Origin of the sequence: Leifsonia shinshuensis (genome assembly GCF_031456835.1) — a bacterium.
GTDB lineage: Bacteria > Actinomycetota > Actinomycetes > Actinomycetales > Microbacteriaceae > Leifsonia > Leifsonia shinshuensis_C.
This window is the reverse complement of the sequence record NZ_JAVDVK010000001.1, coordinates 2,643,868-2,696,637: the sequence shown is the minus strand read 5'-3', so window position 1 is coordinate 2,696,637 and position 52,770 is coordinate 2,643,868. Positions and strand designations below refer to the sequence as shown.

The window sequence follows — 52,770 nt, the reverse complement described above, 5'->3', positions numbered from 1 at the left end:
GATGCGGTCGACCGGAGTCTTCGCCAGGCGCGGCAGCGCGCGGGCGAGCCGTTCGGCGGCGTGCAGGTGGTGCTGTTCGGCGATCCCTACCAGCTGGCGCCCGTGCCCGGAGACCGGGAGGAGAGGGCGTACTTCGCCGACACGTACCGCTCGATGTGGTTCTTCGACGCGAAGGTGTGGCAGGAGACCGACCTCCGCATCGTCGAGCTGCTGCAGGTGCACCGGCAGCACGAATCGGACTTCCGCTTCATGCTCAACGCGGTGCGCCATGGCCGGGTGACGAAGGAGATCGCCGACCGGCTCAACGAGGTGGGCGCGCGCCCCGCTCCGGACGACGGGACGATCACGCTGGCGACCCGCAACGACACCGTCAACCGCATCAACGCGCAGGCGCTGGAGCGGCTCCCCGGCCGGGCGCTCACGGCCAAGGCGGAGGTCAGCGGCGACTTCGGCGGGCGCAACTTCCCGGCGGACGAGACGCTGGAGCTCAAGGTCGGCGCGCGGGTCATGTTCCTGCGCAACGACGTGGGACAGGGCGACGGGCCGCGGTGGGTGAACGGCACGATCGGCACGGTCACCAAGATCGACTCCAACGTCTACGTGGATGTCGACGGCGAGGTGCACGAGGTCGAGCCGGCCATCTGGGAGAAGTTCCGCTATACGTGGTCACCCGAGACGAAGAAGCTCACGAAGGACGTGGTGGCCGAGTTCACGCAGTTCCCGCTGCGCCTGGCGTGGGCGGTCACCATCCACAAGTCGCAGGGCAAGACCTACGACTCGGCGATCGTCGACCTCGGGACCCGCGCGTTCACGTCCGGGCAGACCTACGTCGCGCTCAGCCGGATCACGACGCTCGACGGGCTCTACCTGACGAGACCGCTGCGGCCGAGCGATATCACGGTCGACCCCGACGTGGAGCGGTTCATGAGCGACGCGCGCCCGGTCAGCATGCCGGTCGGCGGGGCCACGCGGTGACTGCGGGGCGCATGCGAAAGAGGGGAACCGGATGGCGGTGACGTTCGTGCTGGATTTCAGCGACGGGCAGCGGCTCGAGACGAGCGGCAACGGTGTGATCGGGCGGAATCCTGCCGTACACACCCCGGGAACCGAGATGGAGGACCCGGCGCACGTGGAGCTCGTGACCATTCAGGACGACGTGAAGTCCGTGTCCCGGGCCCACCTGGCCTTCGGGCAGTACGACGGCGTCTTCTGGGTGATGGACCTCGGCTCGGCGAACGGCACGACCATCACCTACCCGGGCGAGGGGACGTTCGCCTGCGACCCGAAGACGCGGCACGAGGTGGATCCCGGCTCGGTCGTGCGCTTCGGGAGCGCGTCGTTCGCGCTGACCCGGCGCTGACCGCCCCTCGCGGGGGCTCGGTCAGTGGTGGTGGTGGACCGTCACCGCGGCGACCCCGGCCTCCGTCAGGGTCAGCGCCGGGATGGTCACCGCGCTGACGACGCAGGCGCTCAGCACCAGGCCGGCGAAGAAGCGGAGGAAGCTGCTCTGATCGGGATTCGGCCGGCCGCGGCGGATGACGACGGCCGCGGTCGCAGCAACGGCCACGTCGAGCAGGGAGGCGGCTCCCATCGGCACGAAGGGCAGCGCGAGGACAGTCCCGCCCGAGGCGGTGGCGCCGACGACGGCAAGAGCGGCCCACATGCCGACGGGCAGGAGGGCCAGGGCCGGGACCAGCCGGAACGCCGGCGGACGGTCCTTCGCCAGCGTGGCGGCGGCCCAGACCAGCTCTGCGAGCGCCAGGACCAGGAAGGCCGCGAGGAGTGCAGGGGGTGCGCCGGGAGCCAGGGCCGCATGCAGCAGCCCCGCTCCCAGCGCGGCCACGGCCAGGAACGCGCGGGTCGCCGGGCCCACCGCGACGGCCGAATGGGCCGAGGCGGCGGGGGCGACCCGCAGCGTTTCCGTCATCCTGCTCATGGGATCCGTGGCCCCGCCGGTCAGGCGGCGGCTGTGGTGGCGCGGGTGCCGCGGTCGGCGCCGAGGCCGGTGCCGAGGAGGACGATCGCGCTCACGAGGTGCAGGAAGTGGTCAGGCGTGTTCAGGGCCAGGATGTTGGCGTCCGTGCCCACGAGGAAGAAGCCGACGATGCCGAGCAGCAGGTAGACGGCGCCGACGGTGATGTTGACGGCCTTTGCCGCGGCGACGCGGGTGAGCCCGGCGATGAGCAGGGCGGCGCCGATCAGGAGGTGGGCGATGTTGTGCAGCGGGTTCACCTCGAAGATGCCGAGCAGCAGTCCGCCCTTCGTGGCGACGAAGCCCACGCCGCCGGTGACAGCGAAGCCGAGGAGCCCGACCAGCAGGTAGACCGCACCGAAGATGGTGGCCACCAGGCGATTCGGTGATGTGCGCATTGTCTCGTTCCTTCCATAGGACGGCGCACGGGCGCGCGCCTCACTTTCCCATTCGAAGCTTCGTCCGAATCGGATTGGAGCCACAGCCCCTTGCGGAAGGGTCTGGTTTCTGCCGCACGTTACAATCGCTGGACACGCAGGGCGACCGTCGGGGGTACAACTGATGCGACGAGACACGACGTTCAAGCGGTTGGCGCTCGCCGCGACCGCGGGAATCGTCGCGCTGATCCTCGCCGGCTGCACCGGCGCATCCGGCAGCACGGACCTGCCGGAGCAGCAGTCCGGCGGTTTCTCGAAGGACGTCTCGAAGCGCCTCTCGACCGCGGTCACGGACGCCATGACCCTCGCCGACGCTTCAGCGGGCTTCGCCGGTGTGTGGGCACCCTGGGCGGGCAGCTGGACAGCCGCGCAGGGCACGACGACCCGCGGCGGCTCGAAGCCGGTCACCGAGGGCATGACGTTCCGCATCGGCCAGAACACGACGCCGATGACCTGCACCGTGCTGCTCCGGCTCGTCGACGAGGGCCGCGTCGAACTCGACGACCCGGTGACCAAGTGGGTGCCCGGCCTGGTCGGGGTCGACGGCGTGACCCTGCGGGAGCTGTGCCAGAACACCTCGGGCATCGGCGACTATGCCGCGGCCCTCCGCTCGCAGTTCGTCCTCAACCCGACCCGCCAGTGGCCGCCGCTGGAGCTGGCGAGCGATGGCATCGCGATGCAGCGCTACGGAAACCCGGGCGAGAAGTACGGCGCGTCGTCCACGAACGCGGTCCTCGTCGGAATGGCGCTGCAGAACGCCACCAGCCGCAGCTGGCCCCAGCTCTACAAGCAGTACGTGTTCGACCGCCTCGGCATGAACGCCAGCACGCTGCCGGAGAGCGCGCAGCTGACCGTGCCGGGGCCGCATCCCACCGGCTACGCCGCGGGACTCGACGGCGCGGGAGCCACGGTCTGCGAGCCGATGCGCGACGTCAGCCGCCTCTCCCCCTCGCAGGGATGGACGAGCGCCGGAGTGGTCTCCACCGTCTCCGACCTGAAGGCGTTCGGCCAGGCGCTCGCCACCGGCCACCTCCTCAGCGAGAAGTCCCGCAAGGCGCAGACGGACGCCGTCGTGAACGGCCAGTCGTGGCAGCGCTACGGCCTGGGCGTGCAGCTGCTCGGTCCCCTGCGCGGCAGCAGCGGGGCGATCCCGGGCTACCTGTCGGCGGTGTTCGCCGACCCGTCCTCCGGGCTGACGGTCGTCGTGGCGCTCAACAACTCCACTCCCGGGGCGGGCTTCGCCCAGCTGCTGGCGCAGCGCCTGGCATCCATCGTCTCGAAGGTTCCGCCCGCGCAGAAGGGAGCGAAGACCGTCGCGTCCCTCCCCTGGTCGGAGCAGCAGACCATCGACGCGATGGCCAAGGCAGCGCCCTGCCCGGCGAAGAAGGCCGGCTGAACCCTTTCCAATACCCCGCGTCACGTTCTCTAGACGCCTGCGTCTACCTAAGTGAGCCACTCAGCGAGTTTCACGCAATGTTCCTCCGCTGCGAAGCTCCTGGGTGCCGCGGTCGCGAGAAGCCGCGGCACCCCATCTCACTTTCAAGGGGAAGGCCGCTGATTGAAACAGAGACGCTGCATGAGAGTCGTGAATGCGCTTGCTGCTGGCGCACTCATTGTTTCCGCAGCCAGCGGTTGCGCCGCGGCCCCCGCTGCCGCTCCGCCGTCGCTTGCTGCTGATTGTGCGAGAGCGAGGGCAGCCGGATCGCACCTGTCTTCAGCAGCAAGCAGCCATGCAGCAGACACCTCGGTCGCTGCGGACCGCGCATTCTCGGAGGCGCGGAACACGTTCGATGCGTCGATGAACGACCTTCATGATCAGCGATTGCGGGCAGCAGCCGACGCTCTGGTCGAGCGGCTCACCACTGGACCGGTGCGAGGCACGGCGACTCGCCGTGTCGACGCATCGGCTCTCAGCGACTGGAACCGGTCGCTCACCTCGATCTGCGGCCCACACGTCGCACCGCGACGCGACGCGCAAGTCTTCTAGGGCGTAAATGCCTGCCTACGCCCCCGCCAGCGCCGCGAGCTCCGCGCGCACCGGGAACGCGTCGTCCTCCAGCACGAGCTGCAGCGCGGCGCCCGTGGCGCGGTTGACGATGACGGGCGCCAGGAGGTTGACCGTGCTGCCCTCGCGGGAGGGCGTCACGACGACCAGCAGAAGGGCGTCCGCCGCCTCGGCGATGCCGAGCTCCGCGGCGCGGTCGTCGGGCAGCTCGGGCGAGTAGCCGGGGAGGTGGCGGGAGGCGTCGATCGTGAAGAGACGGATCTCCGGGCGTTCCACGGACGCAAGCGTGTACAGGCCGTCGGCGGCCGGGACCGCGTCCAGGGTGAAGGCGTCGAGCGGCTCCAGGCCGGGAGGCGGGGTGAGGAAGTGGACGGCGCTCACCGGAGGAAGTCCATCAGCGTCGGCTGCAGCACGCGGGCCGTCACGGCGATCGCGGTCTGGTAGTTCACGTCCTGGGTCTTCAGGTCGAGGATGACCTTGCTCAAGTCCACATCCTCCAGGGACGAGCGCTGGCCCTCGAGGGCGTTCGCGCCGACGGCCAGGGCGTCCTTCGCCTTGTCGATGCGGGTCTGGCGGCCGCCGACCTCCGCGTGCTCTCCCACGATCGCCTTCATCCTGTCGTCGATCTCCGCCAGGCGGGGGGTGACGTTCACACCCGCGCGGAGGTCGTTCGCAACGTTGTCGATCAGCGCGAACACCGACGACGCACCGGTACCGAAGGCGGCGGCGCCGTCCGCATCCACCCGCACCGTGGTGTCGGGGCCGATCCTGCGCTCCACTGTACTTCCCGCCGTGCCGGTGAACGAGTAGTCCGGCTGGAAGGCGACGCCCGCATCCGAGTTGCCGGCGAACACCGTCCGGCCCAGGTACGTGGTGTTGGCGAGCGAGAGGAGGCTCTTCTTGAGCCCGTCGAGCTCGGTCGCGATCGAGTCCTTCGCCGTCTGCGACATCGCGCCGTCGTTCGCGCCCTGAACGGTCAGGTCGCGCACGCGGTGCATCAGCGTCTCGACCGACGTGAGCGCCGAGTCGGCCGTCGTCAGCCAGGCGTCGCCGTTCGAGACGTTCCGCTGGTACTGGGAGGTCGCGGCCTGGTCCGACCGGACGCCGAGCGCGCTCGCGGTGGCGGTCGGGTCGTCCGACGGCTTGTTCAGCAGGCGACGGCTGGTCGCCTGGTCGTACAGCTGGGCCTGACGCTGCAGGCTGAGCTGCAGGTTCCGCTGGGCGTTGAGGGTCTGGGTCGCGTTGGTCACACGGCTGATCACGGCTACCTCCCGACGAGTCCGGTGTGGTTGATGAGCACATCGAGGGCCTCGTCCACGGCGGTCATCACGCGCGCGGCGCCCTGGTAGGCGTGCTGGAAGGACAGCATGTTCATGTTCTCCTCGTCCAGGTCGACGGAGGCGCCGGCCAGCTGGGCGTTCGTCGCCGAGCTCGTCGCCATGTCGGCCAGGTCGGACTGCTGCTGCTCGGTGCGGCTCGCCACTCCGACGCGCACCACGAACGCCGACCACTGCTTGTCGACGGCGTTCGTGCCCGTGCCCAGCTGGCTGATCGCGTCCGCGACGCTCCCGTCCGACCCGCCGGCGCCGGGCGTCCCGGTCGCGATCTGGCTCACGTTCGTGGGAACCACGGAGAGGCCGAGAGCGGCGGGCTTGGTCGGGTCGATGGCGAAGAAGTCGAGGCCGGTGGCGCCGGTCGGCGTGGTGCCGGTCTGGTGCACGGCGTTCACCCGCTGCGCGAGCGTCACGGCGAAGGCGTTGTAGCTGGCGGCCGCCTCGGCCAGGACGCCCCCGGTGCCGTTCGCGTCGGCCGGCGCGAGAGTGGACACCGCGCCGGCGATGGAGCCGCCCTCCATGGCGATCGCCGCGCCGGGGCGGTACGCCCACTCCAGCCGCGGCGGGTCGCCGGCCGCGTCGGCCAGCCGGTTGGCTCCCGCCGCCTGCACGGCGTTGGCCGTGGTGCCCGAGACCAGCGCGTTGCCGCCGACCAGCACATCCACCGTGCCGTCGTCGTTCGGCCGCACCACTCCCCCGGCCAGCTTGGCGATCGAGGTGGTGAGCAGATCCCGGCGGTCCATCAGCTCGTTCGCGGACTGCCCCGACGCGAGCGCCGTGCGGATGCGGCCGTTGAGGTCGGCGACCTGCGTCGCGGCGGCGTTCAGGTCGGACACCATGCCGTCGACCGAGGTGCGCAGCGCGCTCCACTGGCCGTCGACCGCGCTGTAGCCGCTCTTCAACTGGGTGACGACGCTGCCCGCCTGCCCGAGCAGCACGCCGGCCGGAGCCTGCTCGCCGGGCTGGTTGGAGACGTCGCCCCAGGCCGACCAGAACTTCTGCAGCTGCGTCGAGAGGCCGTTCGTGCCGGGCTCGTTGAGCGATGACTCCAGCGTGGAGAGCGCGTCGGCGCGGGTGTTCGTGTAGCCGGAGAGCGCGGTCGTGCTGCGGACGCGCGCGTCGATCGCGGCGTCGTCGAGGCGCTGGATGCCGTCCACGTTCACGCCCTGGCCGGGGCGGACGCCGCCGCTGAAGAGGCCGGTGCTGTTGAGCGGGGCGACGCCCGAGGTGCTGACGCGCTGACGGGTGTAACCGGCGGTGTTCGCGTTGACCAGGTTCTGCCCGACGACGTCGAGGCCCGCTTTGGCCGCGACCAGGCCGGTGTAGGCGGTGTTCAGCCCGCTGAAGGTGCTCATCCGGTCACGCCTCCGTGTCGAAGAAGCGCGCGGTGTCGCCCAGGCTGCCCGCGCCGCCGGCGCCGTACACGCCGGGGTCGTCGTTTCCGCCGGAGAGCGAGCTGAGCGTCTCCTGCGTGGAGCGTGCCGCCTCCCGCAGCAAGCGCTCGTTGGTGTCGCGCACCTCGGCGATCTGGGCGGTGAGCTCGGTCATGGCGGCCAGATGGGAGCCGAAGATGTCGGACCAGATGCCGTCGGGGGCGCCGCTGGCCAGCTCGCGCAGGGTCGCATCCGGGCTCAGTCCCCACTCGGTGGCGAGGGATGCGACCTCGACGGTGCGGGCCAGGCCGGCCGCGCGCATCCGCTCGATGACCTGCTCGACCTCACGGGTGGCGTGGGAGATCCAGCGCGACTTGCCGGCGATGAGCAGCAGCTGCTCCTCCTCCAGCTTGAAGAGCAGGAGCTCCAGAAGCTCGCGCTCCTTCCACAGCTGCGCTGAGAGCTCGCTCGCGGCCATGTCGCTACCAACTTCCTCGTGAGTCGATGTGCGCACCTGGTCTCCTCGGGTCTGACGGACGGGTGGACGGTGTCCCCGTCACGACAGACCATCGGCACGCTTGCGCCCGATGTTAGGCGCGAGCAGCACCTGTGGTGGGATGCGACCTACCGCTTCACAGAGGGGTGTCAGTATTCCCCGTACTGGGGGTACGGGCTGCCCCGTAATGGGGGCAGATGGCATGCATTCTGAACAGTCTCGAATTGTTACCGTGAACAACGGAAGACGCCTAGCACCTCGCTCGGCACCCGACTAAGTCCGAGCGTCCACCGCACCGCCCGAGTACCCGCGAGAACCTCCCCGAACGAGGTCGACGCGCGGTACCCGTCCGATGAAGAGGGGTCGCCCAGCGTGAACCGGAACGAACGCAACACGCTCGTCGTCGAGAACCTGCCGCTAGTCGGCTACTTGGTCTCCGACCTGTGCTCGCGCGCCACGCACCTGTCGCGCGACGACCTGGCCTCGGCCGGCGCCGTCGCCCTCGTGCAGGCGGCCGACGCGTACGACGCCTCCACCGGCGTGCCGTTCGGCGCGTACGCCCGCACCCGGATCGTGGGGGCGCTCGCCGACGAGCTCCGCGCCTCCGACTGGGCCACCCGCGGTGCGCGCAAGCGGATCAAGGAGACGCTCGCGGTGCAGGAGAGCCTGACGTCCTCCCTCGGACGCAAGCCGACCGTGGAGGAGATCGCGAACGCCCTCGGCGTCGACCGCGAGACCGCGGCGGCCGGGCTCGCGGACGCCTCCCGTACCGTCACCGCCCTCGACGAGACCATCGAGCCGTTCCTGGTGTCGGAGACGCCGGCCCCCGAGGATGCGCTGCTCGCCGACGAGCAGACGGCGTACGTCCGCGCGGCGGTCGCTGCCCTGCCCGACCGGATGCGCTCCATCGTCGAGGCCATCTACTTCGACGACCGCACGGTCACCGAGATCGCCGAGGAGCTCGGCATCACCCACTCCGCCGTCTCGCAGCAGCGGTCGGAGGCGATCCGGCTGATGCGCGAGGGGATGGCGACCCACTACTCCGATGACGGCGACCCCGTCGTCATCGAGGCGAAGACCTCGCAGGCCCGGCGCAGCGCGTATCTGGCGCGTCTCGCGCAGCACGCGGTCGCGGGCGTCTCGCGCCTCTCCCCCACGTCGCCGAGCTCGGCGCGCGCGTCCTAACAGCGGATCGCTAACGGGACGGAACAGACAGCCGATAGGGGCTGATGCGGACCACGGAAGGGCCGCGGACCACCACCCAGTCATGGAGGAAACATCATGGGTATGCAGATCAACACCAACATCGCGGCGAACAACGCCTACCGCAACCTGAACAACACCCAGAGCGACCTCTCGAAGTCGCTCGAGAAGCTGTCCAGCGGCCTCCGCATCAACCGTGCGGCGGACGACGCGGCGGGCCTCGCCATCTCGGAGGGCCTGAAGTCGCAGGTCGGCGGTCTCACCGTCGCCGCCCGCAACGCTCAGGACGGCATCAGCGTCGTGCAGACCGCTGAAGGTTCGCTCACCGAGGTCCACTCCATCCTGCAGCGCATGCGCGACCTCGCGGTGCAGGGCGGCAACGACTCGAACAACACCACCTCGCGTGCCGCCATCAAGACCGAGGCGGACGAGCTCGGCAAGGAGCTCGACCGCATCACCCAGGGCACGAACTTCAACGGGATCGACCTGCTCAAGGGCGGCTCGCTGAACTTCCAGGTGGGCGCGGGCTCGACGGCGAACGACACCATCGCGGTCAGCCTGGCCGACGTCGCCACCTCGGTGGGCACGCTCGCGGGCGCCACCGGTGCGACCGGCTTCGACGTCACGAGCAACACGACGGCGAACACCACGATCACCGCGATCGACACCGCGATCACCGCGATCTCGACGGCCCGCTCGGAGCTCGGTGCTTCGCAGAACCGCTTCGAGTCCGCTGTCCGCAGCCTGAACGTCTCGAAGGAGAACCTCTCGGCCGCGTCCAGCCGCATCACCGACACCGACATGGCGGAGGAGATGGTGAAGTACACCCGCTCCAACATCCTGTCGCAGGCCGGCACCGCGATGCTCGCGCAGGCGAACCAGTCCAACCAGGGCGTCCTGCAGTTGCTCCGCTGATAAGGCCCGGCGGCCGGGGCGTAGTCCCAAAAGCGTGCCCCGGCCGCCGCACCACCCCGCTCCATCGCACCACCCGAAGCACCCCGCACCGCCGTCGTAGGAGGGAGACCACCGCATGGGCATGGCCGTCGACGGGCTCATCAGCGGTCTGAACACCACGCAGCTGATCGACAGCCTGATGCAGGCGGAGGCGATCCCGCAGACCCTTCTGAAGAACAAGGTCACCGACTCCACCACCTACATCTCTGCGATGCAGGCGCTCAACACGAAGGTCGCGGCCCTCGCGGATGCGGCGGCCAAGCTGGCGAAGCCGGCCGGCACCGACCTGCACACCGCGTCCACCACCTCCACCTCGGTCACGGCCACCGCGGGCACGGGAGCCGTGGACGGCACCATCGACTTCACCGTGGACAAGCTGGCGCAGGCCCAGGTCACGGTGACCGGGCCGCTCACGCAGTGGCCCGACCAGCCCCCGACCCTCACCTTCGTCGCCGCAGACGGAACGGTGAAGCAGGTCACGGCGGGCAGCTCCTCCCTCGCCGACGTGGCGGCCGCGATCAACCAGGCCGGCGTGGGCGTCAGCGCCACCCAGGTCGCCGCAGGACTCGACCCCGGCACCGGCCAGCAGCTCTACCGGCTGCAGCTCAGCTCCACGAAGACCGGCTCGGCGGGCGCCTTCACCGCGTACCGCGGCACGCCGGCCGACGTCACCGCAGGCACCGCGACGAATCTGCTCTCCGACCCGGGCGCGGCCCAAGTGCGGGCGGCCCAGGATGCGCAGCTCACCCTGTGGGCAGGCACCGGCGCCGCGCAGACGGTGACCAGCTCGACCAACACGTTCACGGGCGTTCTGCCCGGCGTGACCGTGTCGCTGAGCTCCGTGTCCAGCACCCCGGTCACGCTCACCGTCGCGCGCGACGACAAGGGACTCACCGCCGCCGCAAGTTCGCTCGTCTCGAGCGTGAACGACATCTTCACCCTGATCGCGCAGAAGCAGGCGGTCACCACGTCGACCGACTCGGCCGGCGGCACCGTGGTCACCGGCGGCGCCTTCACCGGCGACTCGACGACCCGCGACGTCAACCAGAAGCTGGTGGATGCGATCAGCTCCCCCATCGGCGGCGTCTCCCCCTCGACCTACGGCATCAGCATCCAGCGCGACGGCACCGTCACGTTCGACCAGAACGTCTTCGCCACTGCGATGGCGGCGGATCCGGATGCCGTGAAGAGCGCTCTGACGACCATCGCGCAGCGGGTCGCGGACGCCTCGACCGCTGCGAGCGACACGTACACCGGATCGCTGTCGCTGCGCATCAAGGGCGAGCAGTCGACCGTCAAAGACCTCAACGACCAGATCACCGACTGGGACACCCGGCTCTCCGACCGGCGGTCGACGCTCGAGAAGACCTACGCGAACCTCGAGGTGCAGCTGCAGCAGCTGCAGTCCCAATCGTCGTGGCTGACCGGCCAGCTGTCGTCCCTCCCCACTGCGAGCGCATCATGAACGTCCTCACCTCCGCCGCCGCCAAGCTCAACGCGTACAACCGCGACAGCGTGCTCTCCGCCAGCCCGGCGCGGCTGCTCACCATGCTCTACGACCGGCTCCTGCTCGACCTCACCCGTGGCGAGGCGGCGCTCCAGGCGGCGCAGTGGCCGACGGCGTGGGAGAACCTGCGCCACGCCGACCAGATCGTCGCCGAGCTCGCCGGCACGCTGCGCGTCGACCTGTGGGACGGCGCGGACGGCCTGCTCCAGCTCTACGGCTACCTGGCGGACCTCATCGTCGGCGGGATGATCGAGCGCGACCCGGCGAAGGTGCGCGAGGCGATCGAGCTGGCCGAGCCGCTGCGCCAGACCTGGCACGAGGCCGCCCGCATCCTGCCGGCCGCCACCGCCGCGGAGACGGATCGGGACCTCGGTGTCGCCTGACGCCGAGATGGATGAGCTGCGCGAGGACGTCCTCGGCTGGTCCGACGCCCTCGACCGCATGGAGCAGGAGCTGCACGGTGCGCTCGCCGCGGTGGACCCGGTCCCCTGGCGTCCCCCGATCGGTCTGGGCCCCATTCCGCCCGAGCTGCAGGAGCGCGCCGCGCGGCTGCTCGAGGCGCAGCTGCACACCATGCGCTACCTCGAGGACGTGCGCCAGACGACCGCGCGCCACCTGGCCGCGGTGCGTGCGGTGCCCCGCGCGGAGGCCGGACCGCACCCGGTCTACTTCGACCTGATCGGCTGAGTCCCCCGACGGGGTTCTCCACCTGTGGATAACTCTGTGCAGAATCCGTGGATACGCGGGTGAATCGTGTGGAGGACACGCGCGGGATGTGTGCACTCTCAGATTCTCAGCGAAGCGTAATGCCGCCTGACCAGGCATTTTCAGCGTGATGCGCGCCGTTCGAACGGGTCTTCGAAAACACACGGCTGTAATTCACATCGGGGTACGAGCTGTGGATGGATGTGTGGGAATCGCCCACCGAACACCCCCCGAAAGCGGGAGCTAACGGTTGCGAGGGAGCGGTCGATAGCTCTTCCTGAGCACGGATCGCTCATCGACTTGGCCACGGATGGGCCGCCCCACGACCCTGGAGTGCAGCTGTGCTCGAATCCGTGACCAGCGCCGCCCTGACGAGCGCCCTCGACGGCCTCGCCGCGCGCCAGCGCGCCATCGCGAACAACATCGCCAACGTCAACACGCCGGGCTACACGGCCGAGCGGGTGTCGTTCGAGGATGCGCTCGCCGCCTCCGTCGCCGACCACGACGGACACGTTTCCGCGACCACCGCGCGCTCGCTCGAGCCGACCCGCCTCGACGGCAACAACGTGAACCTCGACACCGAGACGCTGTCGAACGTCGACACCGTGCTCCGCTTCCAGTTCGCGTCGCAGGCCGCCGGCAACCAGTTCTCCGCCATCCGTGCCGCACTGAAGACCAGCTGAGGAGTATGACGTGACCTTCGACGCCATCGGGATCGCCGGAACCGGCCTGACCCTGCACCGGAAGTGGCTGGACGCCATCTCGGACAACCTCGCCAACATCAACACGGCGAAGCCCACCGACGGCGCCGCCTTCCAGGCGCGCTACATCGTCGCGCAGGAGGGCGAAGGCGTCTCCGGCGCCTACGTCGCGGGCGCCGCCTACGGCAGCGCCGAGGGCCGCATGGTCTACGAGCCCGACAACCCGGTCGCCGACGCGAACGGATACGTGCGCTACCCGGACATCGACCTGTCGGAGCAGATGGGGTCGCTCATCATGGCGCAGCGCGGCTACCAGGCCAACGCGGCCGTCGTCGACCGGGCCAAGGAGACCTACCAGGCGGCCCTGCAGATCGGGAGGAACTGATGCCCATCCCCGCCATCGGAGCGATCTCCGCCGTGACCGCCGACCCGGGCGTCTCGGCGACGTCGGCCACGAGCGGCACCGGGGGAGCGTCCTTCGGGAACGCCCTCACCGGAGCCGTCGACGACCTGCAGCAGCTGCAGGGGACCAGCGACAAGCTGGCCATCCAGGCGGTCACCGGCAACCTGGACGACATCCATGACGCGACCATCGCATCCACCCGCGCCCAGGTGACCCTGGAGCTGGTGGCCGGCGTGCGCAACAAGGCCGTGGACGCGTTCAACGAGATCATGCGGATGCAGGCCTGATGCCCCAGCAGGTGACGAGCTTCTTCCGGCGGATCGGCGACTCCATCCGCGGGTTCTCGCTGGCCCAGCGGGTCATCGCGATCATCGGCGTCGCGGTCGTGGCCCTCGGGATCACCGGGATCGCCATGTGGGCGTCCCAGCCGTCGTACACGCCGCTGTTCTCCGGCGTCGCGGCGTCCGACGCCTCCGCGATCGTCGACCAGCTGCGCACCGACAACGTGCCGTACCAGCTGACCGACGGCGGATCCACCATCCTGGTGCCGCAGGAGAAGGTCTACGACGAGCGGCTGAAGGCGGCGTCCGCCGGGCTCCCAGCCTCCAACACGGGCGGCTACTCGCTGCTCGACAAGATGGGCGTCACGTCGTCCGAGTTCCAGCAGAACGTCACGTACAAGCGGGCGATGGAGGGCGAGCTCGGCAACACGATCGCCGCGATGAAGGGCGTCAAGACCGCGTCCGTGCGGCTGGCGATCCCCGAGGAGACCGTCTTCGCGGCCGACAAGAAGGACCCGACGGCCTCCGTCTTCGTCGAGACGCTGAGCGGCGTGAACCTCAGCGCCGACCAGGTGCAGGCCATCGTGCACCTCACGAGCGCGGCGGTTCCCGGCATGAAGCCGACCGACGTCGCCGTGGTCGACGCCGACGGCACCGTGCTGAGCACGGTCGGCGGCGGCGCGACCGGGGGAGCGGACAAGCAGGCCAGCGACTACGAGACCCGGGTGAAGGCCGCGGTGCAGGACATGCTCGACAAGGTCGTGGGCGCAGGCAACGCGACCGTCGCGGTGGCGGCGGACGTCAGCACCGAGAGCGCGCAGCGCACGGAGGAGTCGTACACCGCGCCGACCGATGCGCCCTCGCTCAGCGAGACCACCCAGAAGGAGACCTACACGGGCTCCGGGGCGGCGGGGGGCGCCGGCGTGCTCGGCCCCGACAACATCGCCGTGCCCAACGGGACCAACGGCAACGGCAGCTTCAACTCCGAGTCGAGCACGAAGGACAACGCGGTCGACAAGGTGACCGAGCAGCGCACCATCCCGGCCGGGGCGATCAACCGCCAGACGGTCTCGGTCGCGCTCAACTCGGACGCGGTCGGCGGCGTCAGCGCCAACGAGATCCGCAACCTGGTCAACGCGGCAGCGGGCATCGACGTCAAGCGCGGCGACTCGGTCAGCGTCGAGATGGTCCCGTTCAGCAAGGCGGGGGCGACCGAGGCGGCCAAGGCGATCAAGGAGGCGAAGGACGCCGCGGCGGCCGACCAGCTGACCAGCATCATCCGCACCTCCCTCATCGCCGGGGCGATCGTCGCGGCCGCGATCATCGCGTTCGCGCTGTTCCGCCGCGGCCGGCGCCGGGCCGCCGAGAACGCCGAGCTCGCGCTGGACGCGGACTCGCTCGCGCTCGACGCCTCCCCGTTCCCGATCGCTCTGGAGCAGGCGGCGCCCACCGTGCCGATGCAGCTGGACCCGCTGCCGGACCCGACCCCGGACCCGGCCGAGGTGGAGGCCGACCGCCGCAGGGCGGAGATCGAGGCGCTCGCCGAGCGCGACCCGCACAAGACGGCCGAGTTCCTCCGCAGCCTCATGGATGACAGGGCCGGCGTATGAACGCGACCCTGACCGGCGCCCAGAAGGTCGCCGTGGTGCTGATGAACATGGATCAGCAGCGCGCGGCCCAGGTGATGAAGCAGTTCTCCGACGAGGAGGCCGACGAGATCACCGCCGAGATCCTGCGGCTGCGCCGCGTGGACCCCGCCGTCGCCGAGAAGGCGCTGAACGAGTTCCACGACCTGGCCACCCGCGGCACCATGACGACCCGCGGCGGCCGCGACATCGCGGTGGGGCTGCTGGAGGCGTCCTTCGGCGCCGAGCGCGCGACCGGCGTGCTCAACCGGGTGGCGTCGAACCTCGCGGGCAAGCAGTTCGAGTTCCTCGACACCGTGGAGCCGGCCCAGGTGCAGATGCTGCTCGCGGGGGAGCTGCCGCAGACCAGCGCGCTCGTGCTGGCGCACCTGCGCGCGGATCACGCGTCGCGCATCCTGACCGGGCTGGACGAGCGCACGCGCACGGAGGTCGCCCACGCGATCGCGACCATGGGGTCGCCGAGCCCAGATGCGGTGCGCGTGGTGGCGGAGACGCTGAAGCAGCGCGCGACCGCGGTGGTGGGATCCCGGGCGTCGTCCGACGCCGTCGGGGGAGTGCAGCCGCTCGTCGACATCATCAACCGCTCCGACGCGGCCACCGAGAAGGCGCTGCTCGAGGCTCTGGAGCAGCGCGACCCGCAGCTGGCCGAAGAGGTGCGCTCGCGCATGCTGACCTTCGAGGACATCGTGCGGCTGGAGTCCCGCGACGTGCAGCAGGTGCTGCGCGGGGTGGATGCGGCGGTGCTGGCGGTCGCGATGAAGGGCGCGGGCGAGGCGGTCACCGAGGTCATCACGTCGAACCTGTCCGAGCGCAACCGGGAGATCCTCGAGGACGAGGTCCGCATCCTCGGCCCGGTGCGGGTCTCGCAGGTCGAGGACGCGCGCGCCGAGATCGTGCGCGCCATCCGCGACCTGGAGGCGACGGGTGCGATCACCGTGCAGCGCGGGGACGAGGACGCGTATGTCGAGTGAGTCCGCCGTCTCCGCGGTCGCGTTCGAGCCGCTCGCCGTCCCGGTGATCGCCGAGACGGAGCACGAGCGCGCCGCGATGACGTCCGCGCGCTCGCGCGGGTACGCGGCGGGGTTCGCCGACGGGCGTCGCGCCGCCGCGGAGGAGCAGGCGCGCTGGCTGGCGGATGCCGAGGACGCGCGTGCGGCGGAGGCCGTCGAGGCGGCGGACCGGGTCGCGGTGCTGGCCGCCGCGCTGCGGAGTGCGGCGGTGGAGTTGCGGGAGGCGACGGTCCCACTGCTCGCGGAGGCCGAGTCCGTGCTGCTGGAGGCGGCGTTCGAGCTCGCGACCACCGTGGTGGGCGTCGCGCTGGAGGACCGGCTCGCGGCAGCGCGCGCGGCGGTGGAGCGCGTGGTCGCCGCGGGCCGCCCGGGGGCCGTGCCGGTGGTGCGCATGCACCCGGACGACGTCGCCGAGCTGCACCGCGCCGGAATCGCGTACGAGGACACGCAGCTCGTCGCGGACCCGACCCTGACGCGCGGCGACGCGATCGGCGAGCTGCCGACGGGCTGGCTCGACGGGCGCATCCACGCCGCCATGCTCCGTGCGAAGGAGGCGCTGTCATGAGCGCGGTCCTGGAACGCTGGGGGACGGCCGTCGCCGCTGCTTCCGTCGAACGCGTCGGCCGGGTCACCGGTGTCGTCGGTCTCGGCGCGGAGCTCGAGGGCGTCCCGGCGGCGCTGGGCGACGTCGTGGTCATCGGCGAGGAGCCGGGCGTGCACGCCGAGGTCGTGGCCACGACGGCCGACCGCGTCCGCGTGATGCCGTACGGGCCGCTGACCGGGATCGCCGCGGGAGCGCCGGCGCGGGCCGTTCGCGCACCGCTGCTGGTGCCGACCGGACGCGGGATGCTCGGCCGCGTCGTCGACGCGCTCGGACGACCGGTGGACGGACTCGGACCGATCGAACCGGACGGGTTCGTTCCGCTCGGCAACCGGGCGCCCGATGCGATGCGGCGGGCGCGCATCCTGCAGCCCCTCGGCCTCGGCGTGCGGGTGCTCGACACGATGGTCACCGCCGGCCGGGGCCAGCGCCTCGGGCTCTTCGCCGGATCGGGCGTCGGCAAGTCGTCCCTGCTGTCGATGATCGCGCGCGGGACGGACGCGCAGGTGTCGGTGATCGCGCTGGTGGGGGAGCGCGGCCGCGAGGTCCGCGAGTTCCTCGAGGACGACCTCGGGCCCGCCGGACTGGCCCGCTCGGTCGTCGTGGTCGCGACCTCCGACGAGCCGGCCGTCATGCGGCTTCGCGCCGCCTTCGCGGCGACCCGGATCGCCGAGGCGTTCCGCGACGAGGGCGCCGACGTGGTGCTGATGATGGACTCACTCACCCGCGTCGCCATGGCCCAGCGCGAGATCGGGCTCTCGGCGGGGGAGCCGCCGGCGACCCGGGGCTACCCGCCGTCGACGTTCTCCCTGCTCGCCCAGCTGCTGGAGCGCGCCGGGACGGGCGAGACCGGATCGATCACCGGGCTCTACACCGTGCTCGTCGACGGCGACGACCACAACGAGCCGATCGCGGACGCCGCGCGCTCCATCCTCGACGGGCACGTGGTGCTCGACCGCAAGCTGTCCGTGGTCGGCCACTTCCCGTCGGTGGACGTACTGGGCTCCGTCTCGCGGCTCGCGTCGCGCGTGACCACGCCGGAGCAGCGGGCCTCGGCGGTGGCGCTGCGCAGCATCCTGGCCGCCAAGGTCGCCGCGCAGGACCTGCTCGACGTCGGTGCGTACAAGCCGGGCACCAACCCGAAGGTGGATGCCGCGGTCGCCCACGCCGGCGCGATCGACGCGTTCCTGCGTCAGGGCATCGGCGAACCGGCCGCGGCGGCGGAATCGTGGGCGCGGCTGGACGCGCTCGTCCGAATGCTGGGAGGCGTGTGATGGCACGGGCGTTCGCCCTGGCGGGCCTGCTGCGACTGCGGCAGATCGAGAAGGAGCACGCGGCCAGCGACCTGGCCGCGGCCAACGCGATGCGGCGGGATGCGGGGGAACGGCAGGCTCGGGCGATCGCGGCGCTGCACGCGGTCCCGGTCGAGGCGACCGACGCCGGGACGCTCTTCGCCATGGCGGCCGCGCGCGCCTCCAGCCGCAGCATGCTGGCCGACCTGTCGGCGCTCGCCGCGGAGGCCGAGGCGCAGGCGGCGGAGGCGCAGCACGCGTTCACGGAGGCCAAGAAGCGGGCGGTCGGGCTGGAGAAGCTGGAGTCGCGGCACCGGGCGGAGGTCGTCGCGGGCGACCTGAGCTCCGAGCAGGCGGCCATCGACGAGATCGCGACGGGCGCGTGGCAGCGCGCCAGGAACGGGGCAGACGCATGACCGTGACGGATGCGATCGGCCGGATCGCGCAGATCCAGGCGACGCTGGTGCAGCTGGAGACGGGGACGCGGGCGACGAGCGCGACGTCGGCGTCGTCCGGGAGCTCGGCTGCGACCTCGACCTCGGCGGCGGACTTCGCCTCGGCGCTCTCCGGGGCGCTCGGCGCCACGGACGGCACCTCGACGGGGGCCGTGACCGGGTCGGACGTGGTCGCCGACGCCAAGAAGTACCTCGGCGTTCCCTACGTGTTCGGCGGGACCAGCGCCTCCGGGCTCGACTGCTCGGGTCTGGTGCAGCGGGTGTTCAAAGACCTCGGGATCGACGTGCCGCGCCTGGTCTCGGGCCAGTCGACGGTCGGCACCGAGGTGCCGTCGCTGGCCCAGGCGCAGCCCGGCGACCTCATCGTCACCAACGGCGGCGAGCACATCGTGATCTACGCGGGCGACGGCAAGGTCATCCACGCGCCCAGCGAGGGACGCACCGTGAGCCTGGTGGACAACTGGATGAAGGACTCCGACATCGTGACGATCCGCCGGGTCGTGCCGCAGGCGGCTCCGGCCGTGGCGTCTCCCGCGGCGTCCGCAGGACTCGGGTCGCTGGCGTCGCTGCTGTCCGGGGCCGGCTCCGCCGGGTCGGCGGGCTCGTCGGCGCAGGCGGACATGCTGCGGTCGCTGTTCGCGTCGCTGAGCCAGGGCGGTTCGCTGTGAGCCCGGGCGGCGTGACCGCGGCGCCGCCGACGGTGCCCGCGCGTCCGGCTTCCGGCGCATCGGCGAAGGGGTCGGGGGAGGCGTTCGACGCGTTCCTGCAGGGGGCGGTGGATGCGGGGCCCCGTGACGCGCAGGGCGCGCGGCCGGATGCAGCGCGGTCCGAACCGCGACGGGACGAGCACAGTCGGCCCGTCGGGCGCGGGGCGCACCCCGGCAAGGTGTCGGGCGAGCACAGCGGTCACGGGCGTCCGCGCGCGGCGAGCGGGGACAGCGACGTCGGGACTCCGGCCGCGATGGATGCGACGAGTGCGGAGGGGACGACGACGGGTGCTCCTGGCGCCGACCCTGCGGCGGCCGCCGCGGCGATCGTGACGGATGCCGCTCTCCCGGTCACCGTGGATGCGACTGCCGCAGCGGTGTCGGCTTCGGCCTGCGCTGCGTCTGCGGTGGCCGTCGGTGTGGGCGAGGCCGTCACGGCCGTCGCGGATGGCGGCGCCGTTCCGCTCGCTGCGGCGACGGCGGAGATCACGCCGGGTGCGGCCGTCGCCTCGGCGATCGCTGCTCCTGCGGAGGCCGCGGCAGCGTCCGAGACGGCGAACGGCGCGAACATCGCGAAACCGTCCGCGGGAGCGACGGCGGCCGCCCCGACTGCCGCCGCGGGATCTGCCGTGCCCGAGTCGCGCGCCGCCGGCCCTCAGCCGGGGTTCGCATCGCCCACCGGCACGCCTGCCGTGCCCCCGGCCGCGCCCAACACGTCCCTCGCCGGGGCCGGGAACGAGCAGCCTGGTGCAACCGGCGCCCCCGTGGCGTCCGCGATCGAGTCCCGTGACCATGCGGTCGCAACGCCGACCACGCCCACTGTCGCCGCATCCACCGCAGCCGTTGCGGCCGGCACCTCCGCGGGAACCGCCGGCACCGCATCCACTGCTGTGCAGAGCACTGCCGACGCCGCGCGCCCGAAGCTTGCGGCGACCGACGCCGCAGCATCCCCCGCGCCCATCGCGTCGCCTACACCCACGCCCACGATCACGCCGGATCGCGCGGCCGCCGCCCAGCCCCCTGCTCCCGCGCCCGCCGCCTCCACCACCCCCTCGTTGCCCGCGCAGCTGGCGCGCCCGGTCTTCACGCTGGCCGCGGCGGGAGCGGGCGAGCACGTGATGACCGTGCACGTCACGCCCGACACCCTCGGGCCCGTGACCGTTCGCGCGCACGTCGGCAGCGAGGGCGTCCGCGTCGAGCTGTTCGCCCCGACCGACCTCGGACGGGATGCGCTGCGCGCCATCCTCCCCGACCTGCGCCGCGACCTCAGCGGCGCCGGCCTCAGCGGAACGCTCGACCTCTCGTCGCAGAACCAGCCCGCGCCGCAGCATGACGCACCCTCCGACGGCGGACGCGGGTTCGCGGGCGGGCAGCGCGAGGAGGCGCGCCGCGCCGGCGTCGCGCAGGCGGCATCCACACGCTCCACTCCGTCCGCACCCGCGGACGGGTCCACGCACACCATCGACCTGATCGTCTAGAAGGGAGCCACCGTGGCCGTCGACCCCATCACCGGAACCGATACCGCCTCCACGGGCGGCATCTACTCCACACCCCCCACGCGCACGCCGAAGCAGTCGCTCGACAGCGAGGCGTTCATGCAGCTGCTCGTGACCCAGCTCCGCAACCAGGACCCGAGCTCGCCGATGGACACCAACCAGATGATCTCGCAGACCACGCAGCTGGCCATGATGGAGAAGCTCACCAACATGGACACGACCGCCCAGGAGGGGTTCGCCCTGCAGATGCGGCAGGCGGCGGCGACCCTCATCGGGCACACCGTGAGCTACCTCGACAAGAACGGCGACACGCAGACCGGTGTCGCCTCCTCCGTCTCCTACGCGGGCGCCGTGCCGATCGTCACGGTCGGCGATCAGAAGATCGCGCTCGACTCCATCCTCGGGGTGGTGACGCCGGCCGCCGCGGGCTCCGGCACGTCCTCGGGCTCCGGCTCGTCGTCCGGCTCCGGCTCGTCCGGTTCGGGCTCCACCGCACCGACCGCCTGACCTCACCGCTCTTCCTCACGAAAGGAACCACCCATGCTCCGCTCGCTCTACTCCGGCATCTCCGGCCTCCGCTCGCACCAGACCATGCTCGACGTGACCGGCAACAACATCGCCAACGTCAACACGACCGCGTTCAAGGCGTCGGCCGTGCAGTTCCAGGACACGCTCTCGCAGCTGGTCAAGGGCGCCGGCGGCGCTCAGGCCGAGACCGGCGGCACGAACCCGGCCCAGATCGGCCTCGGCGTGCTCGTCGCCGGCATCTCCACCAACTTCACCCAGGGCGCGGCCCAGGCGACCGGCCGCTCCACCGACATGATGATCAACGGCGACGGCTTCTTCGTGATGAAGATGGGCGGCGAGACCGTCTACACGCGCGCCGGGTCGCTCGACCCCGACGAGCTGGGCCGGCTGGTGGGACCCGGCGGCGCCATCCTGCAGGGGTGGAACGCGGTCAACGGCGTCGTGCAGCAGGGCGGCGCGCTGAGCGACATCACCATCCCGCTGAAGGCGGTCACCCCGGCCTCGGCCACGACCACCGCGAACGTCACCGGCAACCTGCCCGCCGACGCGGTGAACGGCGACCAGCTCGTGCGCGACATCTCCGTCTACGACGCCAACGGCTCCGCCCGCAAGCTCACGCTGACGTTCACGAAGACCGCGGCCGGCTGGGATGTTGCGGGCGCGGATGCGGCCGGCGCGACCGGCACCGGATCGCTCACGTTCACGAACGGCACCCTCACCGCGGGCGGATCGCTGACCGTCGGCGGGGTGGCGGTGAACCTCGGCTCGGTCACCGGCTACTCGGGGATCACCTCGGTGGCCTTCAAGGACCAGAACGGCCGCGCGGCCGGAACGCTGGAGTCGTTCACCCTCGACAAGGACGGCACCATCACCGGCCTCTTCTCGAACGGCGACAAGCAGTCCGTCGGGCGCATCGCCCTGGCCACGTTCGTCAACCCGGGCGGCCTCGAGAAGGCCGGCGGCTCGACCTACCGCGCGACCGTCAACTCCGGTGCCGCACAGCTCGGCGGACCGGGCGAGGACGGCCTCGGCCAGTTGCAGGGCGGCTCGCTGGAGATGTCGAACGTCGACCTGTCGCAGGAGTTCACCAACCTGATCGTCGCGCAGCGCGGCTTCCAGGCGAACGCCCGCATCATCACGACGTCCGACGAGGTGCTGCAGGAGCTGACGAACCTGAAGCGGTGATTCCCTGGGAACCGGACCGTCTCCTGACTGGTCGCATCGACAGCAGGGGTCTTCGGGAAACGCCGGAGCCCCTGCTGTCTACCCAGGGTGGATCACGTGGCTGGCGCGGTTACGCTGACCAGCGCCCCGCAGCGCTGCCACCGGAAGCAACCCGATCAGACCGATCACCGCGAGCCAGAATCCCCAGAGCAGGATGTCGTGAACTCCCTCGCCGACGCCGGTGTAGTTCGCCGCCCTCACCCACGCGATGACGAGGAGCGTCGATCCGACCAGGAACGGGGTGCCGAAGACGATGCTCAGACAGAGGCTCCGAAAGCCGGGAGTGAAGATCCTGTCGTCGTCGCTCTGATCCATGCGCCTCAAGGTAGCTCAAGCTCGATCTGACCGCGATACCCGCTACGCCAAGAGCAAGACCGCGGCTACCCGAGGTCGCCCGCGTATCTCATCAACAGGGAGTCCCGTCGCTCGAAGCCGACGGCCTCGTACAGCGGAATCGCCGACTCACGCGACGGCCGTGACGTGAGATCCAGTGTCCGCAGACGACGGGTCCGAGCCAATTCGATGACCGCCTCCAGGAGGGCGCGGGCGATGCCGCGGCCGCGGAGCGTCTCGTCGACCACGACGTCGTCGAGGTGGCCGCGAGCGCCGGTCGGCAGGGGGAAGGAAGCGAGCGTCGCCATGCCGACGAGTGCGCCGTCTTCGCGGGCAACCACCAGATCGGTTCCGTCGTGCCGCAGCATCGCCTCGATTCGTGCCCGATCGAAGGTCGCCGTTGAGGAGAGCTGCGGCAGCAGTCGCTGAAGCGCGTCGAAGTCATCCTCGGACAGGGCATCGGCGACCGCGATGTGAACCCCGGGCTCGGAAGCGTGTGACGCGGCGACTGTCGGCTCGGTGCGAGGGACGTCAGCCAGCACGCGGTCGATCCACTCGCGACGGGCCGAAGCGGGAATGGCGTCCCGGTCGAACCATCCGAGCTCCACGATCTCGTCGAGATCAGGCGTCGCCGGGCTGAGAAGGCGGCACTCGTAGGCGGTCGTGATGTACGTCGCCCGGTCGCCGTTGGGGTACTCGACTGCGAGTGGGGGTCCACCGTAGGCGCCCACGATCCCGATGATCTGTACGTGAGCACCTGTCTCCTCGAAGATCTCCCGCACGACGGCGTCCGCGGGCTCCTCACCGGGCTCGACCCCGCCACCGATGAGGCTCCACAATCCGGAGGCATCCCGGGCGAGCAGGAACTGCTCGCCGTCGCGGATGACCGCGGTGACAGCGGGAAGCAGCAGGAGGTCGGTCCCGACCCGGTCGCGAATCGACTGAACGTACTCGGACATCGGCATGCGTGAAGCCTACGCAGCGCGGGTGACGCGGATCGGTACCGTTGAGGGATGAGCGCGCCTGACGCCCGACCGGACGGTCCCCTGAAGCTCCGCGTCGGAGGGTCGACCCGCGACGAGCTGCGGGCGGCCCTCCGTGCGGCGGGAGTGCAGCTCAACGCGTATGCCGAGACGTTGCTCGACCATGCGGTGTTCGACGCGCGCGACGCCGAGGAGGTCGACATCCTGGAGCGCGACCTCGCCGACCTCGGACTGGTCGGCGGCGGGACCCTGCCCGAGGTGTTCGACGCGGCTCGCGCGCACGGACTGGAGCTGTGCCCTCCGGACACGGGCCCGTACCTCCGGCTGGCGATGTCGTGGCAGGAGAACGCGCCCGACTCGGTGCTGTCCGCAGGGCGGTCGCCGGCTGGGGCGCTCAAGGTCGCCGCGGCGCCGCTCAGCGACGATGTCGCGTATCCGAAAGGGTTCTACCTGCGCGTCGTGGACGGGCGTCCGTGGCTGCGGGGTTACCGCTGCGATGACGAGTACCGGTTCTCGTTCGGCGACCGGTTCGCGTTCCGAGTCGGCGGCTGACGGGCGGCGGCTGACGGGGGCCGGCTGACGGCGGGGTCCATGGGCGGCAGCCGCTCGGGCGGAGCCTGGCGGGCGGGGCCGGGCGGTCGTCGTCGTGCAGAGTCCCGCTGTGCGCAGCCCGTAGGCTCGTGTCGTGCCCATCGTCGCCGAGCTCGCGCCGACACTGCTCGGCGTGGCGGTCCTCGCCCTCGTCGCGGTCGGGGTGCTGGCCGCCTACCGGGTGCCGCACCGCTGGGCGCCCGCGCTGGCCATCCTGCGGGGTGCGGCGCAGCTGGCGATCATCAGCGTCATCCTCGCGGGGGTCATCACCAACCCGCTGTGGGTCGCGCTCGCGCTGCTCGTCATGTTCTCGGTCGCGGCCGGCACCGCCACCCACCGCGTGGGATGGTCGCGCGGGCACGCGGCGATGATGGCGACGGCGATGGCCAGCGGCGTGATCGTGTCGTTCTCGGTCGTCTTCCTGACGGGCGCGATCGCGTTCACCGCCCGGTACGCGCTGGCGATCGGCGGCATCGTGATCGGCAACTCGATGAGCATCGCGACGCTCGCCGGGCGCCGGTTCACCGAGGGGGTTCGCGACCACTGGGACGAGGTGGAGGGATGGCTCGCGCTCGGCGCCACGCCGCGGCAGTCCACACTCGACCAGGCGCGCACCGCGGTGTACTCGGCGCTGACCCCCTCCGTCGACCAGACCAAGACGACCGGGCTCGTCACGCTGCCCGGCGCGTTCGTGGGCGCGATCTTCGGGGGAGTGTCGCCCCTCGAGGCGGGCCGCTTCCAGGTGGTCGTGCTCGCCGCGATCATGGCCGCCGGGGCGATCACCGCGGTGATCGTCTCCACGTGGCTGGCGCCCGTGCGAGTGCGTCCCGCGGCACTGCGCTGACGCGCCCCGCGCATCCCGCTACCCTCGTCTCTCCCCGGCCCCCTCTCGCCGAAGTGCACGTCGTTGCGCAGCGAGACGGCGTGTCGCCCGCAACAAGGTGCACCCTCGGCGAGCTGACGGCTGGGCGCCGGCAGCATGGCCGCATCCCTGTGCCGCTGCGGCGCTGAAGTGCACGTTGTTGTGCGGGGGTGCGGCGTGTCGGGCGCAATAACGTGCACCTCAGCGATCGGGCGGCGCAGGCGCGCGCGTCGTGAGCGCGCGCATGCCACGAGCGCCCGATCGATTCGTGAGTAGATGTCCGAATCCCCGCGAATGGCGACATCATGTCACCACTCGCGCCCGCGCGGTCCCCCTGCCGCGTCCCCGCGTCAACGACTCGTGGGTAGATGCCCGAATCCCCCGCGAATAGGGACAGGATGTCACCACTCGGCGCCGCGCGACCGCGCGCGAGGCCCGCTTTCAACGTTGTAATGTCAGGGGAGGCGCGAGAGGGGGTTCATGGCTGCGACGATGCACGATGTCAGCCGGCTCGCCGGTGTGTCCGTGAAGACGGTGTCCAACGTCATCAACGACTACCCGTACGTGCGCGAGGAGACCCGGCGGAAGGTCCTCGATGCGATCGACACCCTCGGATACTCCCCGAACCTGTCGGCGCGCAGCCTGCGGTCGGGGCGGACGAACGTCATCTCGCTGATGATCCCCGACCTGCGCAACGCGTACTTCGCCGAGCTGGCCGACTCCGTGATGCGGGCGGCGGCCGAGCGGGGGCTCGCCGTGCTGATCGAGCAGTTCGGCGACGACCGGCAGCACGAGATCGACGTGCTGCGCCAGCCGCGCGCCCGGATGGTGGACGGCGTGCTCCACAGCGTCCTCACGCTCGACCAGGGGGATGCCGACCTGATCGCCGAGCTCAGCACCCCCCTGGTACTGCTGGGCGACCGCAGCGTGAACGGGACCCGCGACCACGTCACCATGCGCAACACCGAGGGCGCTCGGGCGGCCACCGAGCACCTCATCGCGGGCGGCCGCCGCCGGATCGTCGCGCTGGGCGCGCATCCCGGCGAGGAGATCGGCTCGGCCGCGCTGCGTCTCGACGGCTACCGGCAGGCTCTCGACGCGGCGGGGATCCCGTTCGACGGGTCCCTCGTGGTCCCGGTCGGGACGTGGCTGCGGCGCAACGGTGCCGAGGGGATGCGTGACTTCCTGACGGCCGGCACCCCGTTCGACGGGGTGGTCGCGTTCAACGACGCGATCGCGCTCGGCGCCTTGCGTGCGCTGCAGGAGGCCGGCCTGCGCGTCCCGGAGGACGTGGCCGTGGTCGGATTCGACAACGTCGACGAGACCCAGTACTCGATGCCGACCCTGTCCACGATCGACCCGGGGCGGGAGGAGATCGCGCGCACGGCAGTCGATCTGCTGATCCGGCGCATGGAGGGCTCGTCCGAAGCGTTCGCGCCCGAGGAGATCGCCGTGCCCTTCCGGCTGGTGCAGCGGGAGTCGTCGGCGGGCTGACCGGGAATCCGTTTGACACGGTCGCTTTCCCCGCGCACTATGGTCTACATCGTTGTACTACAACGTTGTAGATCGCGACTTTCGCAAACGAGCATCCCTGGAGTCCCATGTCTGACACCCGCATCGTCATCGACCGCGCCGCACGCGTCGCGCCCCTCAACCGCCGCATCTTCGGCTCGTTCGTCGAGCACCTGGGGCGCTGCGTCTACGACGGCATCTACGAGCCGGGTCACCCGACCGCGAACGAGGACGGCTTTCGCCTCGACGTCGTCGACCTCGTGCGCGAGCTCGGCTCCAGCACGATCCGCTACCCCGGCGGCAACTTCGTCTCCGGCTTCCGCTGGGAGGACTCGGTCGGCCCGCGCGACCAGCGCCCGGTCCGCCGCGACCTCGCCTGGCACTCGCTGGAGTCGAACCAGGTCGGCCTCGACGAGTTCTCGCGCTGGCTGAAGCTCACCGGCTCGGAGCTGATGCTGGCCGTCAACCTCGGCACGCGCGGCATCCAGGCGGCCCTCGACCTGCTCGAGTACGCCAACCACCCGTCCGGCACCGCGCTCAGCGACCAGCGCATCGCCAACGGGACGCCGGAGCCGCACGACATCCGGATGTGGTGCCTGGGCAACGAGATGGACGGCCCGTGGCAGACGGGCTACATGACCGCCGACGACTACGGCAAGCTCGCCGCCCGCACGGCCGCCGCGATGAAGATGGCCGACAAGGACCTCGAGCTCGTGGTCTGCGGCTCGTCCGGATCCGGGATGCCGACCTTCGGCGACTGGGAGCGGATCGTGCTCGAGCACTCCTACGAGCACGTCGACTTCATCTCGGCGCACGCGTACTACCAGGAGCGCGGGGGCGACCTCGGGTCGTTCCTCGCGTCGTCGGTGGACATGCAGTACTTCATCGACACCGTCGTCTCGACCGCCGACCACGTGGGCAACAAGCTGAAGAGCCGCAAGCGCATCCAGATCTCGTTCGACGAGTGGAACATCTGGTACCTCGACGAGCACCAGGCGTCGGAGGAGGTCAACGACGAGTGGCGGTACGCCCCGCGCCAGCTCGAGGACGTCTACTCGGTCGCGGATGCGGTGGTGCTCGGCAACCTGCTGATCACGCTGCTGAAGAACCACGACCGGGTGACCAGCGCATCCCTCGCGCAGCTGGTGAACGTCATCGCGCCGATCATGACCGAGCCGGGCGGCGACGCGTGGCGCCAGACGACGTTCTTCCCGTTCTCGGTGACGAGCCGGCTGGCGCGCGGCGAGGTGCTGCGGCCGACCATCAGCACCGGGAAGTACGAGACCGCGGTCTACGGCGAGGCCGACCTGGTGGATGCGGTGGCGACCGTCGACGAGACGGACGGCACGGCGGCCCTCTTCGTCGTGAACCGCAGCACCACCGAGACGCAGACGGTGAGCGTCGACGTGCGCGACCTCGGCGTCTCCGCGGTGCGCGAGGCGCTCTCCCTCTGGGACGACGACGTCTACGCGAAGAACACGATGCAGGACCAGAACCGTGTCGGCCTGCGCCCGACGCCCACCGCATCCCTCGCCGACGGCATCCTCACCCTCGAGCTGCCGCCGGTCTCCTGGACCGCCGTCTCGCTCGGCTAGAGCAGGGTCGTCCCCAGCATCCGGTGGCCGACGGCGATGGACTCGCCGTCGACCGCCGACCGGGGCGAGGTGAGGAAGGCGACCAGGTCGGCGATCTGGTCGGGGGACGACTCCCCGCCTCGCCCCGGCGCGACCTCGGCGGAGGGGGTCTCGGTGACGAGGCCGGGGTTGATGACGTTGACGGCGACGCCCGTCCCGGCCAGCTCGTCGGCGAGGTTCTTCGCGATCAGGATGGTGGATGCGTTGCGCACCACCGCCGTGATGTTGCCGCTGATGTAGGCGTTCTGGCCGCTGATCGCGACGATCCGGCCGAAGCCGGCCTCGCGCATCGCGGGGATCACCGCGCGGGCGACGCGGAGGAACGACAGCGCCTTGCCGTCGACCGCGCTCAGGATCTGCTCGGGGTCGGAGCTGCGGGCCGGGTCGAGGGTCTGCGCGGGCGGTGCGGCCGTCACGACGAGGCCGTCGATGCGTCCGTGACGCTTCAGCACCTCGTCGACTCCCCGGCGCACGGAGTTCTCGTCGGCGGCGTCCAGTGCGACCCCGTCGGCGGAGGCGTTGCGGGAGGCGACGACGACGGTCGCGCCCTCGGCGCGGAGGCGGTCGACGACCGCGGAGCCGATGAAGCCGGTGCCGCCCACGACGAGGACGACGCGATCACTGATCTGAAGATCCATACCGGCCTCAACCCCGTCGAGTACACGAATATTGCACGCTTAACGGCCGAATGGCGTGCACTTTTCGTGTACTCGACGGTGGGGGAGGGCGTCAGCGGGAGGCGGCGGGAGCGGTGGTGGGCTCGGGGGCCGGGGCCTGCAGCGCCTGGGGGATCAGTTTGCGGATGGTGTCGGGCTGTGCGGACAGCACCACCACATCCACTCGGCGGTTCTGCGCGAGGTCGTTGTCGGTCGTGCCGGTGAAGCCGTCGACCGGACGGGCCGAGCCGAAGCTGACCGCCGCGATGCGGGCCTGTGGGAAGCCGTTCACCTCCACCAGGTGACGGAGCACGCTGGTCGCACGGCCGGCGGAGAGCTCCCAGTTGGTCGGGTAGGGCGCGCCCGGCTGGCGCAGGTCGGCGTGCCCCTCGACCGAGACGTCGTAGGAGGCGGGCGCGAGCACCGGGCCGATGTCGTTCAGCACGGCGACCGCGCGGGGGCTGAGCTCGGCCCGGTTGGAGTCGAAGAAGGTGGAGTTGCCGACCAGGCCGATGGTCAGGCCGCGGGAGTCGATCTTCAGCTCCACCGCATCCTGCAGCCCGTCGTGGGTGAGGGCGGCCTGGATCTGGTCCTTCAGCCGCTGGAGGTTCTGCACCTCCTGCTGCGCCAGCGCGAAGTCGGTCGACTTGCCCGACTCGTCGACGTGCTTCGGGGGCACGACGACACCGGCCGCGGTGTCGATCTTCTGCGTCTTCACCTGGCCGAAGCCGGTCGCCAGCGAGTCCTTGAGCTGCTCGAACTTCTTCGCATCCACCGTCGACATCGCGAACAGCACGATGAACATGCACATGAGCACGGTGACCATGTCCATGTAGGAGGCCATCCAGCGCTCCTCGTTCTCGTGCTCCTCGGGCTCCTCGTGCTTCTTGCGACGGCGGGCGGACATGTCAGGCGGCTTCCTCGACGGGATCCTTCGCGCCGCGCGACGCCTTGGCGGCCTTCGACGCCGGCTTGTCCGCGTCGCCGTCCGGCACCATCGCGCGCAGGCGCTCGCCGAGGAGGCGCGGCTGCGAGCCGGACTGCACGGCCAGCACGCCCTCCATGAGCAGCGTCATCCGCTCGACGTCCAGCTCGGAGAGGCGGCGCAGGCGCGCGCCGAGCGGCAGCCAGAGGAAGTTGGCCGACATGAGGCCCCACAGCGTCGCGACGAACGCGCTCGCGATCAGCGGTCCCAGCTCGCCCGGCTCGGCGAGGTTCTCGAGCACGTGGGTCAGCGACACGACGGTGCCGATGATGCCGATCGTCGGGGCGTAGCCGCCCATCGCGCTGAAGAACTTGGCGGCCACCCGGTCCTTCTTGGAGCGCGTCGCGATCTCGTCCTCCAGCAGCACGCGCAGCTCGTCGCCGTCCGTGCCGTCGGCGATGTTCTGCAGGGCGCGCTTCAGGAAGGGGTCGTCGACGCCCTCGGCTTCCTGCTCCATGGCGAGGAGGCCGCTGGCGCGCGCCTTCTCCGCGAGGCCGACGACCTGGTCGATCACCTGCTGGGGCGGCTCCACTTTGCCGCGCAGGGCGCGCGGGAGCGCCTTGAACGCCGTCAGGAAGTCCTTGATCGTGCCGCTGGCGATGCCGACGGCGATGGTCGCCCCGAAGACCAGCACCATGGGGGCGGGGAGCAGCAGGGCGCTCAGGTGGGCGCCCTCCATCGTCACCATCGCGACGACGGCGCCGAACGCGAGGACGATGCCGATGATCGTTGCCGGGTCCATTACTTCTTCCTTGCTCGCAGGGGGACGGCGCGGGACTCGGGGTGAGCCTGAACCGTGTCGTCGTCTTCCAGGCCGGTCAGCGTCACGAGCCCCAGCGGCGGCGCGGGCACGGGGCGCGGGCCGGCGGCGGGGAGGTCGTGGGCGAGGGCGATCACACGCGCCCGGTACGCGGCGATCTTCTCGATCACTTCGGACAGGGTCTCGGTGACGATGAACTTCGCCCCGTCGACCATGACGAGAGTGGTGTCCGGACTGGCGTGGATGCGCTCGATGAGGTCGGGGTTGACCGCAAACTGGCTGTCGTTCAATCGGGTGACGACGATCATGGGCGCGAATCCTGGTCTCGGCTCCGGGTGAGCCGTCACGAGGGCACTATCGGTCCGGAACGGTCCGTCGTTAGGGGGACGCCGCGCGCCTAACGGGATCGGTAACGCGGCCGATAGTCGGCTCCGTGACCACTCTGCAGGCCCCGGCACCGGATGCGCCCGAGGCGCCGGTCTACGACTTCCGGCGGCCGACGACCCTCGCACGCGAGCACTCGCGTGTGCTCGAGCTGGCGTTCGAGACGTTCGCGCGGCAGTGGGGCACCCAGCTGACGGCGAAGGTGCGCGTGCTCAGCCAGGTGGAGTGCGACAGCGTGCAGATGCAGACGTACGACGAGTACGCGGCGTCGCTGCCCGCGACCACCGCGATGGTGCTGTGCGAGCTGGAGGGCATCGCCCCGAAGGCGGTCATCCAGTTCCCCACGGTCGCGGCGCTCTCCTGGGTGAACGCGATGCTGGGCGGCCAGGGCACCCCGGTCGACCACGAGCGCACCTTCACCCAGATCGAGCACGCGCTGGTACGGCGGCTGATGGACGACGCGCTGGAGGACCTCCGGTACTCGCTGGGGTCCATCCTGGTCGCGCAGATCGCGGTGGACGCCATCCAGTACAACTCCCAGTTCGCGCAGGCGGCGGCCACCAGCGAGCTGATGATCGTGGCCGGCTTCGAGCTCCGCGTGGGCGAGAACGTCGCCCGTGCCACGGTCGCGCTCCCCGCGGTGGCCGTGCTGCCCCAGCTCGGCGAGACGAACCCAACGCACAGCACCGAGAACGCCCGGGAGCTGGTGGATGCACAGCTCGCGCGCGTCCCGGTCGACGTGTCCCTGCGCCTCACCCCCGCGACGGTCCGCCCGAGCGTCGTGCTCGGCCTGTCCGTCGGCGACCTCCTTCCGCTGCCGCACCCGCAGCACCGACCCTTCGACCTCACCGTCGGCGGACAGACCGTCGCCTCGGCCGGCCTCGGCTCGAGCGGCTCCCGTCTCGCCTGCGTGATCATCGACACAGAGGACTGAACCATGAGCATGACCAGCACCGTCTCCTCCACCGGACTCTCCCTGGGTCAGGCGCAGGCCGCCGCCGACGCGGTCGCCCGCGTCCTCCCGACCGGGATGCCGCTCACGCCTCTGCTCACGCAGGCCTCGGACGTGCCGGCCGGCGCGCAGGCGGTCGTCGCGACGTTCGTCGGCGCGGTCTCGGCCGATGTCGCTGTCGTGCTGCTGGAGGCGCCGCACCTGGTGGACGAGGGCGCGGACGGCTCGCCCGTCGTGGCGCTGCAGGATGTGCTGCAGCCGGCCCTCGAGGCGGCCAGCGACACGTTCGGCGCCGGTGTGCTCGACGACGCCCGCGCGGAGGACGCCGCGGAACTGTTCACCGACCCCCACACGACCGTCTTCGCCCTGAACGGCCCGGCCGGCGTCGCAGGCTGGTTCGCGGTGCGCGGCCGCGCCTCCGTCGCCGAGCGCTCGGGCTCGGGCGTGCTCGGCGGCAAGCTGGCGCGCATCAGCAACGTCGAGATGGCCCTCACCGTCGAGATCGGGCGCACCCGCATGGCGGTGCGCGACGTGCTGGCGATGGAGCCGGGCGCCGTCATCGAGCTGGACCGCTCGGCGGGGTCGCCCGCGGACGTGCTGCTCAACGGTCGCCTGATCGCGCACGGCGAGATCGTCGTGGTCGACCAGGACTACGCGGTCCGCATCACGAAGATCCTGGACACCGCCGAAGACCTCGACTGACCCGGTCGGGTCCCCTCCGGTCTCCCCCCGTCCGCCCATCCATCTCGCCGAGGTGCACCTTGTTGTGCCCTCACGCGGCGTGTCGCGCGCAACGACGTGCACCTCGACGAAAGACGAGGGGCGCAGGCGACGGGAGGCGCTAACGGAGCGGGGAGGCCGGCCGATAGAGGGGGGCGTGGAGACCCTGTTCATCGCCCTGCGCGTGCTCGTCGTGCTGGGTGTCATCGTGGCGCTGCTGTGGTTCGTGCAGCGTCGCGTGAGCAAGGGACGCACGACGGCCCGCCGGCGCCGCGGCAACGCGGTCACGGTCGTCGGTCGGCAGGGGATCGGCGCGAAGGCGTCGGTCGTCGTCGTGGATGTGGACGGCAACCGCTTCGTGCTCGGCGTCACCGAGCGCCAGGTCTCCGTGCTCCACACCTCCGACCGTCCGCAGGATGCGGACGTCACCCCGCTCAAGCCCGTCCGCGATGCGGACGCCGAGACGCACTCGGATGACGAGGTCCTGGCGGCGACCGGGACCACCAGCTCCACCCGCACCACCACGACCACCAGGCAGGATGCCGACTTCCTCACGGCGCAGGGACGCGCCTCGCTCTTCGACGAGGCACTCAAAGGCTCGATCCTGTCCCCGGCTACATGGCGGCAGGCGAGTTCGGCGGTGCGCCCCAAGAAGTGAGGGCGCGCGCAGTGACGCCGGGAGTGACGGCGCCGGGGGTGTCGGCGCGCGCCGGGCGGCTGCCCCGTCTCGCGCTGGCCGGCGTGCTGGTCGCGCTGATCGCCGTCGCCATCGTCCTGCTGGGCGCGAACGCCGCGCACGCGGTCCCGACCCCGGTTCCCACTCCCTCCGGTCCGTCCGGTCCGTCGGGCGGCAGCGGCGGCCTCACCCTCGACATCAACGGGCCGAACGGCACGCCGAGCGCGGCCATCCTGACCCTCGTCGGCATCACCGTGCTGTCGGTCGCTCCGGCCCTGCTGCTGATGATGTCGTCGTTCACCAAGATCTTCGTGGTGCTCGCGATCACCCGGAACGCGCTGGCGCTGCCGTCCATCCCGCCGAACCAGGTGCTCGCCGGTCTCGCCCTGTTCCTGAGCCTGTTCATCATGAGCCCGGTGCTGGTCGACATCAACAACACGGCCGTGCAGCCCTACCTCGCCGGCCACATCGACTTCACGGCCGCGACGCACGCCGCCGAGGCGCCGCTCCGCCACTTCATGGCGTCGCACACGCGCGAGGAGGACATCGCGCTGATGACCCGCGCCGCGGGCCGGGCGAACCCGAAGGACATGAGCTCGGTGCCGCTGCTGACGCTCATCCCGGCCTTCATGATCTCCGAGCTGCGGGCGGCCTTCATCATCGGCTTCGTCATCTTCGTGCCGTTCCTCGTCATCGACATGGTCGTCTCCGCCGCCCTGATGTCGATGGGCATGATGATGCTCCCGCCGGTGATGATCTCCCTGCCGTTCAAGATCCTGCTCTTCGTGCTGGTCGACGGCTGGGGACTGATCATCACGAGCCTCATCACGAGCTACGGAGGCGGCGGATGAACCCGAACGCGGTCCTCGACATCGCCATGCAGGGGCTCCTGGTGACGGCCAAGCTGGCCGCACCGATCGTGATCACCGCCTTGGTCGTCGGCTTCGCCATCTCGCTGGTGCAGTCGATCACGCAGATCCAGGAGGTCACGCTCTCGTTCGTGCCCAAGGCCGCCGCGGTCGCCGTCGCCCTGATCATCTGCGGCCAGTGGATGATCTCCGAGCTCGTCTCCTTCACGCACGTCCTCTTCGAGAAGCTGCCGCAACTGCTGGGTCACGGCTGATGAACATCCCCATCGACCTGGCCGCCATCGAGGCGATCGCGCTCGCCTCCCTGCGGATGGTGGCGTTCCTCGTCATCGCGCCGCCCTTCTCGTACAACGGGTTCCCGGCGCAGGTGAAGGGGATGCTCGCCATCGGCCTGGCGGTCGCGGTCGCGCCTCGGGTCGGCGCGGGATACCGGTCCGGCGACACCGGGGCGTTCCTGTTGGACATGATCCGGGAGCTCGCGGTCGGCGCGACGCTCGGGTTCCTGGTCTTCCTGGTCTTCGCGGCCATCCAGTCCGCCGGCAGCCTGATCGACCTGTTCGGCGGGTTCCAGCTCGCGCAGGCGTTCGACCCGCAGTCGATGATCAACGGGGCGCAGTTCACCCGGATGTTCCAGCTCACCGCCTTGGCGCTGCTGTTCGCCTCGGGCGGTTACCAGCTCATCATCGGCGGTCTCATTCGCACCTTCGACGCCATCCCGCTCGCGACCGGCCTGAGCATGGCCGACCCGGCGAAGGAGATGGTCACCGGCGTGACGCAGATGTTCCTGGCGGCCCTCCAGATCGCCGGTCCGCTGATCGTCGTGCTCTTCCTCGCCGACGTGGGCCTCGGCCTCCTGACCCGGGTCGCCCCAGCGCTGAACGCCTTCTCGCTCGGCTTCCCTCTGAAGATCATGCTCACCGTGGTGCTCTCGGCCATCGTCTTCGTCGCGCTCCCCGGCGTCGTCTCGGGCCTCACCGACACCGCCGTCAAGATCATGCTGGGGGTGGGCCGATGAGCGACGCGCAGGAACGCACCGAGAAGGCGACCGACAAGCGGATGAAGGAGGCCCGCTCCAAGGGCCGCCTCGGCAAGTCGACGGACCTCACCGCCTGGGTGGGCGTCGGCGCCGCCGCGGTGATGCTGCCGTTCACGATGCAGACGGGGTCCACGGCGGCGATCGACCAGCTGTTCTCGGTGCGCTCCGTGATCGAGAGCCCCGACCCGGCCAAGGCGCTCGCGGCGCTCGGCGACGGCCTGGGCAGCATCATGGCGACGATCGGACCGCTGCTTGCGGTGGGCGCGCTGGCGGTCGTCGGCGCCGCGGCGGTGCAGGGCGGCATCCACTTCAAGAAGCTCGAGGGCAAGTACGAGCAGTTCAACCTGGTGCAGGGCATCGGGCGGGTGTTCGGGATGCGCGCGCTCTGGGAGGGCGCGAAGACGCTGCTGAAGTCCGCGGTCGTCGCGATCGGGCTGTTCCTCGTCGTGCAGGGCCTCATGCCGGTGCTGCTGACCTCCGGCTCGATGCCTCTCGCCTCGCTGCTCTCGGCCGCGTCCGGCGGCACGGCCGGCCTCCTGCAGGCGGCGGTCGGCGCCGGGCTCGTGCTCGCCGGGCTGGACGTGCTGGTCGTCATGCGGCGCAACCGCAAGCACACCCGCATGAGCAAGCAGGAGCTGCGGGACGAGAACAAGAACACCGAGGGCGACCCGCTGGTGCGCTCGCAGCGCCGCTCGCGCCAGCTGGCGATGAGCCGCAACCGCATGATCGCGGCGATCGGAGGGGCGGATGTGGTGCTCGTGAACCCCACGCACATCGCGGTGGCGGTGAAGTACGAGCCGGGCAAGTCCGCCCCGCGCGTCGTCGCGAAGGGTGCGGGAGCCATCGCCCTGCGCATCCGCGAGAAGGCCGAGGAGGAGCGCGTGCCGATCGTCAAGGACATCCCGCTCGCCCGGGCGCTGCACGCCGGATGCCAGATCGGCGACGAGATCCCGGTCGAGCTCTACAACTCCGTCGCCCGTGTGCTCGCGTTCGTCATGTCGCTGAAGCAGCGCGGGTCGGCGGCCGGATTCCACACGATGCGACCCCAGCTGCAGGGAGGGCTGTCATGAAGCCGAACAAGGGCCTCGCCGCCAAACTGGCCGTGCCGATCGGGGTGGTCGGCATCATCATGCTGCTGGTCGTGCCCGTGCCGTCGTGGCTGCTCGACCTGCTCATCATCGTCAACATCATGCTGGCGCTGGTCATCCTGCTCACCACGATGTTCGTCAAGAAGCCGCTCGACTTCTCGGTGTTCCCCTCGCTGCTGCTGGTCGCGACGCTGTTCCGGCTGGGACTCAACGTCGCCTCCACGCGTCTGGTGCTGGGCGACGGGTTCGCCGGCCAGGTCATCCAGGCGTTCGGGCACGTCGCGGTCGGCGGGTCGATCATCATCGGCGCGGTCGTGTTCCTCATCCTGGTGGTCATCCAGTTCATCGTCGTCACCAAGGGTGCGGAGCGCGTCGCCGAGGTGGGCGCCCGCTTCACCCTCGACGCGATGCCGGGCAAGCAGATGGCGATCGACGCCGACCTCAACGCCGGGCTCATCACGGAGGAGCAGGCGCGGGCCCGTCGCGCGGAGGTCTCGGCGGAGGCCGACTTCTACGGCGCGATGGACGGCGCCTCGAAGTTCGTCAAGGGCGATGCGATCGCGGGCATCCTGATCATCGTCATCAACGTCGTCGGCGGCATCGCGATCGGGATGATCCAGCGCGGGATGGAGCTCGGCGACGCCGTCAACTCGTACACCCTGCTGACCATCGGCGACGGACTCGTGTCGCAGATCCCCGCGCTGCTGATGGCGGTGTCGACGGGCATGATCGTGACGCGGTCGAACGCCGAGTCCGAGATGGGGACGACGGCGAGCAACCAGCTCAGCCAGTCGCGCAACGCGCTGATGATCGCGGGATGCGCGGCGATCGTGATGGCGCTCATCCCCGGGATGCCGCCCATCCCGTTCGTGCTCGTCGGCGCGTTCCTCATCCTGGCGTCGCAGCGGCTGAAGACGGCGCAGAACGCGGCGAAGAAGGCGCAGGCCGCGCAGAACGCCGTGGCCACCGCGACGAAGGCCGAGACGACGGAGGACCTGATCGAGCAGATGCGCGTGCACGCGCTCGAGATCACCCTCGCGCCGGACCTGGTCGACATCGTCAGCGGCGCGTCGGACGACCTGCTCGCCCGCGTGCGCGCGCTGCGGCGCAAGATCGCGCTCGAACTGGGCGTCATCGTGCCGCCGGTGCGCACGCGCGACAGCGCCGAGCTGCCGCCCTCGACCTACGTGATCAAGATCGCCGGCGTGGAGGCGGGTCGCGGTCAGGCGCCGTCGGGACGGGTGCTCGCCCTCGGCGACGCGCTCGACAACCTGCCGGGCACGCCGACCGTGGAGCCGGTGTTCGGCCTCCCGGCGAAGTGGATCCCGTCCGAGATGCGGCACAGCGCCGAGCTCGGCGGCGCGACCGTGATCGACCGGGTGTCGGTGCTGATCACGCACCTGTCGTCGATCATCACGTCGAACGCCGCGCGCCTGCTCACCCGCGAGGACGTGCGCCTGCTCACCGAGGGCGTGAAGCAGGTGAACCCGCCCGCGGTGGAGGAGCTCATCCCGGCCCTGCTGTCACTGGCGGAGGTGCAGCGGGTGCTGCAGGGGCTGCTCGCGGAGCAGGTCCCGATCAACGACCTGCCCCGCATCCTGGAGGCGCTGACCCTGCGGGCGAAGGTGTCGAACGACCCGGAGGGGCTGGTGGAGGCTGCGCGCGCAGCCCTGGGACCCGCGGTCGTCGCGCCGCACATCGACGCGGGAACGCTGCGGGTGATCATGATCGACCCGGGGCTGGAGCAGTCGATGCTCGAGGGCCTGCGTCCGGCGGAGGGCGGGACGCAGATCGTGCTCGACCCGGTGCGGCTGGAGGGCGTGCTCGCCTCGCTGCGCGACACGGCCGGCCGACTGGACGACGCAGGAGTGTCGGCCGTGCTGGTGTGCGCGCCGGCGCTTCGGCCGGCCATCCGCCGCCTGGTCGCGGGGCAGATCGCCGGACTCGCCGTGCTGTCGTACCAGGAGGTGACGGCCGTCCAGGCCGCGATCGAGACGGTGGGGGTGGTCCGCGGTGCGGAGTCGATCGCGGCCTGAATGGGTCGACGGCGACGAGGAGGTGCTCCCGGCCGTCTCGACGTCGTCGCTGGCGTTCCAGGCCGTGCTCGACGACCTCGTCCGGGCCGTCGACGCGCCGGAGCTCCCCGCGCCGACCGGCCCGCTGGCCGCGAGTCGTGAGTCGATGCGCGAATCCACGACAAGTGGTGACTACACGTCGCAACTCGCGCCAGAGTCGGCGCTGATCGAACCCCGGACGATCGACGAGGAGATGCCGCCGCAGGCGCCGGTGGGCGCGCCGCCCGCCCGGCTGCGCGGGCGCGGCGACCTCACGCTCGTGGTGGGCGTCGGGGACGAGGTGCATGACGCCGCCCGTGTGCTGGCCGCGTCGGCGGACGCCGCCGCGGAGGTGCAGCGCGTCGCCGACCGGCGCGACGCGCTCGCCGCACGCGCCGCCGGTGTGCGCCGCGAGATCCCGGTCGTCGCGGCGTTCCCGCTCGCCGGTCCGGGCGCCGTCCCCGCGGTCGCCATCGAGCTCGCCGGGATCGCACCCGACCAGGTGTGGGCGGCGGTCGACGTCTCCCGCAAGCACGAGGACACGGCGGAGTGGGTGCGAGCGCTGGATGCGGTGCTCGCGGTGGACGCGCTGGTGGCGACCGGCGCCTCCCGCACCCTCACTCCGGACTCCGTGCACCGGCTCGGACTGCCGGTGCTCTGGCTGGAGGCCCCGCCCGGCGGATAGGCTGGGCGGATGCTGGTACTGACGCGCAAGACGGGGGAGCGGGTGCTCATCGGCGACGACATCGTCGTGACGATCCTCGAAGCGCGGGGGGACGGCGTCCGCATCGGCATCGACGCGCCGCGCGGCATCCGCATCCAGCGCGACGAGGTCGTGAAGGCCGTCACCGAGGCGAACCAGGAGGCGACGGAGCGCGCCGCGGAGACGGAAGACGCCGAGTCGCTCATCAAGAAGTCGCTCGGCCTCTAGCCGACCTGGCCGACCGCTCCCACCAGCTCCACCGGCCGCGCCTCCCGCGCCTTCGGCACATGAAAGCCGTGCACCGTGAGGTAGATGCCGAGGAACAGCTCCCACACGACCTCCGGCAGTGTGGCGACGAACGACCAGGCCGACACCTGGTCGTAGGCGCCGAGCAGCACGGCCACGCCGGACAGCGACACCAGCGGGCCGCCGATCATCCCGAACCACGCCCAGCCGCGGGGCACCAGCCGGGCGCGGTGCAGCATCCAGCCGAGCATCAGGCCGTTGCCGATGCCGACGACGAAGCCGGGTCCGAGCAGGAACGTCCAGCCGTGCAGGGCCACCAGCGCCTGGGCGATGACGACGGTGGATGCGGTGGCGCCGCCGCCGGCGTCCTCCCGCAGTGTCACCACCGACAGCAGGCTGAGGATGCCGACCGCGATGAGCGTCGACTCCATGACCCGGGCCACGACATAGCCGAGCGCGAGCGAGGGACTCGTGCGGCGCAGGACGGGGTAGAGCGCGAGCGCGGTGCCGAGGTTGGCGATGATCAGCGCCACCTCGAGGAGCGCGCCCGCGAGCACGGGCGTCGCGGAGCCTCCACCGAGCACGAACCGCGGGTCGGTGAGCACCGGCCCGTAGAGCAGTGCACCGGGGATGGAGGTGGCGAAGGTGAGCAGGAACAGCACGCCCGCGAGGAGCGAGCGGCGACGGTCCGGGTCCATGATGTCCTTTCGAGGTGTACGGCGTACACCAGCGTTGGGATCAGGCTAGGCGTACGCTGTACACCATGTCAAGGGACGCGACGCCGACTCGCCAGCCGCTCAGTCCCGACCGGGTCGTCGATGCGGGTGTCGCCCTGGCCGACAGCGAAGGCCTCGACGGCCTCAGCATGCGGGAGCTCGCGCAGCGGTTGGGCGTCGTTCCGATGGCCCTCTACAAGCACGTCGCCAACAAGGAGGACCTTCTCGACGGCATGGTCGACCGGGTGTGGGCGGAGGTCGAGCCTCCTGCGCCGGAGCTCGGCTGGCGGGAGGCGATGCGCCGGCGGTCGATCTCCCTGCGCGACGCCCTGCGGCGCCACCCGTGGGCGGTCGGGCTGCTGGAGGGACGGATGCGTCCCGGCCCCGCCAACCTCTTCCAGCACGACGCGATGATGGGGTGCCTGCGCGGCGCGGGCTTCGGTTTCCGCACGACGGTGCACGTCACCTCGGCCCTCGACGCGTACGTCTACGGGTTCGCCCTGCAGGAGAAGACGCTCCCGTTCGGCACCCCCGAGGAGTCGGGGGAGGCCGCCGCCCGCAAACTGGAGGCCACGCCGCCGGAGCTCGCGCAGCGGTTCCCCCACCTGCTCGAAGTGGCGGCCGAGCTCGCCCGGGCCGGGTACGACTACGAGGAGGAGTTCCTGACCGGGCTCGACCTCATCCTGGACGGCGTCGAGCGCCTCCGCCCCGAGTGGATCGCCGGCTGACGCGTCCGCCGACCGGCGAAGCAGACTCACGTGGGGCAGAATGACCGCATGGCGGTGATCAGGACCGAACGCGGGCTCGACCGGCTGGTCAACTTCTCGGACGCGACCGTCGCGATCGCGATCACGATCCTCATCCTGCCGCTCGTGGATGAAGCGTCGCAGATCGGCCACGCCTCGTTCGGGGCGTTCATCGGAGAGAACTTCTGGGAGATCTTCGCGTTCGTCGTCTCGTTCGCCGTCATCGCCCGGTTCTGGGTGGTGCATCACCGCATCTTCGAGACGGTCCGCGACTACAACGCGGCGATCGTCTGGTTCAACTTCCTCTGGCTGCTGGCGATCGTGGTGATCCCGTTCAGCGCCAACGTGATCTCGGCGAGCGGGGGTCAGCGGCCCGAGGTCTACGCCCTGTACATCGGGAACATGCTGCTGGCGACGCTGGCGACGCGGCTCATCGGCACCGTGCTGGTCCGGAATCCCGACCTGATGACCGAGGAGGCACGCGCCGACATCGACCGGACCCGCGGTCTGGCCGAGCTCCTGCTCATGGCGGCGGCGCTCGTCCTGGCCGTCCTGATCCCCGCCATCAACCTGTGGTGGCTGTTCCTGCTCTTCCTCGCCGGGCCCCTGCACGCGCTTCTCCACAGGCTCGCGTACGGCCCTTCCCAGAAGGCTGCGTGAGGTTTAGCGTCGAGGCATGCGTCCAAAGACCCTCGTCATCCTGGCCGTCGTTGCGGCCGCGTACATCCTCGGCGCGCGCGCCGGCCGTGAGCGCTACGAGCAGCTCACCGAGACCTTCACGTCGTTCTGGAACTCGCCGGATGTGAAGAAGGCGCGCAAGAAGGCGAAGGCGCAGGCCGAGAAGGCGCGCAAGCGCTACGCCTGAGGCGTCAACCGCGGAGCCCGCGAGCCCCGCGCCCGCCGGACTCAGGGCTCGTCGTAGTCGCCCTCGGTGTACTCGCCTTCCGGTGCGTCGACGGGCTCGTCCGCGTCGGTGTACGTGCCTTCCGTGACGTCCTCCGGGCCGACGCCGTCGGTCTCGGTGTACTGGCCGTGGACGGTACGCTCGTGCGGCGCCTCCCCGTCGACCTCGGTGTAGCTGCCCTCGAGGTTGTCGCGTGCGTCGCCGATCGGCTGCTCTGGGTTGCTCATACGACGGACACTACGCCGTGCAGCCCGCGTCCACCACAGGCATCTGGACCGCAGTTCGAAGGCGCCGCCTCTAAGGTGACGGTGTGAGACTCGACCGACGCCGCGAACGCATCCCGCACGCCGGCGGGCGCACCGTCGAGGGGATGTCGCGCCGCGGCTGGATGCTGCTGGTCGCCGCCACCGTGGCGGTGGGCGGCGTCCTCGTCTCGGTCGGGCTCGCAGCGGTCGGTTTCCCGAGCGCGGGCACCTCGTCGGCCGCCTCGTCCGAGCCGCAGCCGGTGTCGCGGCACACCCTCGAACCGCTCCCGGGGCCCCGCGGCCTGCCGCCCCGTCCGACTTCCACCCATGTGGCGACCGTCCCCGCGCAAGCGCTGGACACCCTCACCGCCGGCGACTGCCTGCAGACATACGACTCCAAGGAGGCGCCCGCCTACCCGGTGGTGGACTGCTCGGCGCCGCACCTCGCGCAGCTGCTCTGGAAGGGCACGCTGTCCCAGCCGGCCGTCGCGCCCTTCCCCGGTACGGATGCGCTCGACGCGCAGGTCAGCGACCTCTGCGAGCAGCACCTCGACTGGCACTGGGTCGCGGTCTGGAACGAGGACGTGCAGGTCGACCTCCGATACCCCGGCACGGCCGCGCAGTGGTCGACCGGCGCCCGCTCGTACTACTGCTTCGTCTACACCTTCTCGCGTCACGAGCTGACGGGCAGCGCGCTCGCGGGAGGCTGACCTCGCCGCCGTAGCCGCATCCACCCCGCGCGGAGTAGTCTGCGCCCGTCGCACGGAGGGACGGCGGGCGGATGAGCGAAGAGGCACCCGAGGGCACGTGGCCGCATCGCGTGCTGGAGCTGAGGATCCACGGCATCAAGAACACGCCGCCGACCGAGATCCTCGGGCGGGAGCAGAGCGAGCTGCGGCAGACGCAGGGCGACGAGAACGGCGGGTTCTGGTGGGCGCCCGATCAGGACCAGGCGGACCGCGACCCGGACGATCCGCCCGGCACTGCCGACCCGTCGGTGCCGCCGGAGGGGGTGCGCACCGAGGCGTACTCGTGGGGGCGGCTCGCCCGCTACGGCTCCGGGCCCCTCCTGTTCATCGGGCAGCTCTTCGTGCAGCTGGCCTGGCTGCTGCTGGCGCCGTTCGGCCTGGCGAACACCGCCTACTGGACCCGGCGCATCCCGACCCAGCGACCCGGCGGCGAGTGGGATGCCGGGGTCGGCGGCGCGTCGCTGCGCATCTTCGCGCTCGGCCTGACCCTGCTCTACGTCTGCGCACTGGGCTCGGTGAGCCTCGACCTCGGGGTGCAGTGCGTCTCCGGCACGGCGTGCACCGCCCTCCCGAGCGCGGTCACCGGATTCTTCGGAACCGAGCCGCTGAGCTGGCGCGGTCCGCAGCTGTCGCTGCTGTCGCTCGTCCCGATCGCCGGCGTGCTCCTCCTCTTCGTGGTGTCCCGCCGCGCGCGGGTGCGGTACGAAGCGGCGATCTTCGACGCCGCCGACCGGATGGGCGGCCGCGGCGTCCAGCGGAAGGGGCGCCTCCGTCCGCTCGCCTCGGAGGGCTTCTGGCGGACGGCGCGGGTCGGCTCGCCGACCGAGCGCCTGCACCTCGCGGCCGCGTTCCTGCTGGTGGCACTGCTCCTCTCGTGGGACCGCATGTTCGCCGGCGTGGAGGAGTGCGCCAAGCTGCAGACGTTCGTCTCCGGGGAGTGCCTCGGCGGTGCGCTGCGCACCGGCGACGTGCTCGCCCTCATCGGCGGCATCGTCGCAGCAGCAGGGCTCGTCGTGACGATCGTGCTCGTCGGAGTGCTCGCCGAGACCACGAACACCGGCCGGGAGTCGGTGGACGAGTTCCTGCGCGACCGGCTCCGCCGGACCGGCACGGTCACCGGCTGGGTGCTCGCGGCAGCCGTCGTCGTTTACCTGTATGTGGGTGCGTCGCTGTGGTTCGGCGGCCAGTACGAGGTGCCGGGAACCGGTGCGTTCCTCGGCCTCGCGACCGCGCCGTCCATCATCCTGGGCGTTCTGCTGGCGATCTGCGTTTCGGCGCTCGGCTGGCGCCGGGGGGTCCCGCACTGGCTGTCGATCGTGCTCATGACGGGCGCCGGCCTCGCCTTCCTGGTCGGGGTCGCGCAGAACCCGCCGACGCAGGATGCGGACCCGGGTGCGCTGCGCCTGCCGCTCTTCCTGATCGCTGCGGTGCTCACGCTCGCGCAGCTCATCGTCGTCTGGTGGTGGCCGCGGTCGCGCCCGGGCCGGCGCGTCGGTCACCCGGAGCGCTTCCAGGCGGAGGGGTGGGCCGGCATGGGTCCCGGTGTGCTGATGCTCCTCGCGCTCGGCGCCGCCATGATCCTGTCCACCCTGCTCGTCCTCGGGGTGCAGGGCTGGCTCGTGAGCGGCTCCCCGCCGTGCGGCTGTGCGGCGCCGCCCCACGGTGTTCTCCGGCCCCCGATCGTCTACCACAACTTCGGCGACGTCCTCCCGTTCATCGCGATCGCCTTCGCGCTCGTCGTCACCGGGATGGCCCTCCCGCTGCTGCGCTGGATCCCGCTGCTCACCACGCCGCGCACGGTCGATGGACGCCGGCCCCTCCTCGAAGGGGTGGATTCGTACCAGTACGGCCGCATCCGCGCGAGCACGACCGCCGACCGCCTGGCGCTGAAGATCCTGCGCGCGCGGCGGCTGGCGGCCCTGGTGCATCGCGGTGAGCCCATCCTCGGAATCCTGGCCCTGCTGCTCACGATCGGGTTCGTGGTCGCGCTCGCCGTGTCGTACACGACGGTGTTCCGGGCGATCGACGGCCTGGTGGGGCCGGCTCTGACGGTGATCGCGGCCGCCATCCTGATCGTCGTCGTGGAGAACGCGCTGACGGCCAAGGAGCGCCCGATCAGCGTGATGTGGGACCTCATGTGCTTCCTGCCGCGCGCCGGGCATCCCTTCGGTCCGCCCTGCTACGCCGAGCGCGTCGTGCCCGAGGTGCGCGACCGGGTGACCGACTGGCTCACCCACGACCTGCAGCCGCCGGCCGACCTCGACCTCGCCGCACGGCTCGAATGGCGCGACCGTCAGGAGGAGCGGGCGCTCGCCGAGGAGCGGCCGTTCAGCGTGGTGCTGTCGGCGCACAGCCTCGGGGCGGTCCTGGCGGTCTCGACGCTCTTCACCCTGCGACCGGACGACGCGGACCGGCTGCGCAACGTCGGGCTCCTGACCTACGGCGCCCAGCTGCGCGTGTACTTCGGGCGCTTCTTTCCGGAGCTGTTCGGGCCGGACGCGCTCGGAACCCTGGGATCGCGACGTCCGCTGCTCGGCAAGGCCGACCCCTGGTTCACGCAGGTCGAGCTCGACCAGGACGGCGGGCGTGTGGTCGTCAGCGAATCGGACGCCGACGACCCGTCGCTGGTGGACCTGCTCACCCAGCCCGATGGATCCGTCGGCTGGATCAACCTGTGGCGCCGCACCGACTACCTGGGCTTCCCGATCAACAGCTACCGGCTCGACCGTGGCTTGCCCGACGACCTCGACCGGGGCGCCGACGAGTTCGGCCCGCCGCGCTACCTCGTGAAGGTGGCGACGCATCCCGACTACCAGTCCGCGCCGCAGTACCGGGTGGCGCTGCTGGACGTCATCGAGCGCATCCGGTAGCCGGACGACGATACGCCGGGGCACCGCGGGGAGGTACCCCTTGCGGGCTCGCGGGCCCCGGCGTTGTGTGTGCCGCATGACCGATTCGCGCGATGCACAGGAACCGGTCACCGGCCACGACCCCACCAACGGGCTGGCCGGCGACCTCGAGGGTGACGACGGCGGCGCCGTCCAGCCCACGGCGGACAGGGACGTCATCCAGGACGTGATCCCGGATCTCGACGACGCCCGCCGGACGGACGAGGATGCGGACTCCGCGACCTCGTACAGCGAAGAGGGCCAGCCGTAGGGCTGCCGGGAAGGAGCGAAGCATGAGCGACACCAGCGGACTGCCGAACACCGACGCCGAGGGCGTGCCCGCCGAGGACAAGCCGGAGCGCTTCGAGGAGGGCGCCGAGCGCGACGCCCAGGCCGCCGAGCCGGCCGAGACGGAGGCGGGCCAGTCGGGCGACGTCAGCGCGCCGGGCGAGACCGGCATCGCGCCCGAGGGCGCGGAGGACGTCACCGCGAACAGCGGCCAGAACCCGGCCGGCGACACCGGAACCGACCAGGCCGAACCGCCGCCCGCCGACTTCGACCCCGCCGATCAGCCGTCGAACCCCGACCTCGTCGGGCACAGCGAGCCTCCGGACTGATCGACCCACCGACCCACCGGCCTCGCGCCGGTGCCGTGGCGACCCCGCTCTCCTCATCCCAGAGCGGGGTCGCTGCGTGTCCGGATGCGAGGCGGCCGCGCGTCGGGCGATTCAGCGCGGCGGCCGGCCCGCCAGCCACCCGGCGCCCGCCACCACGCCGACGACGCAGAGGGCGGCGCCGACACCGAGCACCGGTGCGTCACCACCGGTGCGGGGGAGGATCAGGCCGACCACGACCAGGAAGACGCCGACGTTCAGCAGCACGGCGGCGACCCAGCCGAGCGCCGTGCGCAGCGTCGCGTTCATCTCCGGGTATCGTAGCCCGGCGACTACTCCCCGTCGATCAGCTCGAGCAGGCGCTTCGTCTCGCGGGCGATGTCGTCGTGGTCGTTCTGCGACGCCCGGCTCTCCAGCGAGATGACCGCGCAGCGGTGCACCTTCGTGAAGTCGCCGTAGGGGAAGCTGAACCGCCCCTTCGTCTCCTCGCTCTTGTCCGGGTCCTCGCCGAGATGCCAGAGCGCGTAGTCGTCCCAGCCGTTCTTCTCGATGTAACGGTTCTCGTCGTCCGCGCTCGGGGCGTGCTCGCTCCAGTCGTCGCGCTGGTCGTGCACGACCTTGCCCTGCTCGACCAGCTTCCTGGCGTGCTCCAGCGCCTTCTTGTTGAGGCGGACGCTCATGCCTCTCCCTGGTTGCCGGTGGCCGCGGTCTCCGCGTCGAGCGACTCGTTGATGAGGGAGGCGACGAGCATCCGCCAGTCCGACCCCTCGTGGAGCGTCTCGGCGTATCCGGGAGGCACCGCGCCGAAGACCGGCTCGTGCTCTTCGCCCTCCACGGCGACGCGGACCAGCGTCCCGAGCTCGGCGTGCGACTCGTCGAGGACGACCCACACTCCCGGCGACTTCTTCTCCACGTGGAAGATGCGGTCGCGGTACGGGTACCGCACGCTGGACATCTCGAGCTCGCTCGCCGACATGGCGACTCCTCTCCCTGGGCCGTCGCCCCTATGGAACGCCACAGCGCGGAGCTTGGCAAGAGGCTTGTCGTGCGGGGCGCTCAGGCCGAGCGTCGGCCGCTGAGCACGCCGTCGATGCGGTCCAGGAGGTCGGCCGGGTCGTCGAACACCGAGACCGCGCCGGCCTCGAGCAGCTCCGACGGGCCGACGCCGCCGGACAGCACCCCGGCAGAGCGGACGTGCGCGCGGGCGGCGGCCATCATGTCCCACACCGAGTCTCCGACGAAGAGGGCGTCCGACGGGTCCGACTGCGCGCGCTGCAGCGCGACTTCGATGATGCCGGGCTCCGGCTTCGCGGTCTCGACGTCGTCGGCGTTGGTCGTCGCGTGGATCGCATCGTCGGCATCCAGTGCCTTCATCAGCAGTTCCAGCTCGTCCTCAGGAGCCGAGGTGGCGAGCACCACCCGGATGCCGCGGGACGAGAGCTCGCGCAGCAGGTCCGCGGCACGGTCGAAGGCGCGCAGCCGCCCCGCCTGCTCGACGTAGTAGCGCGAGTGCAGGTCCTTCGCGCGGCCGATCCAGTCCTCGTCCCGCTCGCCCACCAGCTGCTCGAGCAACCGCGCCGAGTCCTGGCCGATGGCTCGATGGATGCGCCAGGAGTCCACCGGGGTGCCCATCTCGGCGAACGCCCGGCTCCAAGCGTCGACGTGGAGGAAGTTGGAGTCGACCAGGGTTCCGTCGACGTCGAAGAGCACTGCGGAGATCGTCATGGCTCCACGACTACCACCCCTTGCGCGCACCAGGCATGGGGTGCACCGTTCCGGGCATGGCTGATCACTCGTATCCGGAACTCACCGACCCCCGCACCGCCATCGTCACCGGCTCCGACTCCGGCATCGGCCGTGCCACCGCGGTCGCACTCGCGCAGGCGGGCATGGACGTCGGCATCACCTGGCACTCCGACGAGGAGGGCGCGGAGGAGACCGCCCGTCTCGTCCGCGAGGCCCGCCGCCGCGCTGTCGTCGCGCAGCTCGACACCACCGACGCCCCCGCGTGCGGCGACGTCGTCGACCGCATCGCCGACGAGCTCGGCGGCTGCGACGTCTTCGTCAACAACGCCGGCCTCAACGGCGGCACGCCCTTCTTCGAGACCGACTGGGAGACCTGGCGGAAGACCGTCTGCGCCGACCTCGACGGCGCGTTCGTGTGCATCCAGCGCATGGCTCGGCGCATGGTGGATGCGGGACGCGGCGGCCGCATCATCGGCGTCACCAGCGTGCACGAGCACCAGCCCCGCGTCGGTTCGGCCGCGTACGACGCCGCGAAGCACGGCCTCGGCGGGCTGCTGAAGACGCTGGCCCTGGAGCTGGGCGAGTACGGCATCACCGCGAACGCGGTCGCACCGGGCGAGATCTCGACGCCGATGAACGACGCCGAGGACGAGGACCCGCGCGAGGTGCACCGTCCGGGCGTCCCGCTCGGCCGCCCCGGCGACGCCCGCGAGATCGCCTCGGTGATCGCGTTCCTCGCGTCGCCCGCCGCGTCGTACGTCACCGGCGCCTCCTGGGCGGTCGACGGCGGGATGCTGCAGATGGGTCCGCAGGCGGGCTCGCACCTGACCTCCGACGACTGGCGGCGCCTCTGAACGGTCGCCGCTGACTATCGCGCGGAGCCCGCGGGTGCTGGGATGGCAGCATCACCGCCCCCGCCGACTCCCCTCCGACGCTCCGGGGGCGGTGTGGGCATCCCCCGGCTCAGCCAATCAGCGACACCGCGCGCGCGATCACGAGCGCGAGCAGGAGGAAGCCCGCGAACGACTCCAGCGCCATCAGCAGCTTCGCCCGGTGGGTGAGCGGCATCGTGTCCGTCGGGCTGAACGCCATCGAGTTCGACAGCGAGAAGTAGAAGTAGTCGATGTAGTTCGGCACCCAGTCGGCCTGCTTGCTGGAGCCGCGGGCCACCTCGACGACCGCGTCGTGGTCCTCGTCCTGCGGGAAGCGGAAGTCGGCCAGTGCCAGCTTCGGGCGCGGGACGGTCGCGCGGGCCACCGGTCCGCCCCGGTCGAGCACCCAGAACACCAGCGCGAACGCGATCACGTTCGTGAGCCACACCTGCAGCGACGCCAGCAGCAGTTCATAGCCGTTGCCGCGCTTGTTGAGCAGCCGGATGACGGTCTCCGCGAAGGCGACCTGGTTGGCCACCAGGATGAACAGCGACAGCCCGATCTCAGCCCGGCGGGACCACCGGGACTCGCGGGTGAGATGGTGCGGGTTGTAGATCACCAGCGCGACGATCATCAGCAGGCAGATGCCGACGACGGCGTACCGCTCGATCAGCGGAACGACGCTGGGAAGGAGCGCGTACGCGGCCAGCGCCACCACGGTGGCGATCACCGCGGGCCAGCGGTGCTCCGGCTGGGCGCGCCGCGCCTCCTTCTCGGTCTCGGTGTCGCTCACACCGGGAACAGTACAGCGGTATCCGTCAGTTGAAGATCGCCCACTCCGAGCGGTCGAGTCTGGCGCGATTGCCGTTGATCACGAGGTACCACGAGTTCTCGTCGCGGTGCAGGTACTCCGCGAGGATGGTCGTGTACTTCCACTCGCCGGACACCAGCGACCAGCGGATCAGCGAGATGAGCTGGCCCTGGCGCAGGTACGGGACCGCGACGAAGTCGTCTTGACGATGGGGCTCCGGCACCGCGTGCCGAGCACCCGCCCGCTGCGTGCTCATGCTGCACTGTAACTCCGCCGCAGGGCCGCGGGATATACCCCCGTTTCCCGTCGGCGTGAAGCGGCGCGGTCTCAGTCGGCGGTCGCGGACGTCACCAGCTCCCGCACGGACCGCACGGGCGCGATCGTGCGGTTCTGCGCGGACTCGTACGCGGCGAGGATGATGCCGAGCACCTCGATCCCCTCCTTCTGCGTGTGGAGGGGCCGGGTGCCGTCCAGGATGCTGCGCGCGAAGTGCGCGATCTCCTCGCCGAACTCGTGCACCGGCTCCAGTTCGTATACCGTCGGCTCGCTGTCGCCGCGGGCACGGAAGGCGAGGGAGGTGCCGTCGCTGGTCAGGCTGCCGCGCTCGCCGACCGCGGAGAACTTCTCCGTCCCGTCCGCGGGCTCATACGCCCAGCTGGTGACGAGGCTGCCGAGGACGCCGTTGTCGAAGCGCACCAGCACCTGCGCCGAGTCCTCGCCCTCCATGAACGTCAGACGGTGCGTCGCCAGCATGGCGGTGACCTCCACCGGCGACCCGCCGGCCAGGTGCAGCAGCAGATACGTGGGGTGGTAGCCGGTGTCGATCAGCTCGCCGCCGCCGCTGGTCGAGGCGTGCGCACGCCATCCCATGTTCGACGGGTCGAAGTCGTTGAAGAAGCTGTCGGTGGTGCGCACCTCGTAGAGCCGCCCGAGGGCGCCCTCCTCGATGAGCTTCTTCGCCTGGGCGACGGCAGGGAGGAACAGCTGGTTGTGCGCGCACATCAGCGTGACGCCGGACTCGGCGACCGCCGCATCCACCTCGGCTGCCTCTTCGGGGGTGAGGCAGAGCGGCTTCTCGCACAGGACGTGCTTGCCGGCCCGGGCGGCGGCGACGATGGCGTCCTTGTGCAGGTGGTGCGGGAGGCAGATGTCGACGGCGTCGATCTCGGCCTCCGCGAGCATGGTGGTGTAGTCGGCGTAGATGGCGGCGCCGCTGTCGCCGGCGCGGCGCTCGGCCGCTTCGCGGACCGGGTCCGCGACCGCGGCGAACGTGACGGTCTCCGGGTTGCGGAGGTAGCCCGCGACGTGGGCGCCGGCGATGCCTCCGGCTCCGATCAGCCCGATGCGGACGGTGTTGGTGGGCATGACGATGTGCTCCTTGAAGGAAGAGAGGAAGAAAGAGGAGGGGCCGGTCAGGCGACCGGGACGGGGGAGAGCGCGACCGCGCGGCCGCTCGCTGCGGACTCGTTCGCGGCGACGACCATCCGGGTCAGCTCGACGGCGTGACGCAGGTTGTCGTCGGCGGTCGTGCCGTCGTGGATGTGCTGCACCCACTGCGCGAACGGACCCGGTCGCCGGTCGGGCAGGGGGATCTCCTGCCACCCGTCGCCGAACGCACCGCCCTTGGCGAGTAGGCGCTCGCCGCGGAAGCCGAACATCAGGCTGCCGGCGGTGCCGCGCAGTTCGACGGTGAACGCTCCCGGCGTGGTGACGACGCTCGCCTCGAAGACGCCGAGGCGTCCGCCGGGGAACTCGGCGGTGACCACCGCGTTGTCCTCGACCGGCCGCCCGGTCACGCTGCCGTAGCTCGCCGAGATGCTCAGCGGCTCGGCGCGGTGGAACAGGCGCGTGAGGTAGGCCGGGTGGCAGCCGAGGTCCGTCAGCGCACCACCGATCGCGGCCGCCGGGTCGCCGAACCGGTCGGGCAGCCAGCGGGCCACCCACCCGTCATGCGCGAGCCGGACCCGCGAGTAGGTCAGCTCGCCCAGCGTCCCCTCGTCGAGGATGCGCTCGATCGCGACCGTGTAGTCGTCCGAGAGCCGGGGGAGCGACACCACGAGGGCGACGCCGGCCTGCCGGGCCAGCTCCACGAGCTCCTCGGACTCCGTGACGGTGGGGGCGAGGATCTTCTCGGTGAAGACGTGCTTGCCGGCGGCGATGGCGCGGCCGATGACGTCGCGGTGCTGGTCGGTGGCGGTGGTGACGGTCACGGCGTCGAGTTCCGGACGGGCGAGCAGCTCGTCGAGGTCGGCGACGAACTCCACGCCGAACTCGTCGGCGGCCGCACGGCCGCGCTGCTCGTCGTCGTCCCAGACGGCGACCAGGGTGGTGTCGGGATGCTGCTGGACGTTGCGCGCGTAGTCGCCCGCGTGTACGTGCCAGAAGCCGATCGCTGCGACAGCGAGTGGGTGGGACATGCCTGTCGAGGCCTCCTTGCCAGGGTTACGGTGCGCGCGAACTTCGAAAGCGTACCTTCTGCTCCGGAGCAGTCGGAAGACCTGTGGCCGAATTTCTGCAATCGTTCCCAGATTCGGCATGATCGTCCTGTGAGCAGCGCGACGATCCGCCTCGACGGCGACGACTGGACCATCCGCGAAGCACTCGGCGACACAGCCGAGTGGTACCTGGGCGCACCGCTCCCGGAGGCGGGCAACAACGTGGCCGAGGCGTCGGCGGCGATCGCCGCGGCGCCCGGCTGGCTGCCCGCGCGGGTTCCGGGAGCCGTCATCGACGACCTGCACCGGGCGGGCGAGGTGCCCGACCCGCGCGTCGGCCGCAACAGCCGCGCGTCCGAGTGGGTGGCGGAACGCTCCTGGGTCTACCGGCGCGCGGTCGACCTCGATGCGTCCGCGAGCGACGGGGTCCGCGACGGCGTCGGCGTCGGCGTGCTCGAGTTCGACGGCATCGACCCCGGAGCCGACGTGTACTGGGACGGCGAGGCCCTCGGCTCGGTCCACGGCCTCTACCAGCGCGGCCGGTTCGTGCTGACGCCCGAGCAGCGCTCGCCCGGGCGCCACAAGCTGGCGCTTCGCGTGCATCCCGCCCCGGCCTCCGAGCCGCAGGTCGGCCGAACGGAGCGGGTGCGCGTCCACACGCCCCGCCTCG

65 protein-coding genes (2 of these 65 cut by a window edge) are annotated in these 52,770 nt (G+C 71.1%); 43 read left to right on the top strand and 22 right to left on the bottom strand.

The window, feature by feature from the left end; genetic code table 11:
* Positions 1-975, top strand: partial view of an ATP-dependent DNA helicase gene (locus J2W45_RS13090; protein ID WP_310132580.1) — the 3' portion only. The gene continues 336 nt to the left of window position 1, outside the view; 975 of the gene's 1,311 nt are visible here — the last part of the coding sequence; its start codon lies beyond the left edge, outside the window; its stop codon occupies positions 973-975.
* A 31-nt stretch (positions 976-1,006) separates the two neighbouring features.
* Positions 1,007-1,360, top strand: coding sequence for an FHA domain-containing protein (locus J2W45_RS13085; protein WP_310132578.1), 354 nt, complete (start codon positions 1,007-1,009; stop codon positions 1,358-1,360).
* Positions 1,361-1,381: 21 nt separating this feature from the next.
* Here the strand turns inward: J2W45_RS13085 and J2W45_RS13080 are convergent, their stop codons facing one another.
* Together J2W45_RS13080 and J2W45_RS13075 are read right to left on the bottom strand one after the other, a co-directional pair.
* Complete coding sequence (locus J2W45_RS13080) at positions 1,382-1,927, bottom strand: hypothetical protein (RefSeq protein ID WP_310132575.1); 546 nt, start codon at positions 1,925-1,927, stop codon at positions 1,382-1,384.
* 29 nt (positions 1,928-1,956) lie between these two features.
* On the bottom strand, positions 1,957-2,370 hold the full coding sequence (locus J2W45_RS13075; protein WP_018188979.1) for a DUF4383 domain-containing protein: 414 nt from the start codon (positions 2,368-2,370) through the stop codon (positions 1,957-1,959).
* A gap of 163 nt (positions 2,371-2,533) precedes the next feature.
* Between J2W45_RS13075 and J2W45_RS13070 the strand changes: the two genes are divergently transcribed.
* Entirely contained in the window at positions 2,534-3,805 is a 1,272-nt protein-coding gene (locus J2W45_RS13070; protein ID WP_310132573.1) for a serine hydrolase domain-containing protein, read from the top strand.
* A gap of 606 nt (positions 3,806-4,411) precedes the next feature.
* Here the strand turns inward: J2W45_RS13070 and J2W45_RS13065 are convergent.
* From J2W45_RS13065 to J2W45_RS13050, 4 genes are read right to left on the bottom strand one after another with little or no spacing between them, the layout of a single operon-like run.
* Positions 4,412-4,795, bottom strand: a complete 384-nt coding sequence (locus J2W45_RS13065) for a flagellar assembly protein FliW (protein WP_310132572.1) — start codon at positions 4,793-4,795, stop codon at positions 4,412-4,414.
* The gene (flgL, locus tag J2W45_RS13060) at positions 4,792-5,676 is read right to left on the bottom strand and encodes a flagellar hook-associated protein FlgL (protein ID WP_463675612.1); all 885 of its coding nucleotides are present in this window, start codon (positions 5,674-5,676) and stop codon (positions 4,792-4,794) included. Before flgL ends, J2W45_RS13065 begins: the two co-directional genes overlap by 4 nt.
* A gap of 2 nt (positions 5,677-5,678) precedes the next feature.
* Positions 5,679-7,103, bottom strand: coding sequence for a flagellar hook-associated protein FlgK (gene flgK, locus J2W45_RS13055; RefSeq protein ID WP_310132566.1), 1,425 nt, complete (start codon positions 7,101-7,103; stop codon positions 5,679-5,681).
* A gap of 4 nt (positions 7,104-7,107) precedes the next feature.
* On the bottom strand, positions 7,108-7,599 hold the full coding sequence (locus J2W45_RS13050; protein ID WP_310132564.1) for a flagellar protein FlgN: 492 nt from the start codon (positions 7,597-7,599) through the stop codon (positions 7,108-7,110).
* A gap of 390 nt (positions 7,600-7,989) precedes the next feature.
* Between J2W45_RS13050 and J2W45_RS13045 the strand changes: the two genes are divergently transcribed.
* From J2W45_RS13045 to J2W45_RS12965, 17 genes are all read left to right on the top strand, one after another.
* Positions 7,990-8,802, top strand: a complete 813-nt coding sequence (locus tag J2W45_RS13045; RefSeq protein WP_310132561.1) for a sigma-70 family RNA polymerase sigma factor — start codon at positions 7,990-7,992, stop codon at positions 8,800-8,802.
* A 96-nt stretch (positions 8,803-8,898) separates the two neighbouring features.
* On the top strand, positions 8,899-9,735 hold the full coding sequence (locus J2W45_RS13040) for a flagellin N-terminal helical domain-containing protein (protein WP_310132560.1): 837 nt from the start codon (positions 8,899-8,901) through the stop codon (positions 9,733-9,735).
* A 115-nt stretch (positions 9,736-9,850) separates the two neighbouring features.
* The gene (gene fliD, locus J2W45_RS13035) at positions 9,851-11,239 is read left to right on the top strand and encodes a flagellar filament capping protein FliD (RefSeq protein WP_310132556.1); all 1,389 of its coding nucleotides are present in this window, start codon (positions 9,851-9,853) and stop codon (positions 11,237-11,239) included.
* Positions 11,236-11,664, top strand: a complete 429-nt coding sequence (locus J2W45_RS13030) for a flagellar export chaperone FliS (protein ID WP_310132553.1) — start codon at positions 11,236-11,238, stop codon at positions 11,662-11,664. Before fliD ends, J2W45_RS13030 begins: the two co-directional genes overlap by 4 nt.
* Positions 11,654-11,968, top strand: a complete 315-nt coding sequence (locus J2W45_RS13025) for a hypothetical protein (protein ID WP_310132551.1) — start codon at positions 11,654-11,656, stop codon at positions 11,966-11,968. The genes J2W45_RS13030 and J2W45_RS13025 overlap by 11 nt, the downstream gene beginning before the upstream one ends.
* Before the next feature lie 359 nt (positions 11,969-12,327).
* A complete protein-coding gene (locus tag J2W45_RS13020; protein WP_310132549.1) occupies positions 12,328-12,669 on the top strand; it encodes a flagellar basal body rod protein FlgB in 342 nt (113 codons plus the stop codon).
* A 10-nt stretch (positions 12,670-12,679) separates the two neighbouring features.
* The gene (locus tag J2W45_RS13015) at positions 12,680-13,072 is read left to right on the top strand and encodes a flagellar basal body rod protein FlgC (RefSeq protein WP_310132548.1); all 393 of its coding nucleotides are present in this window, start codon (positions 12,680-12,682) and stop codon (positions 13,070-13,072) included.
* Positions 13,072-13,377, top strand: a complete 306-nt coding sequence (gene fliE / locus J2W45_RS13010; RefSeq protein ID WP_310132546.1) for a flagellar hook-basal body complex protein FliE — start codon at positions 13,072-13,074, stop codon at positions 13,375-13,377. The genes J2W45_RS13015 and fliE overlap by 1 nt, the downstream gene beginning before the upstream one ends.
* Positions 13,377-14,981, top strand: a complete 1,605-nt coding sequence (gene fliF / locus J2W45_RS13005; RefSeq protein ID WP_310132543.1) for a flagellar basal-body MS-ring/collar protein FliF — start codon at positions 13,377-13,379, stop codon at positions 14,979-14,981. The genes fliE and fliF overlap by 1 nt, the downstream gene beginning before the upstream one ends.
* Complete coding sequence (gene fliG / locus J2W45_RS13000; RefSeq protein WP_310132540.1) at positions 14,978-15,988, top strand: flagellar motor switch protein FliG; 1,011 nt, start codon at positions 14,978-14,980, stop codon at positions 15,986-15,988. Before fliF ends, fliG begins: the two co-directional genes overlap by 4 nt.
* The gene (locus J2W45_RS12995; protein ID WP_310132538.1) at positions 15,978-16,592 is read left to right on the top strand and encodes a FliH/SctL family protein; all 615 of its coding nucleotides are present in this window, start codon (positions 15,978-15,980) and stop codon (positions 16,590-16,592) included. The genes fliG and J2W45_RS12995 overlap by 11 nt, the downstream gene beginning before the upstream one ends.
* Positions 16,589-17,902, top strand: coding sequence for a FliI/YscN family ATPase (locus J2W45_RS12990; protein ID WP_310132535.1), 1,314 nt, complete (start codon positions 16,589-16,591; stop codon positions 17,900-17,902). The genes J2W45_RS12995 and J2W45_RS12990 overlap by 4 nt, the downstream gene beginning before the upstream one ends.
* Positions 17,902-18,336, top strand: coding sequence for a hypothetical protein (locus tag J2W45_RS12985; RefSeq protein ID WP_310132533.1), 435 nt, complete (start codon positions 17,902-17,904; stop codon positions 18,334-18,336). The genes J2W45_RS12990 and J2W45_RS12985 overlap by 1 nt, the downstream gene beginning before the upstream one ends.
* A complete protein-coding gene (locus J2W45_RS12980; RefSeq protein ID WP_310132530.1) occupies positions 18,333-19,043 on the top strand; it encodes a C40 family peptidase in 711 nt (236 codons plus the stop codon). The genes J2W45_RS12985 and J2W45_RS12980 overlap by 4 nt, the downstream gene beginning before the upstream one ends.
* Complete coding sequence (locus tag J2W45_RS12975) at positions 19,040-20,560, top strand: flagellar hook-length control protein FliK (protein ID WP_310132528.1); 1,521 nt, start codon at positions 19,040-19,042, stop codon at positions 20,558-20,560. The genes J2W45_RS12980 and J2W45_RS12975 overlap by 4 nt, the downstream gene beginning before the upstream one ends.
* 12 nt (positions 20,561-20,572) lie before the next feature.
* Positions 20,573-21,085, top strand: coding sequence for a flagellar hook capping FlgD N-terminal domain-containing protein (locus J2W45_RS12970; RefSeq protein ID WP_310132527.1), 513 nt, complete (start codon positions 20,573-20,575; stop codon positions 21,083-21,085).
* A 33-nt stretch (positions 21,086-21,118) separates the two neighbouring features.
* Positions 21,119-22,291, top strand: a complete 1,173-nt coding sequence (locus J2W45_RS12965) for a flagellar hook protein FlgE (RefSeq protein WP_310132525.1) — start codon at positions 21,119-21,121, stop codon at positions 22,289-22,291.
* Positions 22,292-22,369: 78 nt separating this feature from the next.
* Here J2W45_RS12965 and J2W45_RS12960 read toward each other — a convergent pair whose 3' ends face one another.
* Positions 22,370-22,645 (bottom strand): hypothetical protein, encoded by a 276-nt coding sequence (locus J2W45_RS12960; protein ID WP_310132522.1) that lies wholly within the window; start codon positions 22,643-22,645, stop codon positions 22,370-22,372.
* Between the two features lie 65 nt (positions 22,646-22,710).
* Positions 22,711-23,628, bottom strand: coding sequence for a GNAT family N-acetyltransferase (locus tag J2W45_RS12955; protein ID WP_310132520.1), 918 nt, complete (start codon positions 23,626-23,628; stop codon positions 22,711-22,713).
* A 48-nt stretch (positions 23,629-23,676) separates the two neighbouring features.
* Here J2W45_RS12955 and J2W45_RS12950 point away from each other — a divergent pair, with 48 nt between their 5' ends.
* The 4 genes from J2W45_RS12950 to arfA all read left to right on the top strand — a co-directional run bounded on the left by J2W45_RS12950 (position 23,677) and on the right by arfA (position 28,206).
* Entirely contained in the window at positions 23,677-24,198 is a 522-nt protein-coding gene (locus J2W45_RS12950; RefSeq protein ID WP_310132518.1) for a hypothetical protein, read from the top strand.
* A 133-nt stretch (positions 24,199-24,331) separates the two neighbouring features.
* Complete coding sequence (locus tag J2W45_RS12945; RefSeq protein ID WP_310132517.1) at positions 24,332-25,081, top strand: ABC transporter permease; 750 nt, start codon at positions 24,332-24,334, stop codon at positions 25,079-25,081.
* 498 nt (positions 25,082-25,579) lie between these two features.
* Positions 25,580-26,593: a LacI family DNA-binding transcriptional regulator gene (locus tag J2W45_RS12940; RefSeq protein WP_310132514.1), complete on the top strand. Its 1,014-nt coding sequence runs from the start codon at positions 25,580-25,582 to the stop codon at positions 26,591-26,593.
* A 107-nt stretch (positions 26,594-26,700) separates the two neighbouring features.
* On the top strand, positions 26,701-28,206 hold the full coding sequence (gene arfA / locus J2W45_RS12935) for an arabinosylfuranosidase ArfA (RefSeq protein ID WP_310132510.1): 1,506 nt from the start codon (positions 26,701-26,703) through the stop codon (positions 28,204-28,206).
* Here arfA and J2W45_RS12930 read toward each other — a convergent pair.
* The 4 genes from J2W45_RS12930 to J2W45_RS12915 all read right to left on the bottom strand — a co-directional run bounded on the left by J2W45_RS12930 (position 28,203) and on the right by J2W45_RS12915 (position 30,954).
* The gene (locus J2W45_RS12930) at positions 28,203-28,883 is read right to left on the bottom strand and encodes an SDR family NAD(P)-dependent oxidoreductase (protein WP_310132507.1); all 681 of its coding nucleotides are present in this window, start codon (positions 28,881-28,883) and stop codon (positions 28,203-28,205) included. The two genes, arfA and J2W45_RS12930, sit on opposite strands and share 4 nt — an antisense overlap.
* A 91-nt stretch (positions 28,884-28,974) precedes the next feature.
* On the bottom strand, positions 28,975-29,808 hold the full coding sequence (locus J2W45_RS12925; protein ID WP_310132504.1) for a flagellar motor protein MotB: 834 nt from the start codon (positions 29,806-29,808) through the stop codon (positions 28,975-28,977).
* 1 nt (position 29,809) lies between these two features.
* Positions 29,810-30,628 (bottom strand): motility protein A, encoded by an 819-nt coding sequence (locus tag J2W45_RS12920; protein WP_310132501.1) that lies wholly within the window; start codon positions 30,626-30,628, stop codon positions 29,810-29,812.
* Positions 30,628-30,954 (bottom strand): flagellar FlbD family protein, encoded by a 327-nt coding sequence (locus tag J2W45_RS12915; protein WP_310132498.1) that lies wholly within the window; start codon positions 30,952-30,954, stop codon positions 30,628-30,630. Before J2W45_RS12915 ends, J2W45_RS12920 begins: the two co-directional genes overlap by 1 nt.
* A 125-nt stretch (positions 30,955-31,079) precedes the next feature.
* Between J2W45_RS12915 and J2W45_RS12910 the strand changes: the two genes are divergently transcribed.
* The 10 genes from J2W45_RS12910 to csrA all read left to right on the top strand — a co-directional run bounded on the left by J2W45_RS12910 (position 31,080) and on the right by csrA (position 39,356).
* Entirely contained in the window at positions 31,080-31,964 is an 885-nt protein-coding gene (locus J2W45_RS12910; RefSeq protein ID WP_310132493.1) for a flagellar motor switch protein FliM, read from the top strand.
* 9 nt (positions 31,965-31,973) lie between these two features.
* Positions 31,974-32,684, top strand: coding sequence for a flagellar motor switch protein FliN (gene fliN / locus J2W45_RS12905; RefSeq protein ID WP_463675613.1), 711 nt, complete (start codon positions 31,974-31,976; stop codon positions 32,682-32,684).
* A 175-nt stretch (positions 32,685-32,859) separates the two neighbouring features.
* Positions 32,860-33,360, top strand: a complete 501-nt coding sequence (gene fliO / locus J2W45_RS12900) for a flagellar biosynthetic protein FliO (RefSeq protein ID WP_310132488.1) — start codon at positions 32,860-32,862, stop codon at positions 33,358-33,360.
* Between the two features lie 23 nt (positions 33,361-33,383).
* Positions 33,384-34,229, top strand: coding sequence for a flagellar type III secretion system pore protein FliP (gene fliP / locus J2W45_RS12895; RefSeq protein ID WP_396427118.1), 846 nt, complete (start codon positions 33,384-33,386; stop codon positions 34,227-34,229).
* A complete protein-coding gene (gene fliQ, locus J2W45_RS12890) occupies positions 34,226-34,501 on the top strand; it encodes a flagellar biosynthesis protein FliQ (protein ID WP_310132483.1) in 276 nt (91 codons plus the stop codon). The genes fliP and fliQ overlap by 4 nt, the downstream gene beginning before the upstream one ends.
* Positions 34,501-35,262: a flagellar biosynthetic protein FliR gene (locus J2W45_RS12885; RefSeq protein ID WP_310132481.1), complete on the top strand. Its 762-nt coding sequence runs from the start codon at positions 34,501-34,503 to the stop codon at positions 35,260-35,262. Before fliQ ends, J2W45_RS12885 begins: the two co-directional genes overlap by 1 nt.
* On the top strand, positions 35,259-36,353 hold the full coding sequence (locus J2W45_RS12880) for an EscU/YscU/HrcU family type III secretion system export apparatus switch protein (protein WP_310132479.1): 1,095 nt from the start codon (positions 35,259-35,261) through the stop codon (positions 36,351-36,353). The genes J2W45_RS12885 and J2W45_RS12880 overlap by 4 nt, the downstream gene beginning before the upstream one ends.
* A complete protein-coding gene (locus J2W45_RS12875; RefSeq protein WP_310132477.1) occupies positions 36,350-38,407 on the top strand; it encodes a flagellar biosynthesis protein FlhA in 2,058 nt (685 codons plus the stop codon). Before J2W45_RS12880 ends, J2W45_RS12875 begins: the two co-directional genes overlap by 4 nt.
* Positions 38,385-39,110 (top strand): hypothetical protein, encoded by a 726-nt coding sequence (locus tag J2W45_RS12870; protein WP_310132475.1) that lies wholly within the window; start codon positions 38,385-38,387, stop codon positions 39,108-39,110. Before J2W45_RS12875 ends, J2W45_RS12870 begins: the two co-directional genes overlap by 23 nt.
* 9 nt (positions 39,111-39,119) lie before the next feature.
* Complete coding sequence (gene csrA / locus J2W45_RS12865) at positions 39,120-39,356, top strand: carbon storage regulator CsrA (protein WP_310132473.1); 237 nt, start codon at positions 39,120-39,122, stop codon at positions 39,354-39,356.
* Here csrA and J2W45_RS12860 read toward each other — a convergent pair.
* The gene (locus J2W45_RS12860) at positions 39,353-40,072 is read right to left on the bottom strand and encodes a DUF4386 domain-containing protein (RefSeq protein ID WP_310132471.1); all 720 of its coding nucleotides are present in this window, start codon (positions 40,070-40,072) and stop codon (positions 39,353-39,355) included. The genes csrA and J2W45_RS12860 overlap by 4 nt on opposite strands.
* 65 nt (positions 40,073-40,137) lie before the next feature.
* On the opposite strand from J2W45_RS12860, the gene J2W45_RS12855 reads away from it, so the two are divergent.
* The 3 genes from J2W45_RS12855 to J2W45_RS12845 are packed head-to-tail and all read left to right on the top strand — an operon-like array spanning position 40,138 to position 41,701.
* On the top strand, positions 40,138-40,818 hold the full coding sequence (locus J2W45_RS12855; protein WP_310132468.1) for a TetR/AcrR family transcriptional regulator: 681 nt from the start codon (positions 40,138-40,140) through the stop codon (positions 40,816-40,818).
* A 48-nt stretch (positions 40,819-40,866) separates the two neighbouring features.
* Positions 40,867-41,496, top strand: coding sequence for a TMEM175 family protein (locus J2W45_RS12850; RefSeq protein WP_310132465.1), 630 nt, complete (start codon positions 40,867-40,869; stop codon positions 41,494-41,496).
* A 16-nt stretch (positions 41,497-41,512) separates the two neighbouring features.
* Positions 41,513-41,701: a hypothetical protein gene (locus J2W45_RS12845; protein WP_310132464.1), complete on the top strand. Its 189-nt coding sequence runs from the start codon at positions 41,513-41,515 to the stop codon at positions 41,699-41,701.
* A 41-nt stretch (positions 41,702-41,742) separates the two neighbouring features.
* Here J2W45_RS12845 and J2W45_RS12840 read toward each other — a convergent pair whose 3' ends face one another.
* Positions 41,743-41,967 (bottom strand): hypothetical protein, encoded by a 225-nt coding sequence (locus J2W45_RS12840; RefSeq protein ID WP_310132461.1) that lies wholly within the window; start codon positions 41,965-41,967, stop codon positions 41,743-41,745.
* An 83-nt stretch (positions 41,968-42,050) separates the two neighbouring features.
* Here J2W45_RS12840 and J2W45_RS12835 point away from each other — a divergent pair, with 83 nt between their 5' ends.
* From J2W45_RS12835 to J2W45_RS12820, 4 genes are all read left to right on the top strand, one after another.
* Entirely contained in the window at positions 42,051-42,695 is a 645-nt protein-coding gene (locus tag J2W45_RS12835) for a septum formation family protein (protein WP_310132460.1), read from the top strand.
* A gap of 71 nt (positions 42,696-42,766) precedes the next feature.
* Positions 42,767-45,604: a hypothetical protein gene (locus tag J2W45_RS12830; RefSeq protein ID WP_310132457.1), complete on the top strand. Its 2,838-nt coding sequence runs from the start codon at positions 42,767-42,769 to the stop codon at positions 45,602-45,604.
* 76 nt (positions 45,605-45,680) lie between these two features.
* Positions 45,681-45,893: a hypothetical protein gene (locus tag J2W45_RS12825; protein WP_310132455.1), complete on the top strand. Its 213-nt coding sequence runs from the start codon at positions 45,681-45,683 to the stop codon at positions 45,891-45,893.
* 22 nt (positions 45,894-45,915) lie between these two features.
* A complete protein-coding gene (locus J2W45_RS12820) occupies positions 45,916-46,239 on the top strand; it encodes a hypothetical protein (RefSeq protein ID WP_310132453.1) in 324 nt (107 codons plus the stop codon).
* Positions 46,240-46,350: 111 nt separating this feature from the next.
* Here the strand turns inward: J2W45_RS12820 and J2W45_RS12815 are convergent, their stop codons facing one another.
* The 4 genes from J2W45_RS12815 to J2W45_RS12800 form a co-directional block, all read right to left on the bottom strand.
* A complete protein-coding gene (locus J2W45_RS12815; RefSeq protein ID WP_310132450.1) occupies positions 46,351-46,545 on the bottom strand; it encodes a hypothetical protein in 195 nt (64 codons plus the stop codon).
* Between the two features lie 23 nt (positions 46,546-46,568).
* Entirely contained in the window at positions 46,569-46,916 is a 348-nt protein-coding gene (locus tag J2W45_RS12810; protein WP_310132448.1) for a hypothetical protein, read from the bottom strand.
* On the bottom strand, positions 46,913-47,212 hold the full coding sequence (locus J2W45_RS12805; RefSeq protein ID WP_310132447.1) for a hypothetical protein: 300 nt from the start codon (positions 47,210-47,212) through the stop codon (positions 46,913-46,915). Before J2W45_RS12805 ends, J2W45_RS12810 begins: the two co-directional genes overlap by 4 nt.
* Positions 47,213-47,292: 80 nt before the next feature.
* Positions 47,293-47,961: an HAD family hydrolase gene (locus J2W45_RS12800; protein ID WP_310132445.1), complete on the bottom strand. Its 669-nt coding sequence runs from the start codon at positions 47,959-47,961 to the stop codon at positions 47,293-47,295.
* 56 nt (positions 47,962-48,017) lie between these two features.
* On the opposite strand from J2W45_RS12800, the gene J2W45_RS12795 reads away from it, so the two are divergent.
* Positions 48,018-48,836, top strand: a complete 819-nt coding sequence (locus J2W45_RS12795) for an SDR family oxidoreductase (protein WP_310132443.1) — start codon at positions 48,018-48,020, stop codon at positions 48,834-48,836.
* Between the two features lie 109 nt (positions 48,837-48,945).
* On the opposite strand, the gene J2W45_RS12790 is transcribed toward J2W45_RS12795, so the two are convergent.
* The 4 genes from J2W45_RS12790 to J2W45_RS12775 all read right to left on the bottom strand — a co-directional run bounded on the left by J2W45_RS12790 (position 48,946) and on the right by J2W45_RS12775 (position 52,082).
* Positions 48,946-49,647 carry a hypothetical protein gene (locus J2W45_RS12790; protein ID WP_310132441.1) on the bottom strand — a complete coding sequence of 234 codons (702 nt, stop codon included), beginning with the start codon at positions 49,645-49,647 and terminating at the stop codon, positions 48,946-48,948.
* A 25-nt stretch (positions 49,648-49,672) separates the two neighbouring features.
* Positions 49,673-49,921, bottom strand: a complete 249-nt coding sequence (locus J2W45_RS12785; protein WP_310132439.1) for a hypothetical protein — start codon at positions 49,919-49,921, stop codon at positions 49,673-49,675.
* Positions 49,922-49,992: 71 nt separating this feature from the next.
* Positions 49,993-51,030 carry a Gfo/Idh/MocA family protein gene (locus tag J2W45_RS12780; RefSeq protein WP_310132436.1) on the bottom strand — a complete coding sequence of 346 codons (1,038 nt, stop codon included), beginning with the start codon at positions 51,028-51,030 and terminating at the stop codon, positions 49,993-49,995.
* Between the two features lie 47 nt (positions 51,031-51,077).
* Positions 51,078-52,082: a Gfo/Idh/MocA family protein gene (locus J2W45_RS12775; protein WP_310132434.1), complete on the bottom strand. Its 1,005-nt coding sequence runs from the start codon at positions 52,080-52,082 to the stop codon at positions 51,078-51,080.
* Between the two features lie 129 nt (positions 52,083-52,211).
* On the opposite strand from J2W45_RS12775, the gene J2W45_RS12770 reads away from it, so the two are divergent.
* Positions 52,212-52,770 carry the start of a glycosyl hydrolase 2 galactose-binding domain-containing protein gene (locus J2W45_RS12770; RefSeq protein ID WP_310132432.1) on the top strand. Its footprint extends 2,153 nt past the window's final position, so the window shows 559 of its 2,712 coding nt (coding positions 1-559); its start codon is at positions 52,212-52,214; the stop codon falls past the right edge of the window.

Bases quoted from the DNA above. Each gene is read 5' to 3' on its own strand.
- fliQ (WP_310132483.1), top strand. From the start codon at position 34,226: ATGAACCCGAACGCGGTCCTCGACATCGCCATGCAGGGGCTCCTGGTG.
- J2W45_RS13040 (WP_310132560.1), top strand. From the start codon at position 8,899: ATGGGTATGCAGATCAACACCAACATCGCGGCGAACAACGCCTACCGC.
- J2W45_RS12940 (WP_310132514.1), top strand. From the start codon at position 25,580: ATGGCTGCGACGATGCACGATGTCAGCCGGCTCGCCGGTGTGTCCGTG.
- fliN (WP_463675613.1), top strand. From the start codon at position 31,974: ATGACCAGCACCGTCTCCTCCACCGGACTCTCCCTGGGTCAGGCGCAG.
- J2W45_RS12810 (WP_310132448.1), bottom strand. From the start codon at position 46,916: ATGAGCGTCCGCCTCAACAAGAAGGCGCTGGAGCACGCCAGGAAGCTG.
- J2W45_RS12850 (WP_310132465.1), top strand. From the start codon at position 40,867: ATGGCGGTGATCAGGACCGAACGCGGGCTCGACCGGCTGGTCAACTTC.
- J2W45_RS12855 (WP_310132468.1), top strand. From the start codon at position 40,138: ATGTCAAGGGACGCGACGCCGACTCGCCAGCCGCTCAGTCCCGACCGG.
- J2W45_RS12785 (WP_310132439.1), bottom strand. From the start codon at position 49,921: ATGAGCACGCAGCGGGCGGGTGCTCGGCACGCGGTGCCGGAGCCCCAT.
- J2W45_RS13085 (WP_310132578.1), top strand. From the start codon at position 1,007: ATGGCGGTGACGTTCGTGCTGGATTTCAGCGACGGGCAGCGGCTCGAG.
- J2W45_RS12950 (WP_310132518.1), top strand. From the start codon at position 23,677: ATGAGCGCGCCTGACGCCCGACCGGACGGTCCCCTGAAGCTCCGCGTC.
- J2W45_RS12860 (WP_310132471.1), bottom strand. From the start codon at position 40,072: ATGGACCCGGACCGTCGCCGCTCGCTCCTCGCGGGCGTGCTGTTCCTG.
- J2W45_RS13075 (WP_018188979.1), bottom strand. From the start codon at position 2,370: ATGCGCACATCACCGAATCGCCTGGTGGCCACCATCTTCGGTGCGGTC.
- J2W45_RS12820 (WP_310132453.1), top strand. From the start codon at position 45,916: ATGAGCGACACCAGCGGACTGCCGAACACCGACGCCGAGGGCGTGCCC.
- J2W45_RS12875 (WP_310132477.1), top strand. From the start codon at position 36,350: ATGAAGCCGAACAAGGGCCTCGCCGCCAAACTGGCCGTGCCGATCGGG.
- J2W45_RS12815 (WP_310132450.1), bottom strand. From the start codon at position 46,545: ATGAACGCGACGCTGCGCACGGCGCTCGGCTGGGTCGCCGCCGTGCTG.
- J2W45_RS13080 (WP_310132575.1), bottom strand. From the start codon at position 1,927: ATGACGGAAACGCTGCGGGTCGCCCCCGCCGCCTCGGCCCATTCGGCC.
- J2W45_RS12925 (WP_310132504.1), bottom strand. From the start codon at position 29,808: ATGTCCGCCCGCCGTCGCAAGAAGCACGAGGAGCCCGAGGAGCACGAG.
- J2W45_RS12980 (WP_310132530.1), top strand. From the start codon at position 18,333: ATGACCGTGACGGATGCGATCGGCCGGATCGCGCAGATCCAGGCGACG.
- J2W45_RS12780 (WP_310132436.1), bottom strand. From the start codon at position 51,030: ATGCCCACCAACACCGTCCGCATCGGGCTGATCGGAGCCGGAGGCATC.
- J2W45_RS12915 (WP_310132498.1), bottom strand. From the start codon at position 30,954: ATGATCGTCGTCACCCGATTGAACGACAGCCAGTTTGCGGTCAACCCC.
- fliD (WP_310132556.1), top strand. From the start codon at position 9,851: ATGGGCATGGCCGTCGACGGGCTCATCAGCGGTCTGAACACCACGCAG.
- csrA (WP_310132473.1), top strand. From the start codon at position 39,120: ATGCTGGTACTGACGCGCAAGACGGGGGAGCGGGTGCTCATCGGCGAC.
- arfA (WP_310132510.1), top strand. From the start codon at position 26,701: ATGTCTGACACCCGCATCGTCATCGACCGCGCCGCACGCGTCGCGCCC.
- J2W45_RS12930 (WP_310132507.1), bottom strand. From the start codon at position 28,883: ATGGATCTTCAGATCAGTGATCGCGTCGTCCTCGTCGTGGGCGGCACC.
- J2W45_RS12830 (WP_310132457.1), top strand. From the start codon at position 42,767: ATGAGCGAAGAGGCACCCGAGGGCACGTGGCCGCATCGCGTGCTGGAG.
- J2W45_RS12960 (WP_310132522.1), bottom strand. From the start codon at position 22,645: ATGGATCAGAGCGACGACGACAGGATCTTCACTCCCGGCTTTCGGAGC.
- fliE (WP_310132546.1), top strand. From the start codon at position 13,072: ATGCCCATCCCCGCCATCGGAGCGATCTCCGCCGTGACCGCCGACCCG.
- J2W45_RS12775 (WP_310132434.1), bottom strand. From the start codon at position 52,082: ATGTCCCACCCACTCGCTGTCGCAGCGATCGGCTTCTGGCACGTACAC.
- J2W45_RS12885 (WP_310132481.1), top strand. From the start codon at position 34,501: ATGAACATCCCCATCGACCTGGCCGCCATCGAGGCGATCGCGCTCGCC.
- J2W45_RS13070 (WP_310132573.1), top strand. From the start codon at position 2,534: ATGCGACGAGACACGACGTTCAAGCGGTTGGCGCTCGCCGCGACCGCG.
- J2W45_RS12955 (WP_310132520.1), bottom strand. From the start codon at position 23,628: ATGCCGATGTCCGAGTACGTTCAGTCGATTCGCGACCGGGTCGGGACC.
- flgK (WP_310132566.1), bottom strand. From the start codon at position 7,103: ATGAGCACCTTCAGCGGGCTGAACACCGCCTACACCGGCCTGGTCGCG.
- J2W45_RS12805 (WP_310132447.1), bottom strand. From the start codon at position 47,212: ATGTCGGCGAGCGAGCTCGAGATGTCCAGCGTGCGGTACCCGTACCGC.
- J2W45_RS12880 (WP_310132479.1), top strand. From the start codon at position 35,259: ATGAGCGACGCGCAGGAACGCACCGAGAAGGCGACCGACAAGCGGATG.
- J2W45_RS12840 (WP_310132461.1), bottom strand. From the start codon at position 41,967: ATGAGCAACCCAGAGCAGCCGATCGGCGACGCACGCGACAACCTCGAG.
- J2W45_RS12985 (WP_310132533.1), top strand. From the start codon at position 17,902: ATGGCACGGGCGTTCGCCCTGGCGGGCCTGCTGCGACTGCGGCAGATC.
- fliG (WP_310132540.1), top strand. From the start codon at position 14,978: ATGAACGCGACCCTGACCGGCGCCCAGAAGGTCGCCGTGGTGCTGATG.
- J2W45_RS12965 (WP_310132525.1), top strand. From the start codon at position 21,119: ATGCTCCGCTCGCTCTACTCCGGCATCTCCGGCCTCCGCTCGCACCAG.
- J2W45_RS13050 (WP_310132564.1), bottom strand. From the start codon at position 7,599: ATGGCCGCGAGCGAGCTCTCAGCGCAGCTGTGGAAGGAGCGCGAGCTT.
- J2W45_RS12995 (WP_310132538.1), top strand. From the start codon at position 15,978: ATGTCGAGTGAGTCCGCCGTCTCCGCGGTCGCGTTCGAGCCGCTCGCC.
- J2W45_RS12920 (WP_310132501.1), bottom strand. From the start codon at position 30,628: ATGGACCCGGCAACGATCATCGGCATCGTCCTCGCGTTCGGCGCCGTC.
- J2W45_RS12825 (WP_310132455.1), top strand. From the start codon at position 45,681: ATGACCGATTCGCGCGATGCACAGGAACCGGTCACCGGCCACGACCCC.
- J2W45_RS12990 (WP_310132535.1), top strand. From the start codon at position 16,589: ATGAGCGCGGTCCTGGAACGCTGGGGGACGGCCGTCGCCGCTGCTTCC.
- J2W45_RS12800 (WP_310132445.1), bottom strand. From the start codon at position 47,961: ATGACGATCTCCGCAGTGCTCTTCGACGTCGACGGAACCCTGGTCGAC.
- J2W45_RS12795 (WP_310132443.1), top strand. From the start codon at position 48,018: ATGGCTGATCACTCGTATCCGGAACTCACCGACCCCCGCACCGCCATC.
- fliF (WP_310132543.1), top strand. From the start codon at position 13,377: ATGCCCCAGCAGGTGACGAGCTTCTTCCGGCGGATCGGCGACTCCATC.
- J2W45_RS12845 (WP_310132464.1), top strand. From the start codon at position 41,513: ATGCGTCCAAAGACCCTCGTCATCCTGGCCGTCGTTGCGGCCGCGTAC.
- J2W45_RS13030 (WP_310132553.1), top strand. From the start codon at position 11,236: ATGAACGTCCTCACCTCCGCCGCCGCCAAGCTCAACGCGTACAACCGC.